General features: G+C 72.1%; 52 protein-coding genes (2 of these 52 running past the window's edge). 14 read left to right on the forward strand and 38 right to left on the reverse strand.

Going from position 1 to position 56103, the window contains the following annotated elements:
- The 3 genes from DDQ41_RS07915 to DDQ41_RS07925 all read right to left on the reverse strand — a co-directional run.
- Positions 1-45, reverse strand: partial view of a hypothetical protein gene (locus DDQ41_RS07915; RefSeq protein WP_109293840.1) — the beginning only. It extends 333 nt beyond the left edge of the window; only the first 45 of its 378 coding nucleotides appear in the window; it begins with the start codon at positions 43-45; the stop codon falls past the left edge of the window.
- A 171-nt stretch (positions 46-216) separates the two neighbouring features.
- Entirely contained in the window at positions 217-954 is a 738-nt protein-coding gene (gene rph, locus DDQ41_RS07920) for a ribonuclease PH (protein ID WP_109293841.1), read from the reverse strand.
- A gap of 225 nt (positions 955-1179) precedes the next feature.
- Positions 1180-1413 (reverse strand): glucose PTS transporter subunit EIIB, encoded by a 234-nt coding sequence (locus DDQ41_RS07925; protein WP_109293842.1) that lies wholly within the window; start codon positions 1411-1413, stop codon positions 1180-1182.
- Between the two features lie 306 nt (positions 1414-1719).
- Between DDQ41_RS07925 and DDQ41_RS07930 the strand changes: the two genes are divergently transcribed.
- Positions 1720-3015: a PTS transporter subunit EIIC gene (locus tag DDQ41_RS07930; protein ID WP_109293843.1), complete on the forward strand. Its 1296-nt coding sequence runs from the start codon at positions 1720-1722 to the stop codon at positions 3013-3015.
- A 383-nt stretch (positions 3016-3398) separates the two neighbouring features.
- On the opposite strand, the gene DDQ41_RS07935 is transcribed toward DDQ41_RS07930, so the two are convergent.
- The 3 genes from DDQ41_RS07935 to DDQ41_RS07945 form a co-directional block, all read right to left on the reverse strand.
- Positions 3399-3818, reverse strand: coding sequence for a universal stress protein (locus DDQ41_RS07935; protein ID WP_109293844.1), 420 nt, complete (start codon positions 3816-3818; stop codon positions 3399-3401).
- 1 nt (position 3819) lies between these two features.
- Positions 3820-5367, reverse strand: coding sequence for an APC family permease (locus DDQ41_RS07940; protein WP_109293845.1), 1548 nt, complete (start codon positions 5365-5367; stop codon positions 3820-3822).
- A gap of 451 nt (positions 5368-5818) precedes the next feature.
- Positions 5819-6571, reverse strand: coding sequence for an MBL fold metallo-hydrolase (locus DDQ41_RS07945; RefSeq protein ID WP_109293846.1), 753 nt, complete (start codon positions 6569-6571; stop codon positions 5819-5821).
- Between the two features lie 584 nt (positions 6572-7155).
- Between DDQ41_RS07945 and DDQ41_RS07950 the strand changes: the two genes are divergently transcribed.
- Complete coding sequence (locus DDQ41_RS07950) at positions 7156-7350, forward strand: type II toxin-antitoxin system PemK/MazF family toxin (RefSeq protein ID WP_245990921.1); 195 nt, start codon at positions 7156-7158, stop codon at positions 7348-7350.
- Positions 7351-7859: 509 nt separating this feature from the next.
- Here the strand turns inward: DDQ41_RS07950 and DDQ41_RS07955 are convergent.
- From DDQ41_RS07955 to DDQ41_RS07975, 5 genes are all read right to left on the reverse strand, one after another.
- Entirely contained in the window at positions 7860-8810 is a 951-nt protein-coding gene (locus DDQ41_RS07955; RefSeq protein WP_109293847.1) for a PLP-dependent cysteine synthase family protein, read from the reverse strand.
- Positions 8811-8825: 15 nt separating this feature from the next.
- Complete coding sequence (locus DDQ41_RS07960; protein ID WP_109293848.1) at positions 8826-9113, reverse strand: MoaD/ThiS family protein; 288 nt, start codon at positions 9111-9113, stop codon at positions 8826-8828.
- Between the two features lie 115 nt (positions 9114-9228).
- The gene (locus DDQ41_RS32320) at positions 9229-9354 is read right to left on the reverse strand and encodes a putative leader peptide (protein ID WP_262508698.1); all 126 of its coding nucleotides are present in this window, start codon (positions 9352-9354) and stop codon (positions 9229-9231) included.
- Between the two features lie 87 nt (positions 9355-9441).
- Complete coding sequence (locus DDQ41_RS07970) at positions 9442-9864, reverse strand: Mov34/MPN/PAD-1 family protein (protein WP_109293849.1); 423 nt, start codon at positions 9862-9864, stop codon at positions 9442-9444.
- A 362-nt stretch (positions 9865-10226) separates the two neighbouring features.
- Positions 10227-10775, reverse strand: a complete 549-nt coding sequence (locus DDQ41_RS07975) for a TetR/AcrR family transcriptional regulator (RefSeq protein ID WP_245990919.1) — start codon at positions 10773-10775, stop codon at positions 10227-10229.
- Between the two features lie 303 nt (positions 10776-11078).
- Between DDQ41_RS07975 and DDQ41_RS07980 the strand changes: the two genes are divergently transcribed.
- Together DDQ41_RS07980 and DDQ41_RS07985 are read left to right on the forward strand one after the other, a co-directional pair.
- Positions 11079-13703, forward strand: a complete 2625-nt coding sequence (locus tag DDQ41_RS07980) for an MMPL family transporter (RefSeq protein ID WP_262508389.1) — start codon at positions 11079-11081, stop codon at positions 13701-13703.
- Positions 13700-14389, forward strand: a complete 690-nt coding sequence (locus DDQ41_RS07985) for an LmeA family phospholipid-binding protein (protein ID WP_262508390.1) — start codon at positions 13700-13702, stop codon at positions 14387-14389. Before DDQ41_RS07980 ends, DDQ41_RS07985 begins: the two co-directional genes overlap by 4 nt.
- Before the next feature lie 316 nt (positions 14390-14705).
- Here the strand turns inward: DDQ41_RS07985 and DDQ41_RS07990 are convergent, their stop codons facing one another.
- The 3 genes from DDQ41_RS07990 to clpS form a co-directional block, all read right to left on the reverse strand.
- Complete coding sequence (locus DDQ41_RS07990) at positions 14706-16145, reverse strand: amino acid permease (RefSeq protein ID WP_109293852.1); 1440 nt, start codon at positions 16143-16145, stop codon at positions 14706-14708.
- Between the two features lie 617 nt (positions 16146-16762).
- A complete protein-coding gene (locus DDQ41_RS08000) occupies positions 16763-17377 on the reverse strand; it encodes a DUF2017 domain-containing protein (RefSeq protein WP_109293854.1) in 615 nt (204 codons plus the stop codon).
- Positions 17377-17688, reverse strand: a complete 312-nt coding sequence (gene clpS, locus DDQ41_RS08005; RefSeq protein ID WP_109293855.1) for an ATP-dependent Clp protease adapter ClpS — start codon at positions 17686-17688, stop codon at positions 17377-17379. The genes DDQ41_RS08000 and clpS overlap by 1 nt, the downstream gene beginning before the upstream one ends.
- 91 nt (positions 17689-17779) lie before the next feature.
- On the opposite strand from clpS, the gene DDQ41_RS08010 reads away from it, so the two are divergent.
- Positions 17780-19111, forward strand: a complete 1332-nt coding sequence (locus DDQ41_RS08010) for a nicotinate phosphoribosyltransferase (RefSeq protein ID WP_109293856.1) — start codon at positions 17780-17782, stop codon at positions 19109-19111.
- Positions 19112-19299: 188 nt separating this feature from the next.
- Positions 19300-19884: a nicotinamidase gene (locus tag DDQ41_RS08015; RefSeq protein WP_109293857.1), complete on the forward strand. Its 585-nt coding sequence runs from the start codon at positions 19300-19302 to the stop codon at positions 19882-19884.
- 308 nt (positions 19885-20192) lie between these two features.
- Here DDQ41_RS08015 and DDQ41_RS08020 read toward each other — a convergent pair whose 3' ends face one another.
- Together DDQ41_RS08020 and DDQ41_RS08030 are read right to left on the reverse strand one after the other, a co-directional pair.
- Positions 20193-20507 (reverse strand): hypothetical protein, encoded by a 315-nt coding sequence (locus DDQ41_RS08020; RefSeq protein WP_109293858.1) that lies wholly within the window; start codon positions 20505-20507, stop codon positions 20193-20195.
- Between the two features lie 588 nt (positions 20508-21095).
- Positions 21096-22313, reverse strand: coding sequence for an MFS transporter (locus DDQ41_RS08030; protein WP_109293860.1), 1218 nt, complete (start codon positions 22311-22313; stop codon positions 21096-21098).
- 60 nt (positions 22314-22373) lie between these two features.
- Between DDQ41_RS08030 and DDQ41_RS08035 the strand changes: the two genes are divergently transcribed.
- The gene (locus tag DDQ41_RS08035; protein WP_109293861.1) at positions 22374-22826 is read left to right on the forward strand and encodes a MerR family transcriptional regulator; all 453 of its coding nucleotides are present in this window, start codon (positions 22374-22376) and stop codon (positions 22824-22826) included.
- Here DDQ41_RS08035 and DDQ41_RS08040 read toward each other — a convergent pair.
- The 10 genes from DDQ41_RS08040 to DDQ41_RS08085 all read right to left on the reverse strand — a co-directional run bounded on the left by DDQ41_RS08040 (position 22802) and on the right by DDQ41_RS08085 (position 32980).
- Positions 22802-23701, reverse strand: coding sequence for a fumarylacetoacetate (FAA) hydrolase (locus tag DDQ41_RS08040; RefSeq protein WP_109297612.1), 900 nt, complete (start codon positions 23699-23701; stop codon positions 22802-22804). The two genes, DDQ41_RS08035 and DDQ41_RS08040, sit on opposite strands and share 25 nt — an antisense overlap.
- 133 nt (positions 23702-23834) lie before the next feature.
- Positions 23835-25103, reverse strand: coding sequence for a pyridoxal phosphate-dependent aminotransferase (locus DDQ41_RS08045; protein WP_217364424.1), 1269 nt, complete (start codon positions 25101-25103; stop codon positions 23835-23837).
- Between the two features lie 211 nt (positions 25104-25314).
- Complete coding sequence (locus DDQ41_RS08050) at positions 25315-26970, reverse strand: AMP-binding protein (protein ID WP_109293862.1); 1656 nt, start codon at positions 26968-26970, stop codon at positions 25315-25317.
- Complete coding sequence (locus DDQ41_RS08055) at positions 26970-28085, reverse strand: Glu/Leu/Phe/Val dehydrogenase dimerization domain-containing protein (protein ID WP_109293863.1); 1116 nt, start codon at positions 28083-28085, stop codon at positions 26970-26972. Before DDQ41_RS08055 ends, DDQ41_RS08050 begins: the two co-directional genes overlap by 1 nt.
- A 153-nt stretch (positions 28086-28238) precedes the next feature.
- Positions 28239-28802: a type 1 glutamine amidotransferase gene (locus tag DDQ41_RS08060; protein ID WP_109293864.1), complete on the reverse strand. Its 564-nt coding sequence runs from the start codon at positions 28800-28802 to the stop codon at positions 28239-28241.
- A 10-nt stretch (positions 28803-28812) separates the two neighbouring features.
- On the reverse strand, positions 28813-29616 hold the full coding sequence (locus tag DDQ41_RS08065) for an amino acid kinase family protein (protein WP_109293865.1): 804 nt from the start codon (positions 29614-29616) through the stop codon (positions 28813-28815).
- Positions 29613-30668, reverse strand: coding sequence for an N-acetyl-gamma-glutamyl-phosphate reductase (gene argC, locus DDQ41_RS08070; protein ID WP_109293866.1), 1056 nt, complete (start codon positions 30666-30668; stop codon positions 29613-29615). The genes DDQ41_RS08065 and argC overlap by 4 nt, the downstream gene beginning before the upstream one ends.
- Positions 30665-31516: an ATP-grasp domain-containing protein gene (locus tag DDQ41_RS08075; protein WP_109293867.1), complete on the reverse strand. Its 852-nt coding sequence runs from the start codon at positions 31514-31516 to the stop codon at positions 30665-30667. Before DDQ41_RS08075 ends, argC begins: the two co-directional genes overlap by 4 nt.
- 28 nt (positions 31517-31544) lie before the next feature.
- The gene (locus DDQ41_RS08080; protein WP_109293868.1) at positions 31545-31730 is read right to left on the reverse strand and encodes a lysine biosynthesis protein LysW; all 186 of its coding nucleotides are present in this window, start codon (positions 31728-31730) and stop codon (positions 31545-31547) included.
- A 95-nt stretch (positions 31731-31825) separates the two neighbouring features.
- Complete coding sequence (locus DDQ41_RS08085; protein WP_109293869.1) at positions 31826-32980, reverse strand: isopropylmalate synthase; 1155 nt, start codon at positions 32978-32980, stop codon at positions 31826-31828.
- A 304-nt stretch (positions 32981-33284) separates the two neighbouring features.
- On the opposite strand from DDQ41_RS08085, the gene DDQ41_RS08090 reads away from it, so the two are divergent.
- Both DDQ41_RS08090 and DDQ41_RS08095 read left to right on the forward strand, forming a co-directional pair.
- A complete protein-coding gene (locus tag DDQ41_RS08090; RefSeq protein WP_109293870.1) occupies positions 33285-34442 on the forward strand; it encodes an acyl-CoA dehydrogenase family protein in 1158 nt (385 codons plus the stop codon).
- Positions 34443-34581: 139 nt separating this feature from the next.
- Positions 34582-35823 (forward strand): acyl-CoA dehydrogenase family protein, encoded by a 1242-nt coding sequence (locus DDQ41_RS08095; RefSeq protein WP_109293871.1) that lies wholly within the window; start codon positions 34582-34584, stop codon positions 35821-35823.
- Positions 35824-35943: 120 nt separating this feature from the next.
- On the opposite strand, the gene DDQ41_RS08100 is transcribed toward DDQ41_RS08095, so the two are convergent.
- Positions 35944-36621 (reverse strand): response regulator transcription factor, encoded by a 678-nt coding sequence (locus tag DDQ41_RS08100; RefSeq protein WP_109293872.1) that lies wholly within the window; start codon positions 36619-36621, stop codon positions 35944-35946.
- 514 nt (positions 36622-37135) lie between these two features.
- Complete coding sequence (locus DDQ41_RS08105; RefSeq protein WP_281278220.1) at positions 37136-37816, reverse strand: ScbR family autoregulator-binding transcription factor; 681 nt, start codon at positions 37814-37816, stop codon at positions 37136-37138.
- A gap of 110 nt (positions 37817-37926) precedes the next feature.
- Here DDQ41_RS08105 and DDQ41_RS08110 point away from each other — a divergent pair, with 110 nt between their 5' ends.
- Positions 37927-38835: a ScbA/BarX family gamma-butyrolactone biosynthesis protein gene (locus tag DDQ41_RS08110; protein WP_109293874.1), complete on the forward strand. Its 909-nt coding sequence runs from the start codon at positions 37927-37929 to the stop codon at positions 38833-38835.
- A 137-nt stretch (positions 38836-38972) separates the two neighbouring features.
- Here the strand turns inward: DDQ41_RS08110 and DDQ41_RS08115 are convergent, their stop codons facing one another.
- Both DDQ41_RS08115 and DDQ41_RS08120 read right to left on the reverse strand, forming a co-directional pair.
- Complete coding sequence (locus DDQ41_RS08115; protein WP_109293875.1) at positions 38973-39734, reverse strand: glucose 1-dehydrogenase; 762 nt, start codon at positions 39732-39734, stop codon at positions 38973-38975.
- Positions 39735-40100: 366 nt separating this feature from the next.
- The gene (locus tag DDQ41_RS08120; RefSeq protein WP_109293876.1) at positions 40101-42533 is read right to left on the reverse strand and encodes an immune inhibitor A domain-containing protein; all 2433 of its coding nucleotides are present in this window, start codon (positions 42531-42533) and stop codon (positions 40101-40103) included.
- 456 nt (positions 42534-42989) lie between these two features.
- On the opposite strand from DDQ41_RS08120, the gene DDQ41_RS08125 reads away from it, so the two are divergent.
- Complete coding sequence (locus DDQ41_RS08125) at positions 42990-43298, forward strand: hypothetical protein (protein ID WP_109293877.1); 309 nt, start codon at positions 42990-42992, stop codon at positions 43296-43298.
- Here DDQ41_RS08125 and DDQ41_RS31850 read toward each other — a convergent pair.
- On the reverse strand, positions 43284-44111 hold the full coding sequence (locus tag DDQ41_RS31850; protein WP_174720269.1) for an RDD family protein: 828 nt from the start codon (positions 44109-44111) through the stop codon (positions 43284-43286). The two genes, DDQ41_RS08125 and DDQ41_RS31850, sit on opposite strands and share 15 nt — an antisense overlap.
- A gap of 170 nt (positions 44112-44281) precedes the next feature.
- Positions 44282-45784, reverse strand: a complete 1503-nt coding sequence (locus DDQ41_RS08140; protein ID WP_109293880.1) for an RDD family protein — start codon at positions 45782-45784, stop codon at positions 44282-44284.
- Between the two features lie 315 nt (positions 45785-46099).
- On the opposite strand from DDQ41_RS08140, the gene DDQ41_RS08145 reads away from it, so the two are divergent.
- Entirely contained in the window at positions 46100-46597 is a 498-nt protein-coding gene (locus DDQ41_RS08145; RefSeq protein ID WP_109293881.1) for an SsgA family sporulation/cell division regulator, read from the forward strand.
- A gap of 228 nt (positions 46598-46825) precedes the next feature.
- On the opposite strand, the gene DDQ41_RS08150 is transcribed toward DDQ41_RS08145, so the two are convergent.
- Positions 46826-47209 (reverse strand): VOC family protein, encoded by a 384-nt coding sequence (locus DDQ41_RS08150; RefSeq protein WP_109293882.1) that lies wholly within the window; start codon positions 47207-47209, stop codon positions 46826-46828.
- A 369-nt stretch (positions 47210-47578) separates the two neighbouring features.
- On the reverse strand, positions 47579-48946 hold the full coding sequence (locus DDQ41_RS08155; protein WP_109293883.1) for an FAD-binding oxidoreductase: 1368 nt from the start codon (positions 48944-48946) through the stop codon (positions 47579-47581).
- 108 nt (positions 48947-49054) lie between these two features.
- Between DDQ41_RS08155 and DDQ41_RS08160 the strand changes: the two genes are divergently transcribed.
- A complete protein-coding gene (locus DDQ41_RS08160) occupies positions 49055-50812 on the forward strand; it encodes a tetratricopeptide repeat protein (protein WP_262508391.1) in 1758 nt (585 codons plus the stop codon).
- A 191-nt stretch (positions 50813-51003) separates the two neighbouring features.
- On the opposite strand, the gene hppD is transcribed toward DDQ41_RS08160, so the two are convergent.
- The gene (gene hppD, locus DDQ41_RS08165) at positions 51004-52149 is read right to left on the reverse strand and encodes a 4-hydroxyphenylpyruvate dioxygenase (RefSeq protein WP_109293885.1); all 1146 of its coding nucleotides are present in this window, start codon (positions 52147-52149) and stop codon (positions 51004-51006) included.
- Positions 52150-52271: 122 nt separating this feature from the next.
- Between hppD and DDQ41_RS08170 the strand changes: the two genes are divergently transcribed.
- A complete protein-coding gene (locus DDQ41_RS08170) occupies positions 52272-52745 on the forward strand; it encodes an Lrp/AsnC family transcriptional regulator (protein ID WP_109293886.1) in 474 nt (157 codons plus the stop codon).
- Positions 52746-52976: 231 nt separating this feature from the next.
- Here the strand turns inward: DDQ41_RS08170 and DDQ41_RS08175 are convergent, their stop codons facing one another.
- The 3 genes from DDQ41_RS08175 to DDQ41_RS08185 all read right to left on the reverse strand — a co-directional run.
- Positions 52977-53774 carry a S16 family serine protease gene (locus DDQ41_RS08175; protein WP_109293887.1) on the reverse strand — a complete coding sequence of 266 codons (798 nt, stop codon included), beginning with the start codon at positions 53772-53774 and terminating at the stop codon, positions 52977-52979.
- Between the two features lie 316 nt (positions 53775-54090).
- The gene (locus tag DDQ41_RS08180; protein ID WP_109293888.1) at positions 54091-54732 is read right to left on the reverse strand and encodes an IclR family transcriptional regulator; all 642 of its coding nucleotides are present in this window, start codon (positions 54730-54732) and stop codon (positions 54091-54093) included.
- A gap of 803 nt (positions 54733-55535) precedes the next feature.
- Positions 55536-56103 carry the final stretch of a DEAD/DEAH box helicase gene (locus DDQ41_RS08185; RefSeq protein WP_109293889.1) on the reverse strand. The gene runs 1217 nt beyond the window's last position, so the window shows 568 of its 1785 coding nt (coding positions 1218-1785); its start codon lies off the right edge, out of view; its stop codon occupies positions 55536-55538.

Consider the following 56103-nt stretch of genomic DNA (forward strand, 5'->3'; position numbering starts at 1 on the left):
CGCGACGGCGGTGACGACGGCGAGTGCGATGCGGCGGCTGCGCATGGGACGGTCCCTCCCGGGTTCTCGGACGGGCGTACGGTTCGGCCCGTACGCCCATGGCTGCTGTGACGCCGGCGGTGGCGTCCTCGGTTGCTTCTCTGCTCCCGGAGGGGGCTGCGCCCCGGGGAGACCGGCCGGGGGCTGCCCCGGGTCACGCCGGTCGGCACCCCTCGGTCATCCGACCGGAGGGGTGGCGAGTGCGGCGGTCTGGAGCGCCGCGAGGTCGGCGCAGCCGCCCGTGGCGAGGTCGAGGAGGGCGTTGAGCTCCTTGCGGTCGAAGGGCTCGGCCTCGGCGGTGCCCTGGACCTCGACGAACCGGCCGTCGCCGGTGCAGACGACGTTCATGTCGGTCTCGGCGCGTACGTCCTCCTCGTAGCAGAGGTCGAGGAGGGGTGTGCCGTCGACGATGCCGACGGAGACGGCGGCGACGGTGCCGGTGAGGGGCTTGCGGCCGGCCTTGACGAGCTTGTTGGCCTGGGCCCAGGCGACGGCGTCGGCGAGGGCGACGTAGGCGCCGGTGATGGCGGTGGTCCGGGTGCCGCCGTCCGCCTGGAGGACGTCGCAGTCGAGGACGACGGTGTTCTCTCCGAGGGCCTTGCAGTCGATGACGGCGCGCAGGGACCGGCCGATGAGGCGGGAGATCTCGTGGGTGCGGCCGCCGATCCTGCCGCGGACGGACTCCCGGTCGCCGCGGGTGTTGGTGGAGCGCGGCAGCATGGAGTACTCGGCGGTGACCCAGCCTTCCCCGCTGCCCTTGCGCCAGCGGGGGACTCCCTCGGTGACGGAGGCGGTGCAGAAGACCTTGGTGTCGCCGAAGGCGATGAGGACGGAGCCCTCTGCGTGCTTGCTCCAACCGCGTTCGATGGTGACGGGTCGGAGCTGTTCGGGGGTGCGGCCGTCGATACGAGACATGTGGTGAGCCTATCCGCACCCGGGTGAGGGCCCGTTCCGCCGGGCGGCTTGCGGGGCCGCCCGGGAACGGGCCCTTCACGGGGGAGGCCCGTGCCGAGGGGCCGGGGCCCGTCGTCAGCGGCGCCGTCTCCCGCGGGTGGGCGCGGAGGCGACGGCGTAGCAGTGGGCATGGCGAACGCCGGTGCCGTCTCCCGCGGGTGGGCGCGGAGGCGGCTCGCGGGCGGGTCACATCATGTCCTCGATGTCCGAGGCGATGGGGTCGGCGTCGGTGCCGATGACGACCTGGACGGCGGTTCCCATCCTGACGACGCCGTGGGCTCCGGCGGCCTTCAGCGCGGCCTCGTCGACCTTGCCCGGGTCCACGACCTCGGTGCGCAGCCGGGTGATGCAGCCCTCGACCTCTTCGATGTTGTCGATGCCGCCGAGCCCGGCGACGATCTTCTCAGCCTTGCTGGCCATGTCCTTCTCCCTGCGTTCGAGAGGCCCGTTCGGGGCGCTCGGCGCTGCCTCGGCCCACCGCCGGTCCGTTGCGGCACGTGGTGCACGTGATGCACGTGATGCACGTGATGCACGCGGTGCACGGTTGGCCCATCTTCATGGGCGGGTGATCGCCGGTTGTCGAATGATGGCGACCACCGGCGGCCCGCTTCCGCGGCGGCCCCCGGCCGGGCCACGGGTGGACCGGGGCCGCGCCGGGCCCTACCACAACTGGTCTACACCAGTCTGCGCCACCTGCCAAACCAGGCGACTTCCGGGAGGACGCCGATGAGCACCGAGAGCGCGGCGGTACCGGGCCGGACCTGGCGGCACAGGTCGTTCCAGGGGCTCCAGAAGATGGGGCGCAGCCTCCAGCTCCCCATCGCCGTGCTGCCGGCGGCCGGCATCCTCAACCGCCTCGGCCAACCGGACGTCTTCGGCGACCAGGGTCTCGGATGGACGGACGTCGCCAGGGTGATGGGCGGGGCCGGTGGCGCGCTGCTGGATTCGGGCCTCGGGCTGCCGCTGCTCTTCTGCGTGGGTGTCGCGATCGGCATGGCGAGGAGGTCGGACGGCTCGACGGCGCTCGCCGCGGTGGCGGGCTTCCTCGTGTACTACGGAGTGGTCCGGGAGTTCCCGGAGGAGTGCGTGGACCCGGCGACCCCGGTGGACACCGGCTGCCGGGCGCTGGACGGTACGGTCACGGCCTTCACCTACCAGAACCCGGGTGTGTTCGGCGGCATCGTGATGGGCCTGACGACGGCCTATGTGTGGCAGCGCTTCCACCGCACCAGGCTGGTGGACTGGCTGGGCTTCTTCAACGGCCGCAGGCTCGTGCCGATCATCATGGCCTTCGCCGGGATCGCGTTCGCGGCGCTGTGTCTGTGGGTCTGGCCGCCGGTCGGCGCGGCGCTGGAGGGTTTCAGCGGCTGGCTTCAGGACCTGGGTGCGTGGGGCGCCGGCATCTTCGGGGTGGCCAACCGGGCGCTGCTGGTGGTGGGTCTGCACCAGTTCCTGAACGTGCCGCTGTGGTTCCAGTTCGGCTCGTACACCAAGCCGGACGGCACGGTGGTGCACGGCGACATCAACATGTTCCTCAGCGGGGACCCGGACGCGGGCCTGTTCCTGACGGGCTTCTTCCCGATCATGATGTTCGCCCTGCCGGCCGCGGCGCTGGCGATCACGCACTGCGCGAAGCCGCACCGGCGCGCCGAGGTGGGCGGGCTGATGATGTCGGCGGCGCTGACGTCGTTCGTCACGGGCATCACGGAGCCGCTGGAGTACTCGTTCATGTTCGTCGCCCCGGTGCTGTACGCGATCCACGCGGTGCTCACCGGCGTCTCGATGGCGGTGACCTGGGCGCTGGGCGTCAAGGACGGCTTCTCCTTCTCGGCGGGCTTCATCGACTACGTGATCAACTGGGGTCTGGCGACGAAACCCTGGCTGATCGTCCCGATCGGCCTCGGTTTCGCGGTGGTGTACTACGCGGTCTTCCGTTTCGCCATCACCAGGTTCGACATCAAGACGCCGGGGCGCGAGCCGGACGAGATCGGCGACGAACTGGAACGCGAGGTCACCAGGTAGCGGGCCGCGTTCCCGGTGACCGTGGCGAGGCCGTGGTCGCCCCCACCGCCACCGTCGGCATCGGCATCGGCATCGGCATCGGCATCGGCATCGGCATCGGCACACCACCACCGTCGGCACCACCACCGCCACCGGCGGCTTCAGCACCGCGGCCACCGCCGCCACCGGCGCGACATACGTCAACCCCGGTGTCCCCGGCGGCACCGTCACGGGTCTGCTCGCCCCCCGGCGCCCGCGCCGCGGCCTCGGAGGACCCGCGCCGCCGGCCTCGGAGGATCGGAGGACCCCGTGGCCGGGCCGGCGGCCGTTCCCGGGACGTTCCCGCCGCTGTTCCCGCCGCCGTTCCCGGCGCGTTCCCTCGGCCTTCTGGCAGCGGCCCCCGCTCAGGCCTCCGCCGCAGGGACGCAGAGCACCGGAATCCGCGAGATGTGCAGCAGTCTGTGCGGGGTCGAGCCCAGGAGCGCGCCGCGCAGTGGGCTCTCGCCGTAGCTGCCGACGACGATCACGCGGGCGTCGTGGCGCTCGGCGGCGTCGAGCAGGGCTTCCGCCGGCTTCTGGTCGAGGATCTCGACCGCCGAGGCCACACCGGCGTCGTCCGCCGCCGCGACCGCGTGCGCCAGGGCGACTCTGCCGGACTGGCGGATCGTCTCCAGATGGGTCTGGTACTCCTCGCCGAGCGTGCCCGGGGGCGCCGCGCCGAAGACCAGGACGAGCGGCTCGCGAAAGGCGGCGGCCATCTCGACGGCCACGCCCAGGGCCCGCACCGAGCCCGGCGACTCGTCGTATCCGAGGACGACGGGCATCTCACGGCCCTCCGGTTCCGCTCCGGCCGGCGCCCTCGTGACGCGCGGCGGCAGGGTCGCAGACTCCCGGCCGCTCGTGCCAGAAGCGGTCGCTCGACAGCCGCCGCGCGACCATGGTCAGCAGTCCTGCGGCGACGATGAGGACGCCGATGACGAGGGGCGGGCCGAGCCCGAACCACGAGACACCGCTGTAGGAGTTGGCCGGGTCCGACATGTCGGTGACGGACTCCACCAGCAGCCACACCAGCAGCACGGCGCCGGTCACCGGCCCCGCGCCGATGAGCAGGAAGTCGCGCACGTTCTCGGTGAGATGGCGGCGGTAGTAGACGGCGCAGGCGATACCGGTGAGCGCGTAGTAGAAGGCGATCAGCAGCGAGAGGGCCGTGAGCGAGTCGAGCAGGGCGTTCTCGCTGATCCGGCTGACGACGAGGTACCAGACGATGGCGACGGCCGCGACGGCCCAGGTGCTGACGTGGGGTGTGCGGAAGCGCGGGTGGATCCTGGCGAGGGCGGCGGGCAGCGCGCCGCGCCGCGCCATGGACAGTCCCGTACGGGAGGCGGGGATGATCGTCGTCTGGGTCGAGGCGAGTGCCGACGTGGAGACGGCCAGCAGGACGAGCCAGTCCCAGCCGCCGAGGACCTGTCCGGCGAGGGAGGCGAAGATGAACTCCTCCTCGGACGCGTTCTCCGCGAGGTAGGCCGGTCCGGCGAAGGCGACGACGGCGATCGTGACCGAGAGGTACGTGCCGAGCAGGATGACCGTCGACCAGATTCCGGCCCGTCCGGGGGCGCTGGCGGAGTTCTCGACCTCCTCGGTGAGGTTGACCGCGGACTCCCAGCCCCAGTACATGAAGACGCCGAGCAGCAGTCCGCCGGTCAGTGCGGCTCCGCCCGCGCCGAAGGGGTTCAGCCAGGAGACCTGCGGGTCGACGCCGCCGAGCGAGCCGGTACCCGCGTACACACGCTGGACGGCCACGACGGCGAACGTGAGGAGCGACGCGATCTGGGCCAGGATGAGCACGTTCTGGACGTGTGCCGAGGCCTCGGTTCCGATGACGCAGATGGCGGTCATGACGAGGATGACCAGCACGGCGAGGAACTGGCGCACCAGGTCGTCGGCGGCCCAGTCGTCGAGGCCCACGGTGAGCAGCCCGAAGCCGACGGCCACGTCGGCGAGCGATCCGACGACGAGCACGCCGGTCATCATGATCGCCCAGCCGCCGAACCAGCCCGCCCAGGGGCCCATGGCCCGGGTGACCCAGGAGAAGGTCGTGCCGCAGTCCTGGTCGACCCGGTTGAGGTGGAAGAAGGCCGATGCGATCAGCAGCATCGGCACGAAGGAGGCGAGCACCGCTCCGGGCGCGTAGACGCCGACGAGTGCCACGACCGCACCGATGACGGCGGCCAGTGAGTACGCGGGGGAGGTGGAGTTGATGCCGATGACGAGCGCGTCGAGGAAGCCGATCGCGTTGTGCTTCAGCTCTCCGGGCCCTTCCCGGCTGTGCGAGCCGGGCGGCGGGGGAAGGGTGTCCCTGACGTCATCGGCCATGTTTCCTCGCAGATCAGGACGATGTGTCGGTTTGGGTGCGAGTGTAGCGGGGGGAGTCGTTCCCGGCCCGTGGAGTGGATTCCCCGCGTGGCGGAGGGGCGCGGGGAGGGCTCGGGTCAGGGCGCGGGCGCGGGGCGCCTGCCGCGTCGGGGGCCGGGGGCGCCACGGGCCGGCGCCGGTGGAGCGGCCGGGGCCGGCCGGTGCCGGTCACGAGGTCGGCACCGGCTTGCCGACGGCCGGACGGTCCCCGTGCCGGGGCGGCACTCCCCACCGGGAGGGGCTGGAGCAAAGAGGCTGGAGCAGAGGGAGCAGAGGGAGCAGAGGGAGCAGAGGGAGCAGAGGGAGCAGAGGGAGCAGGGGGGAGCAGGGGGTGGCAGGGGAGAGGGAAGCGGAGGAGAGCGCACCGGTCCGGTGAGTCGGGCCGCGGGCGCCCTGCCGGGCCCGCGGTGCCCTACAGCTCGTAGACCGCGCCGGGGGCCGCCAGCTCGACCGGGCCTTCGAAGACGTCCCTGGCGTCGGCGAGATTCCGCTCGGCATCCGTCCACGGCGGGATGTGGGTCAGCACCAGACGGCCCGCCCCCGCGCGGGCAGCGTGGGCGCCGGCCTCGCGGCCGTTGAGGTGGAGGTCCGGGATGTCCTCTTTGCCGTGGGTGAAGGCCGCTTCGCAGAGGAAGAGGTCGGTACCCTCGGCCAGGTCGACCAGGGCTTCGCAGACACCCGTGTCACCGGAGTACGTCAGGGACCGGCCGCCGTGCTCGAGCCGGACGCCGAAGGTCTCGACGGGGTGTGCCACCTTCTCGGTGCGCACGGAGAACGGCCCGATCTCGAACACGCCCGGCTTCAGGGTGTGGAAGTCGAACACCTCGCTCATCGACTTGTCCGAGGGGGTGTCGGCATACGCCGTGGTGAGCCGCTGCTCCGCGCCCTCCGGCGCGTACACCGGGATGGCTTCGCAACGGCCTCCGTCGTGGCGGTAGTAGCGGGCCACGAAGTACCCGCACATGTCGATGCAGTGGTCCGCATGCAGATGACTCAGAAAGACGGCGTCGAGGTCGTAGAGACCGATGTGTCGCTGCAACTCGCCGAGGGCGCCGTTGCCCATGTCGAGCAGCAGCCGGAAGCCGTCGGCCTCTACGAGATAGCTCGAGCAGGCCGATTCCGCAGACGGGAACGACCCCGAGCAGCCGACGACGGTGAGCTTCATGGAGCTTGAACCTCCGTGGACGGGCGTCCCGTGGGCGGGGAACGTGGGCGGGTGGCGGAAGTGCCGAGAGTGCGCAGGGGAGGTCGTGCGGTGCGTCGAGCGTAAGGCGCGAAACTGCCGAGCGCTCCTTCGCACGTACCCGTTGTGGGGGAACTCACCTGCCCTGTCACCGGATAGGACGACGTGTGACGATCGAGCGTGCGACGACCGCGGCCGGGGATGCGCACCGGTACACCGTCCGGGGGTGTGGACACGTCGTGGTGGTTCGCGCTCGGCGCGGTGGTGGCGGTCGCGCCGGCAGCGACCGTGACACGGATGAGGCCGGGCGGCCGCTCGCACGGGCCCGGCGCGAGACCGGGCCGCGGGGTGCCGCCCGGGCCTCGGGGCCGCACCCGGGGCGGACGGCGCGGCGGGCCGAAGGAGGGCGGTGCGGGCCGAAGGAGGGCGGTGCGGCGCGTCCCGGGCCTGGGCGGCGTCCGCAGCCGGGCGAGATCTGGGGGCGGACGTTCCGTACGAGGACGGGCGGACCAGGCGCCAAGGACCGGCCCTGCCTGGTGCCGGCCGTGCATCGGGGTGCGGCGCGGGTGGCCGAGATCAGCAGTCGCTCTACCACGACGAACGCCCGCGAGGTCCCGCTCCCGCCGGGCACGGTCGGCGACGCGCACGGACGCCCGGGCTTCCCGGAGACGGATGAGCTGCGCGAGGTCCGGGTGCGGGATTTCCGCAGGCGGGTGGGTGCGGTGGACCCGCTGCTGTGGGACAGGCCGCGTCACCTGTGACGTCCGGCGCCAGGCGCCGCGGGTCGGGCATCGTGCGTCGCGTCGCGCGGGTCAGGCGCCTGACATGTCACACGCAGTGCCGCGTCATGGGTGAGGGAGTAGGCGGAGGAGACGGAGCGCGGGGGATTGCGTGAGGCGGGTGGCGTACGGCGGGTGATCCGCGTCCGGGCCGGACGGCCGGGTCATCGCCCGGGTTATCGCCCGGGTCATCGCCCGGGACCGCCCGCACGGCGGGCCCGGAGCGGCACGCGGCCGTGTCCCGGTGCGAGCCGGGTCCGCCCGGAGTGCGGCCCCGGTTCCCGAGCGGCCCCGGGCGGGCACGAATGCGGCCCCGGCCGAACAGCGGCCCCGGCCGGACAGCGGGGCCGACGGGGCGTGCTCCGGCGGACCCGGCGGACCCGGCGGCACGAGGCCTCGGGGCGGCCGCAGCGTGCTTCGAGCCACCGGCGCCCGCGCCCCGGCCCAGAGCCTCGCCCGGGGCCCCGCAGCGGACGGCGGTGTCCGTGCCCTCAGGCCCAGAGCTGGCCCTGGAGGGTCTCGATCGCCGCCTCGGTCGTGGGGGCGGTGTAGACGCCGGTGGAGAGGTACTTCCAGCCGCCGTCGGCGACGATGAAGACGATGTCCGCGGACTCGCCCGCCTTCAGCGCCTTCCTGCCCGCTCCGATCGCCGCGTGCAGCGCCGCTCCGGTGGAGACGCCCGCGAAGATGCCCTCCTGGCGGAGGAGCTCACGGGTGCGGGTGACCGCGTCGGCCGAACCGACCGAGAAGCGGGTCGTGAGGACCGATGCGTCGTACAGCTCGGGGACGAAGCCCTCGTCGAGATTGCGCAGCCCGTAGACGAGGTCGTCGTAGCGCGGTTCCGCGGCGACGATCTTCACATCGGGCTTGTGCTCGCGCAGGTAGCGGCCGACGCCCATGAGGGTGCCGGTCGTGCCGAGACCCGCGACGAAGTGGGTGATCGACGGCAGGTCGGCGAGGATCTCGGGCCCGGTGGTGGCGTAGTGGGCGCCCGCGTTGTCCGGGTTGCCGTACTGGTAGAGCATCACCCACGACGGGTTCTGCGAGGCGAGTTCCTTGGCCACGCGCACAGCCGTGTTGGAGCCGCCGGCCGCGGGCGACGAGATGATCTCGGCGCCCCACATCGCGAGGAGCCGGCGGCGCTCCTCACCGGTGTTCTCCGGCATGACGCACACGATCCGATAGCCCTTGAGCCTGGCCGCCATGGCGAGGGAGATACCGGTGTTCCCGCTGGTCGGCTCCAGGATCGTGCAGCCGGGCGTGAGGCGGCCGTCCTTCTCGGCCTGCTCGATCATATGGAGCGCGGGGCGGTCCTTGACCGAACCGGTGGGGTTGCGGTCCTCCAGCTTGGCCCAGATGCGGACGTCCTCGGACGGCGACAGCCGCGGCAGCCGGACGAGCGGGGTGTTGCCGACCGCGGCGAGCGGGGAGTCGTAGCGCATGGGGTGTCCGGCCGATCAGGCCATGCCGCCGGCCACGGCCGGCAGGATCGTCACGCTGTCGCCGTCGGACAGCTTGGTCGAGATGCCGTCGAGGAAGCGGACGTCCTCGTCGTTCAGGTAGACGTTCACGAAACGGCGGAGCTGGTCGCCGTTCGCCTCGTCCACGATCCGGGCCTGGATTCCGGGGTGCCGGGTCTCGAGGTCGGCGAACAGCTCGGTGAGCGTGTCCCCACTGCCCTCGACGGCCTTGGCGCCGTCGGTGTAGGTGCGGAGGATGGTCGGGATGCGGACCTCGATGGCCATGGGGTGGGCTCCTGTCGGAAGGGGCGTTGGGACGTTGGTGCGTTTGCGTACGGGCGCGCGGCCGGGCCCCCGCGCAGGGGCTGGTGCGGGATCGCTGCGTCCGCGGGCCGTGTGCTCAGGCCGTACGGGCATCCGCGCAGCGCGTACAGATGGCGCTGGCAAGGCGGCACAGGTCGACGTGCAGCCGCGCCACGAGCAGCGGCGTGCCCGGCGTCTTCTCGCTCACGTCATGGGAAACCATGCGGTCATCGTATCGATTCCCGATCCCGCCCCCGGCATGTGATCTCACTTGCTGAAACCGATCCGTTCGCCTGTCGGACACATGGCGTCAGTACGCCTCGACGACCTCGACCTCCTCCTCGGTGACCTCGCCGTCGAGGATCCGGAAGGAACGGAACTGGAACGGGCCGGCGTCGTCGGCGTCAGCCGTGGACACGAGCACATAGTGGGCGCCGGGCTCGTTGGCGTACGAGATGTCGGTGCGGGACGGGTACGCCTCGGTCGCCGTGTGGGAGTGGTAGATGATCACCGGCTCCTCGTCCCGGTCGTCCATCTCCCGGTAGAGCTTCAGCAGGTCCGACGAGTCGAACTCGTAGAACGTGGGCGAACGGGCCGCGTTGAGCATGGGGACGAAGCGCTCTGGCCGCCCCTCGCCGGCGGGCCCCGCGACCACACCGCACGCCTCGTCGGGGTGGTCCTCGCGGGCATGGGCGACGATCCGGTCGTACAGAGCCTGGGTGAGGGTCAGCATGAGGACGAGAATAGGCGGACCACGCCCGGGGCCGAGATCCGGGGACCGCGGGGTGAGACCGGAGGGCCGTGGCGCGGAGGGCTCGCCGGGCGGGTCCCGCGACGGCCCCCGCGAGGGACCCCGCGCCGAACCCCGGTCCGGCCGTCGGGCGGGTTGCGGGCCGCCGCATTCCCCGGGCTCGCCGGGCTCCCCGCACTCCCCGCACTCCCCGCACTCCCCGCACTCCCCGGGCTCCGCAGGCTCCGCCGGGCCCCGGACGGACGGGGGCCGGGACCGGCCGGGCCTGCCGGCGGTCCCTCGCGGACCACCGCACCGGGACTCCCCATCCGTCACCGACCGCCGGACCAGCCCCCTCCTGCCGATCACGGACCACCGCGCCGGGACGCCCCGTCGGTCACGGCGAGCAGCGCGTGGACCGTGGTCTCCATCGTGCGGCGGGCGGCGGCCGGGTCGAGCCCGCTGCTGCGCCAGTGGTACCAGGCGCCCCAGGTGGTCACCGCGTCCAGCCCGTTGAGCAGGTCGGCCCGGCGGTCTCCGGGGAGCCGGTCCAGTTCCTCGGCGAAGACCTCGGCCAGCCGCCGCCGGGCGAAGTCGAACACCTGCCGGGTCGCGAACTCGACCCGCTCGGACGGGTCCTCCAGTCTCAGCACCGTCAACCGAGCCGGAGTGATCCACTCCAGGATCCGCGCGCGCTGCTCGACGAGCGCGGCCACCCTCTCCCCCCTCGGCCCCTCGGCCGGCAGCGGCACTATCCGCGCGGCCAGTTGGTCGAGTCGCCGGGCGATGGCGATGTCCCGGAGCTGCCCCATGTCGGCGAAGTGGTGGAACACCAGGCGCCGTGACACCCCGGCCCGCTCCGCCACCCGGTCCGCGGGGAACTGCGTCTCGCCGTCGTCGAGCAGCGAGAGCAACGCGTCGGCGATCCTCTCCCTCGTCGCACGCCCGCGCTCGGTGCGGCCGTCCCGAGCAGGTCCGCCTCCGCCTCCGCCTCCGCTTCCACCTCCGCCTCCGCCTTCGGCACCGGGGCCGGGGCCGGGGCGAGCACCGCCGCTCCCCCGGGCATGATCCGGCGCCTGCCGGTCCGCCTGGTCCATCTGGATCCTCCCATCCGTGCGTTGACATTGTTGCACTCGCAATGCAACCGTGCTGCTTGCACATCGAGTGCAACAACTCCGTGCCCATTCGGGCCACCGCACAAGAAGGACGGCTCTCGCATGCTCCTGGCCGTAGGGCGCTGGTGCGCCCGCAGACCGAAACGGACAGCGGCCGCCTGGCTGCTGCTGCTCGCCGCACTGGCCTCCGCCGTCGGGACCTTCGGGATGGTCACGAGCGAGGCCGTGACCATCCCCGGCAGCGACAGCCAGGCCGCGCGCGACTCGGCAGGGGCCTTCGCGGACGCGGCCTCCGGCCGGCAGCCACTGGTCCTCTATGCGCCGTCCGGCACCGCGCCACTCACCTCGCCCGGGCAGCGCGAAGCCGTCGAGGAGGCGGCCCGGGCCGTCGAGGGCGTCGACCATGTCGTGGCCGTGACCACCCCTTACGACGCGGCGGGCGGCCTCAGCACCGACGGCCGCACGGGCAGGCTGACGGTCGAACTCGACGTCGGCGGCCGGGACATCACCGCCGAGACCACCCGCGCGGTCACCGACGCGGCCGCCCCGGCCACCCGGGCGGGAATCGAGGTGACGGCCGGCGGCGACCTCGCCGCGGCGGCCGACAAGGGCTCCACCGGACACAGCGAGCTCATCGGCATCGCGGCCGCCTTCGTCGTCCTCGCCGTGGGCTTCGGCAGCCTGGTCGCGGCCGGGGTGCCGCTGCTCACCGGAGCCGTGGGTCTGGGCGTGTCCCTCTGTGCGATAGGCCTGGCGGGCCATCTGATGGACATGCCGTCAGCAGGGGCGACCATCGCGGCGATGATCGGCCTCGGTGTCGGCATCGACTACACGCTCTTCTGCCTGACCCGCTTCCGTGAGCTGCTGGCGGCCGGGGTGGGGGTCGAGGACGCGGCGGCGCGCACCACCGCGGGCCCCGGGAAGGCGGTCGTGTTCGCGGGCAGCGCCGTCGTCGCCGCGCTCGCCGGGCTCGCGCTGGGCGGACTCCCACTGCTTCAGGCACTGGCCCTCGCCCCGGGAATCGCGGTGGTGCTGGCGATGGCGGCGACGCTCACCCTGCTGCCCGCCATGCTGTCGCTGCTCGGACCGCGGCTCGCCCCGGGGGCCCGTGGCGCGCGGCGGGGACGGGGACGGGGACGAGGACACGCACACGCACACGCACACGGGCAGGAACAGGAACAGGGACAGGGACAGGGACAGGAACAGGAACAGGAACGAGGACGGGGACTCGGACAGGAAAGGGGACGAGGACAGGGCGCGCGGAACGACCGGGCTGAGCGGAAGCGGCAAGGCATCCGGAACGACCGGGACGATCCCGCGGAGGCGGTCGCCCCGAACGAGAAGGCGGTCGCCCCGAACGAACGGAGCGGGCCGGAAGAGCCGGGCGCCCGCAACGACCGGGGCGGGCAGCAGGAGCCGGGCCGACGGGAGGAGGAACCGGGCCGGCGGGAGGAGGAACCGGGCCGGCGGGAGGAGGTGGCCACTCCGGCCGGCTGGGGCCGGATCGCCGCGTTCGTCGCCTCCAGACCGTGGCGCTGCCTGCTGGCTGGACTCGCTCTGACCGGTGTACTCGCCGTCCCGGCGGCACAGTTGACGTTCGGTCAGCTCGATGCGGGCGACAAGGCCCCCGGCACGGCGAGCCGCACCGCGTACGACCGTCTGGCCGATGCGTTCGGTCCCGGCGCCAACGGCCCGCTCCAGGTCGTGTCCACGCTGCCCGCGGCCGCCTCCGGCCCGGACGACACCCGGATCACGTCCGTGACCGCCGCACTGCGCACGACCGCCGGGGTCGCCTCGGTCGGACCCGCGCAGCTGGACGCGAGCGGTACCCATGTGCGCTGGCAGGTCACTCCCACCACCGCCCCCTCCGACCCGGCCACGGCGTCGCTGGTCGACCGGCTGCGGAAGGAGACCCTCCCCGGATCCACCGAGGGCACGGGTGCGGTGACCCATGTGGGCGGGGTCACGGCGGCGCAGGCCGACCTGAACGAACGGCTCACCGAGCGGATGCCGCTGGTCGTCGGCTTCGTGCTGACCGTCGCCGCGCTGCTCCTGCTGGTGGCCTTCCGCTCCCCGGTCGTCGCGGTGAAGGCGGCGCTGATGAACCTGGTCTCGGTCGCCGCGTCCTACGGGGTGCTCACCGCGGTCTTCCAGTGGGGGTGGGGCGCGACGCTGATCGGGCTCGAAGGGCCGGTGCCGATCCCCGGGTACGTCCCGCTGCTGATGTTCGCCGTGCTGTTCGGGCTGGCGATGGACTACGAGGTGTTCCTGCTGAGCGCCGTGCGCGCGGCGTATCTGCGCGACGGGGACAACCGTGGCTCGGTGATCGCCGGACTCTCCGCGACGGGCCGGATCATCACCAGCGCGGCACTGATCATGGTCAGCGTCTTCCTCGGCTATCTGCTGTCCGACGACCCCGTGGTGAAGATGGCCGGTATCGGCCTGGCCACGGCGGTCGCACTGGACGCCACCGTGGTGCGCGGGGTGCTCGTACCGTCGACCATGGTCCTGCTCGGCCGGGCGAACTGGTGGCTGCCGGGCCCGCTGGACAGGCTGCTGCCGAGACTGGCGATCGAGGACGACGGCCATGGGGACTTCGCACCGTCCCCGTCCGCACCGCCCCCGTCCCCGTCCCCGTCGCCGTCCCCGTCGCCGTCCCCGTCCCCGTCCCCGTCCCCGTCCCCGGGTGAAGCGTCGCCCAGGGCGGGCGCCGGGAACGCGTCATGACGCGGCGCCCCGGTGGCGGCCGCCACCGGAGATGGCTGTGGGTGTCCCTGGTGGCGGCCCTGCTGCTCGTCGCGCTGCCGGCCGCCGACCGTGTCTGCGCGGCTCTCGCCGAGAAGCGGATCGCGGAGCGGATCGCCGCACGTCAGCATGAGCTGTCCGGCACCCCGCAGGTGACCGTCGGCGGCTTCCCCTTCCTGCTGGGCGCGGCCCGCGGAGCGTTTCCGACTGTGGAGGTGCGGGCGGACGCCACGACCAAGGAGGGCCGGCGGGTGCGGGCGACGGTGGAACTGCGCGATGTCGCCCAGCGGGACGGCGGGTACGAGGCGGCGTCCGCCGACGCCGGCTTCACGGCACCGTTCGACTCCCTGGGTGAGGGACTCGGGGCAGGCGCCACGCTCTCGGCGGACGGAGCCGGTCGGCTGCGTGTGGAGACCGGGATCCTGGGCCTCCCCCTGACCGTCGTGGCCGAGCCGCGGCTGACCGGGCGCACGATCTCCCTGGTGCCGGTCGCGGCCTCGTTCGCTGGCCGGCCGGTCGATCCCGCCGGCCCCCGGATCTCGGCGGCCTTCGCCGACAGGAAGGTCGTCGTACCGGAACTGCCCGCCGGCCTCACCCCGACCCGCGTCTCTGTCGACGACGCGGGGGTGACGCTCCACGCCCGGGGCGACGACGTCCGGCTGACATGAGCCTGCACCGGAGCGCCGGCCGGCAGCCGACCGGCCGGTCTGCGCTCCTCGGTGTGCACGGGGGCCGTTGGCCGGCCCCCGTGCACACCGTCCATGCCATCCGCACCCGCACCACCCGCACCAGACACCACGTGCCGGACACACGGCCCGGACACCCCGCGGTCACCGGGACATCTGCGGTCACCGTTACATCTGCGGGGCGCGGCGGCCGGGGATGCGCCCGCGACGACCCGATGACGGGTGCGGAAGGAGGAAGGGGCATCCCGCGTCCCGTCCTCCGCACGTCGCTGGTCTGAGTGACGTGCGGAGGACGGAGCTAGCCCGCGGCGTCCACGCGGTCGGGGGTGCTCCGGCCGAGGCGCGGGTCACGCCTCCTGAGTACGGCCCAGCCGGCGGCCAGGCCGATGCCCCAGACCGCGCCCACCACCAGGGAGATCCGGGAGTCCCTGTCGTAGGCGATCATGCCCGTGACGACGACCAGGAAGACCAGGGCGACCCAACTGAGCCTCGCGCCACCGGGCGCGGGGAAGGAGGAGGCGGGCAGCCGGCCCGCCTCGACCGCGCGGCGGTAGCGGATATGGCTGACGAGGATCACCATCCACGTCCAGATGCCCGCCGCGGTGGCCACGGAGACTACGTAGCCGAACGCCTTCTCCGGGACGACGTAGTTCAGGACCACGCCGATGCCCATGAGCGCGACCGAGACGGCGATGCCGACGGCCGGGGTTCTGCGGGCGTTCAGGCGTCCGAAGGACCGGGGCGCCTCACCGTTGGACGCCAGGTCGCGCAGCATGCGGCCGGTGGAGTACATGCCCGAGTTGCAGGAGGACAACGCGGCCGTCAGGACCACGAAGTTGACGATGCCGGCGGCGAGCGGGATGCCCATCGTCTCGAAGGCGTGGACGAACGGGCTCTCGCCCGCGGAGAACTCGGTCCACTTCACGACGGAGAGGATCACCGCGAGCGCGCCGACATAGAAGATGATGATGCGCCAGGGCAGCGTGTTGACGGCCTTGGGGAGTGTCTTCTCGGGGTTCTCGGACTCGCCGGCGGTGACGCCGACGAGTTCGACGGCCAGATAGGCGAACATGACGCCCTGGAGGGTCATCAGGCTGGAGCCGATGCCGTTGGGGAAGATCCCGCCGTGTGCCCAGAGGTTGGAGACCGAAGCGGTGTCACCGGCGTCGGAGAAGCCGAGGGTGAGCACTCCGAGCCCGATCACGATCATGCCGATGATCGCGGTGACCTTGACCATCGAGAACCAGAACTCGACCTCGCCGAAGATCTTCACCGAGATCAGGTTGACGCCGAAGAGCACCAGGAGGAACACCAGGGCGCTGACCCACTGCGGCATCCGGGGGAACCAGAAGTGCACGTAGATGGAGGCGGCGGTGAGTTCCGCCATTCCGGTGACGACCCACATGAGCCAGTACGTCCAGCCGGTGGCGAACCCGAAGAACGGGCCGAGGAACTCGCGGGCGTACTCCGCGAAGGAGCCCGAGACCGGCCGGTAGAGCAGCAGTTCGCCCAGCGCCCGCATGATGAAGAAGATGACGACGCCCGCCAGGGCGTACATCAGGATGATGCCGGGCCCGGCCTTGGCGATGTTCGCCCCCGCCCCCATGAAGAGGCCCACGCCGATGGCACCGCCGATGGCGATCATCTGGACCTGGCGGCTGCCGAGCCCGCGCTCGTAGCCTTCCCGCGAGGTGCCCCCGGCCTCGCCGTCGTGCTTGCCGACCTGCAACGAGGTCATGGTTGATGCGCCTTTCTCCATACCGTTCCGCGCCGTTGTGATGCGGCCGCGGCCCGGTCCTGATCCCCCGGGATGCCGATGGAGTGCCACCGGCGGTCCGCCGGTCCGAACGCCTCCGGGGACATGGGTGGCGCCCCGGCAGGTCGTGAACATGTATCACGGCGGGAAGCACGTTCGATCATCCAGAATGTGGCGCAACACACAGAAAAAAGCAGACAATCCACCCTTGAAGGCCGAAATCGAGGTATGCGAGCAAGAAGATTTTGATTCCGATTTGACCGTTTACTGAACGAAGTCCTCGCCCAACGCAGTCCTCACCCAACGCAGTCCTCGCCGAACGAAGCCCCGACCGAACGAAGCCCGGACGGCGCGCACCGACGCGCCGCCGCGGACGGTGACATCCGCCGTGCGCACCGCGGCACCACCCCGTCCCCGCAGCACCGCCTTGCGCCGCCCCGCGCCGTCATGAGCCGCGACCGAAACGCGCCCCGCCCGCACGACCAGGACGCCCACGACCAGGACGCCCACGACCACGACGCGGCGTCCTCCCGGGATGCCGTGAGAAGCCCCGCCCGGGGCCGTACGGGTGCGGGCCGGACCGGTGCGGGCCGGGCCGGCTACGGGGTCAGCGTCTCGACCAGGGTCTCCTGGAGCACCCCGAGCCAGAGGTAGGCCATGACCATCGGCTTGCGCGGATCGGAGTCCGGCAGCCGGTAGAGGTCTCCGGTCTCGTCGTCGTCGGTGACCTGGAGCCGGGTGCCGATGGTCAGCCGCAGGTCGTTGAGCGCGCCGAGCCAGCGCAGCGAGTCCTCGGCGGTGAGCTTCAGCACGGCCCCGCCCTCGCCCGTCACGGTGAGCGCGTCGAGCCCGCGGACGACCGCGAGGACGTCGTCGCGCTTGCGGGCACGCAGCTCGTTCTCCGTGAACCGGCGGAACTCGGCGGAGAGCGCCCGGAGTTCCTCGTCCTCGCCCTCGGCCCCGTCCGCACCGCGCCCGGCCCCGGGCCTGGCGTACGCGTCGGGGAAGAGCCGTGCGAGCGCGGGGTCGGACGGCGGCTCGCTCGGCCCCTCCGCGAAGAGCGCGGCGAGCGGGTCCTCGCCCTCGGCGGGCTCGTCACCGGGGCCGATCAGCTCCAGCAACTGGACGGCGAGCGAGCGGAGGATGGAGATCTCGACCTCGTCGAGCGCGACGGCCGCGCCGCCGCCCGGCAGCGCCTCGAACTGTCCTGCCATCACTGACGTTCCTGGGAGAGGGTCGCCCACAGCCCGTAGCCGTGCATGGCCTGCACGTCGCGTTCCATTTCCTCGCGGGTCCCGCTGGAGACGACCGCGCGTCCCTTGTGGTGGACGTCGAGCATCAGCTTGTGGGCCTTGTCCTTGGAGTAGCCGAAGTACGCCTGGAAAACATAGGTGACATAGCTCATCAGATTGACCGGATCGTTGTGGACGATCGTCACCCAGGGGACGTCGGGTTCGGGAACGGCGAACGTCTCCTCGGCCGACCGGGTCTGCTCGATCTCTAGGGGCACAGTCACTCCACCCATGCTGCCACCCGAGGGACCCGGTCGCACAAACGCCCCGGCCGATACGACGACATCTCGTCACTCTGACGAAATCTGGGCTAGCATCGCACATATGAACACTGCGGATCTGGGTCTGCCGGTCTCCGTGCCGTCGACCGCGCTCTTCACCGACCAGTACGAGTTCACGATGCTGCAGGCGGCGCTGAAGGCGGGCACCGCGGACCGCCGCTCGGTCTTCGAGGTCTTCACCCGGCGGCTGCCCGAGGGCCGCCGCTACGGCGTGGTCGCCGGCACCGGGCGCGTCCTGGACGCCGTGGACAACTTCCGCTTCGACGAGGACGTGCTCGGCTTCCTGCGGGACGGCGGCATCGTGGACGAGCCGACGATCCAGTGGCTGTCCGACTACCGCTTCGGCGGTGACATCCACGGCTACCCGGAGGGCGAGGTCTACTTCCCCGGCTCGCCGATCATGCGCGTGGAGGGCTCCTTCGCGGAGTGCGTGCTGCTGGAGACCGTGATCCTCTCGGTGCTGAACCACGACTCGGCGATCGCGGCCGCCGCCTCCCGGATGTCGGCCGCCGCAGGTGACCGTCGGCTCATCGAGATGGGCGCCCGGCGCACCCACGAGCTCGCCGCCGTCGCCTCCGCACGCGCGGCGTACATCGGGGGCTTCCACTCCACCTCCGACCTCGCCGCGGGCTTCCGCTACGGCATCCCCACGGTGGGCACCAGCGCGCACGCGTTCACCCTTCTGCACGACACCGAGCGGGACGCCTTCCGCGCCCAGGTCGACTCGCTCGGGCGCGGGACGACCCTGCTCGTGGACACCTACGACGTCGGCGAGGCCGTGGTGGCGGCCGTGGAGATCGCCGGCACCGGCCTCGGGGCCGTCCGGATCGACTCGGGGGACCTGCTGATGGTGGCCCACCGGGTGCGCCGGCAGCTCGACGACCTCGGCGCCCGGGACACGAAGATCGTCGTGACGTCCGATCTGGACGAGTACGCGATCGCCTCCCTGGCCGCCGCGCCCGTGGACGCCTACGGTGTGGGTACGCAGCTGGTCACCGGCAGCGGCCATCCCACCTGCTCCATGGTCTACAAGCTGGTCGCCCGGGCCGGGTCCGCCGATCCGGGCGCCCCGCTGGTGCCGGTGGCGAAGAAGTCGGCGGGCGGGAAGCTGTCCGTCGGCGGGCGCAAGTGGGCGGCCCGCAGGCGGGACGAGCACGGCGTCGCCGAGGCCGAGGTGCTCGGCACCGGACCGGTCCCGGAGCCGCTGGTCGACCGGCAGCTGCTGACGGAGCTGGTCAAGGGAGGTGAGGTCGTCGCCCGTGAGTCACTGGACACGGCACGCGAGCGGCACACCGCGGCCCGCGCCGCGCTGCCGATCTCCGCGACCCAGCTGTCCCGCGGTGAACCGGTGATCCCCACGGAGTACCTCGTGTGAGCCCGCCGAACACCGGGTGACCCGGGGCACGAGGGCACCGCCGCTAGCAGGCGAAGGCACTCTCCCGCAAGGCGGTCGAAGTCTCTACCCTCGGAACGTCGCCGCCCCACCGCCCTGCACCGCCCTGCACCGCCCCGGACCGCAACCCGCCGCCACCCGCCCGCCGCACCCACCGAAGGACACCCGCCATGCACCGCGCATTGATCGTCGTCGACGTTCAGAACGACTTCTGCGAGGGGGGCAGCCTCGCGGTGTCCGGGGGCGCGGACGTCGCCGCCGCCATCACCGACTACATCGGCGAGGCCCAGCCCGGATACAGCCATGTGGTGGCCACCCGGGACCACCACATCGACCCCGGGGACCACTTCTCGGAGCAGCCGGACTACGTGGACTCATGGCCGGCCCACTGCGTCGCCGGGACCGAGGGCGTGGGCTTCCACCCGAACTTCGCGCCCGCGGTCGCCTGCGGCTCGATCGACGCGGTCTTCGACAAGGGCGCCCACGAGGCCGCGTACAGCGGCTTCGAGGGCACCGACGAGAACGGCACGTCCCTGGCGGAGTGGCTGCGCTCCCACGATGTGACCGAGGTCGACATCGTGGGCATCGCCACCGACCACTGTGTGCGCGCCACCTCGCTGGACGCCGTCCGCGAGGGTTTCCGCACCCATGTGCTCCTCGACCTGACCGCCGGAGTCTCGAAGGAGACGACCGACCGGGCCCTGGAGGAGATGCGGCAGGCGGGCGTGGACCTCTCCGGCAAGCCGGTCCTCTGACGCGGCCGCCGGAAGCCACCACAGGCGGCTTCCCGGGTTCCGGTGCCCGGGCGCACCGCAGCACCGCAGCACCGCAGCACCCGGGCGCCGCGGGCGCGCGGCGCCCGGCCTGCGGCGCACCGCCCCAGGCTCCCCCGGGAGCGGGTCCGCCACCCGTGCCCCGTCGCCCGCGGAGGGCGGGCGGGCCGGCCCTCCTCCGCGGGCGACGGCGGGAACACCGTCCGCTCGGAAGGCGGGCACCTGGGCCGGCCCCCGAGAACCACGTGGCGTGTGGCGTGTGGGTCCTGGGCACCCGGGGCCCGCGGGCGCTACCCCCCGCCCGCCGGCCGCAGCAGGGCGCGGATGGGATGCCACAGCTCCTGGGAGCGCGGCTCCTGGGTGCGCCAGAGCAGACCCTCCGGATGGTGCAGCACCGCCGTGATCTCGTCCGGCGTCGGTGGCTCCGCGTTGCCGCGCAGATACACCGCCCGCAGCCCCAGGTTCCGCAGTCGGGTGAGAGCGCGAGCACGGTTCGCCGCATGCACCAGCACCCGCACCGTGCGGCCGCCGCCTGCCGGGTCGGGCAGTCCTATCGCGACCACGACGCTGCCTCCTGGCAGCTTGCAGAAACCTCCGCCGGGCACGCCGCACCACTCCCCCGTGAGCTAGCTGTCAATAAGAGTGTCATCAGACGCACCTAAACACGATCGGCCGCCACCCGCTAGAGGGCAACCCTCTCCCCCGCTCTGACCTGCTGTTTTACCCGCAGAGCAGTGAGACTCCCCCTCTTCCGACATCACCGCACGGCGTCTCGTCCGCCCGCTTCTTCATTTCGCCGTCAACAAAAGGACGCCGTGCCCCAACGGCATCCCGCCGCTGCCGGGCCGCCGTGCGGGACCTGCCGGGCGCGGACGGGACACGGCGGCCGCGGAAGCCGGTCGCCGCCGCCCCGGCTCGGGACTCGGCAGGGGGATCCCGCTAGTTCGCCCGCGCAGCCGGAAGCCCGGCGACCCGCGACCCGCGACCGACGACCGGCGACCGACGACCGACGACCGACGGTAGGCAGTAGGCACGGACGCCGGCAGTCGGCAGTCGGCAGTCGGCAGTCGGCAGTCGGCAGTCGGCAGTCGGCAGTCGGCGGGAGAGTCGGACCTGCGCGTCTCACGCAAGCCCGGTCCGGCACACGGGGGACGTGGGTGCCGGACCGGAGTTCCTGGTGTTCCGCGTTGCCGTCAGGGCGTGGTCGTCTCCATACCGGGGCGCTTGGCGGGGAAGCCGTGAGCACGGGCGCCGGTCACCACCAGCAGGACGGGCCCGAGCAGGATCAGCACACTCCACGGGAAGGAGTCGGGGCCGAGGGCGCCGAGCAGGATGCCGCCGACCGCACCGCCGCCCGCCATGAATGAGTTCCACGTGGTGACCAGCAGGGCCTGCCCCCGGTCGCCGCCCGCGTCGGTGACGGCGGTCTGCAGCAGGGTGGCCATACCGCCCCAGCCCAGGCCCCACAGCACCATCGCGACATAGACCGCGGCACCGATGTCCGCCAGGATCGCGAGCAGGCCGGCGGCCACCAGGAACAGCACGGCGCTGCCGAGGGTCAGACTCCGCAACCGGCGGTCGACGAGCGCGCCGGTGATGAAGATGCTCACCATCGAGGCGAGGCCGAAGACCAGCAGCACGATGTCGCGGGAACCGCCCATGTCGTGCTCGTCGAGGAAGGTGGCGATGTAGGTGTACAGGATGTTGTGGGCCAGCACGTACGCGGCCACCACGAACAGCACCGAGACCACGCCGGGCAGCTTCAGCGCCCCCAGGATCGACGCCCGCTTCCCGGGCTGCTGCCCGGGGTGGTCCGGTACCGAGGCGGAGATCCAGGCGAGCAGCAGCACGGAGACCAGGGCCACCAGACCGAAGGTCAGCCGCCAGCCGAAGACCTTGCCCAGGAAGGTGCCCACGGGGATGCCCAGGGAGAGTGCCAGCGGGATACCGGCCATGGTGATCGCGATGGCCCGGCCCGCCAGGTGCGGGGGTGCCAGCCGGCGCGCGTATCCGACGAGTTCGGCCCACACCACGGCCGCGGCCACACCGGCGGCCAGTCGGAAGACCATCGTCAGGGCGTAGTTGGAGGACATGGCGGTGACGACGTTGGCGACGGCGAACGTCGTGACCGCGATCAGCAGCAGCCTCTTGCGCCGCCAGGTCGCCGTCGCCATGGACATGGGGATCGCCGAGAGTCCCGTGGCGATCGCGTAGATCGTCAGTGTCTGGCCGGCGGCGGACTCGCTGACGGAGAGGTCGCGGGCCATCTCCGGCAGGACGCCGGCGGGCAGGGCCTCGGTGAGGATGCCTATGAAGGCCGCCGTGCACAGGGCCAGCAGCGGCGACATGGGCAGCTTGCCGCCCTGGGCTGACGGTGTGTCAGTCTGCGATTCTGTATGGGACGTTGTCATGCCTGTTATCCTTCAACCCTCACATGTATGTGAATGTCAAGTCGCTATGGGGTGAGTCATATGCGCATCGGGGAACTGGCCGAACGCACCGGAACACCGCGCCGGATGCTGCGCTACTACGAGGAGCAGGGGCTGCTCGTACCGGACCGCTCTCCCAACGGCTACCGGGAGTACTGCGAGCGGAGCGTGGACCGGGTCCTCCAGATCAGGGGGCTGCTCGACTCCGGGCTGCCGACCCGCATCATCAAGCAGGTCCTGCCCTGCCTGAAGCTGCCCCGGGCGATCCACGTCACGGACGCCGCACCCGAGACGATCGCGACGCTGGAGCGCGAGCGGGACCGGATGACCCGGCGTATCGAGTGCCTGGTCCGCAGCCGGGACGCCATCTCCGAGTACGTGGAGGCCGTGCGCCGGAACCGGCCGCGGCCCGCGGCCGAGCCGCCCGTCGCGCCCGTCACGTCAGCCGCATCAGCCGCATCAGCCACGGACTACGCGCTGCCGCTGTCGGCCTGACCGCACTGGACCGTGTTGGCCAGCACGACACCGTGGCTGGTCACGTCGATGACCATCCGGTCGCCGTCCTCGATGCGGAACCCGTCGTGGTACGTGGCCTTGTCCGCGCCGAGCAGCAGGTAGTTGACCAGTCCCGGCCGACGCAGCGCGGGGTACGAGAACAGGTAGTCGGTCATCTCGTCGACCCGGTGGTAGAGGGAGTCGGCGCCGCAGGAGAAGGGGCCCTCCCAGGCCCGGGCGCCTTCCCGCTCGATGACGACCCTGCCGGTCACCTGCCGCGGCGGCGGGTCCGGGAACAGCCACGGCGTGAGGGAGGTCTCGCAGAGTTTGGCGTAAGGCGTCCAGGCCCACGGGTTCTTCAGGTGCAGACCGATGTCGTTGAGGTCGTTGCCGAAGGTGTAGCCGGCGTAGTGCGGGACGCCCTGGTCGTCGTTGACGTACACGAGCGCCACCTCCGGCTCCTCCAGCAGCCAGATCGGGTCGGCCGGGGTGATCAGCGGCTCGTCCGGCATCCGCAGCCACGAGCCGAAGCCCTTGATGTAGTAGTTCGGCGGGGTGAACTCCTCGTCGGGCTCCGGGTCTCGGTCGAACTTCGAGCGGTGGGTGCCCATGAAGCCGTTGATCAGGGCGTTGTTGGAGCCCGTGGGCAGCAGGGGCGGCAGGAAGCGCAGCTCCGGGTCGCCGAGGTCGGCCTCGACGGTCTCGGTCGCCTCGGTCACGGCTGCGCGCAACGCCTCGGGGCCCCCGCCGCCGACGAGGGCCGCGCGCAGCTGCCCGTCGGTCACGCGGTGCAGCGTGTGCGGCTCGCCGGCGGCGGGTATGCCGAGGCCCGCGTACCGGACGCCCCGGTACTCGCATTCGAAGACGGTGGACATGGCGGTGAGCATCTCCTCGGATCGGGGATCGGAGTCGGGATCGGCTGTCGGGGATCGGGGATCAGGGGTCGGGGATCGGGGATCAGGGATCAGGGATCGGGGATCAGGGATCAGGGATCAGGGGTCGGGGGATTCAGCGCGTCAGGTCGTCCAGGACCTCGGCGACACGGTCCAGGGACCGCCGGATCCAGGGCAGTCGGAGGGGGTCCTCGGCCGACAGGGCTTCGGTGCGTTCGGCGTCGGTCTCGCCGTAGAGCCGGCTGGTGGCGGCCCGGACCCGCAGGGGCCGCCGGGACTCGCCGAAGGCGCTGCCGGGCAGCAGGCCCACGCCGTGGCGCCGTGCGAGCAGAGCGGCGAGCGCGTCGCCGTCGTGCACTCCGTGCGCGGCGCCGAGATGGTCCCGCAACGGCTCGAAGTCGGGGTAGAGGTAGCAGGTCGCCCGTACCGGAGCCAGGACGGCACCGGCGGCGGTGAACCGGTCGGCCACCGCGCGGACCACGGTCCCGTGCAGCCTCCGGGCGGTGGCGACCCACTCGACCACCTCGGGGGGTTCGGTGAGGGCGTACGCCGCCGCGGCCTGCACGGGGGCGGCGGTACTCGACCAGATCTGGCTGGCGATCGCGAGCAGCCTGCCGCGGACCTCGCGCCCGGCCGGCCCGTCCGGGAGCCGGGCCACTCCCGTCCGCCAGCCGCCCAGTGCCAGGTTCTTGGTCAGGCCGGTGGTGACCACGGTCCGTTCGGGTGCGAAGACGGCCGGGGAGACCGCCCGGTCCGCCGGGTCGAAGACCAGATCGCAGTAGATCTCGTCGGAGATGATGATCAGATCCAGTTCCCGGGCCGCCTCGCCGAGGCGCTGGACGGTGGCGGGGTCCGCGATGGTGCCGGTCGGGTTGTCGGGCAGGGTGACCACCACACACCGCGGGTCGAGACCTTCGGCGCGTGCCTGGGCCACCCTCGCGCGCAGCGCCTCCGGATCGGGTACGCCGCCCTGGCCCGGCAGGGTGGGGACCGCGATCGGCCGCCTCCCGGCCAGCCTGGCCTGCGCCGCGTAGCTGACCCAGCTCGGTACGGGCATCACGACATCCCCGCCGACCGCCGGCAGCAGCGCGAAGAGCAGCGGTTTGCTGCCCGGCCCGGAGACGACCAGGTCCGGGTCGGTGTCCAGGCCCCGGCGCGCCCAGTACCCGGCGGCGGCAGCGCGCAGTTCCCGGCTTCCCGCGACCGGACCGTAGGCGTTGCGGCCCGATGCCTCGGCGAGTCGTTCCCGCAGTACGGTCAGGACCGGCAGGCCGATCTCACCACTGGCCAGGGACAGGACCTCTTCCCCGGCACGCCGGCGACGGGCCAGGGCCTCGTCGGCGGCCAGGGTGGCCGACATGGCCACCGGCACGGGTTCGGACATGGTTCTCCTCCGCTGAGTCCGGCCGGGACGTGGCCGGGGGTGTGGGAAGACGGGGCGGGCGGAACTGCCGGAACGGGAACGGGAACGGGAACGCGAACGCGAACGCGAACGAGTAGGGGAACGGGAACGGGCACGGGAACAAGAAGGGGAAGGGGAAGGGAAACGGGAAGGGGACCGCGAGCGGCAACGGCAACGCGAGCGGCGCATCGGATCAGCCGCCGGAGAAGCGTTCCCGGAGTTCGACCTTGCGGACCTTGCCCGTCAGGGTCTTGGGCAGCACGTCGACCACTTCCAGGCGCTCCGGGAAGAAGCGCGGGTCCTGACCGTGGTCGCGCAGATGGTCCCGGATCTCCGGCAGGGTGGGCCGGGCGCCGCCCCGGGGAACGGCGACCGCCAGGATCGGGTCGTCCACCTGCCCGGTGGGGCCGAGGAGGGCCGCTTCGGCCACTCCCGGGTGCCGGGAGAGGATCGCCTCCAGTTCGGCCATCGGAACGACGATTCCGTCTCGCAGGATCGTGTCCCTGGACCGCCCCAGGATGCGGATACCGCCCCGGCCGTCCTCGCGCGCCACGTCCCCGGTGTCGAACCAGCCGTCCGAGGTCAGCTCGGAGTCGAAGGCGTCCTGTTGCTTGTAGTAGCCGAGTGCCTGCGACGCGCCCCGCACCCGCAGCCGGCCCACGGGGGCGCGCCTGCCGGCGTCGTGGCACTGGTCGATCCGGATCTCCATGGAGTCGATCGGCCGACCGTGGCTGTGCGCGGCCCAGTCCTGGTTGTAGTCGAGCCGGGTGATGGTGACCGGGCCGAACTCCGACATGCCCCACACCGAGTACGTGCGGGCGCCGAAGGTGTCGCGCAACTCGTCGACCAGTTCCTGAAGCACCGGCGCAGCGCCGGTGATGGTGTGCCGCAGGCTGGAGACGTCGCGGGGCTCGGTCTGCTGGGCGGCCGCGACGCCGGACAGCGTGGGCGGTGGCCCGTAGAGGAGCGTGGCACCGTACCGCTCCACCAGGTCCAGCAGCCCGACGTGGTCCGGGCCGTCCTGGAAGGCGATGGTCCCGCCGAGCATCACTCCGGCGAGGACGCCCTGGCCGAAGCCCGAGTAGTGCACGAGCGGGGTGGTGACCACCACCACCATGTCGTCGCGGAGCAGGAAGGTGTCGGCATAGCCACGCACCCCGGAGTGCACGGTGTTCTGACTGTGCACCACGCCCTTGGAGAAGCCCGTGGTGCCGGAGGTGAACAGCACCACGAAAGGCTCGTCCGGCCGCAGGGCCCGGCCCTCCAGATCGCCCGTGCGCTGCTTCTCCCAGTGCGCCGAGACGAAGTGGTCGTGGAAGTCCACCGCGCCCTCGGGGGCGTGGCCGTCCACCACCACCACGTGTTCCAGGGGAAGTTCGTGGCGCAGGGCGTTGATGGTTTCGGCGAGCGGATAGCCGTCCCACTCCGCGACGGTGACGCACACCCGGGCCTCGGTGAGCGCGAGGCGGTGGTGCAGTTCCTCCTCCCGGCAGACCGGGGCGATGGGGCAGATGACCGCGCCGACCGCCGTGCAGGCGAACATCAGCGGCACCATCTCCCACCGGTTGGGCAGTTGGACCGCCACGACGTCGCCCCGCTCGACACCGAGTTCGAGCAGCGCGCCGGCGAACCGGTCCGTCAGCCGCGCCAGTTCGGCGTAGTCGAGCGTGTCGGTACGGGCCTCGCCCAGCCGGCGGCCGGCGATGGCGAGCTTGCGGGGCCGTTCGCGGGCCTGCCGGCGCAGGTCGTCGAGGAAGGTCTCGTCGCGCCACCAGCCGCGCCGCCGGTACTCCGCCATCCGGTCGGCGGTCGGCGCGGAGACCGGGGTCCTGACGGTCGTGGCCGTCATCACAGCTCCTTCCGGCGGACCGCGATCAGCTCGGGGAGCGGGTCGCCCGCCGCGGACGCGGCGATCTCCAGCAGGTCCCGGGTGTTGCGGCGCACCCGGTCGGCCACCCAGTCGAAGACCCACTGCCTGCGCGCGTCGGCCGCGAGCCCGAAGGGGACGACCCGGGTGACGGCCAGAGCGGCCGCCCCGGCCCCGCCGATGTTGGCGATCACGCCGGGTACCAGGGCGGCGCCCGAGGCAGCGGCCTTCTCCCTGGCCTCCGCGCTGGAGGCGAGGTTGGCGCCCTCCACGACCAGGCGGGCCCGCAGCCGGTGCGTGTTGTCGGCGTTGAGCGCGTGCTTCTGCGCCGCGAGGATCAGCACGTCGGCGTCGACGTCCAGCCAGGCGTCCGGCTCGTTCGCCACCGTGACGTGCTGCGGAAGCCGGGAACGGTCGATCCGGCCGTACGCGTCGGTGATGGCCAGCAGGTCGCCCACGGGGAGCCGGTCGGCGCTGACGGTGCCCTCGATGTCCGCGACACCCGCGATCACATGGCCGCGGTCCTCCAGGAACCGCGCGACCGCGCGGCCCACCGCCCCGAAGCCCTGCACCACGACCCGTGCCGGTTCCGTGCGGCGGCTCGCCTCCAGGGCGGTGACCGCGGCCACGCCGACGCCGTGCCCGGTGGCGTCGATCAGCGGCTCGTAGTAGGTGCGCCAGTCGATCGGCATGTCGGGGGCGCCGAGCCGGTGGCGCGGGTCGTAGCCGGCCTCGTCGAAGAACACGGCGCGGTCGGCGGCGGTGACGCCCATGTCGATGCCGAGGTGGATGCCGCCGTGCAGCAGCGGCTTGACGGTGCGGCCGAAGGTCCGGAAGGTCTCCTCGCGGTCGCCTCCGTCGGAGACGATGCCGCCCTTGGCGCCGCCGATGCGCAGTCCCGCCAGCGTGAACTTGTCGGTCATGTCGCGGGCCAGACCGCGCACTTCTCCCTCGGTCACCCCGGGGGTCATCCGCACGCCGCCCATCGCCAGGCCGTCCACCAGCGTGTCGACGACGACCCAGCCCTTCAGGCTGCCGCCGCTGCCGTTGAGGTGCACGGTGAACGCGGGCTGCTGCGGATCGTCCACGTTGCTCATTGCCAAGTCCTCCAGTTCGTCGCTGAGTCAGAGAGGTACCGGGGCCCACGTCCGGGATCGCGGGCGTCCGCGTCGGGGATCGCGGGCGTCCGCGCCCGGGACGGGGCGAGGTGGGGCGGAACGGGGCCGGGCGGGCCGGGCGGGCCGGGTGGCTCACTCGTAGAGCCGCGCGAAGCCGCGCAGGATCTCCAGGCCGTCGCCTCGGAACTCCAGGTGCGCCTGGGCGCCGTGGATCCGCCCGTCGTCGGAGCGCAGGAACTCCACGGGCGCGTGTGCGGAGCGCCCGATGGAGCGGAAGCCCTCCGGGGCCTCCCGGAGGTAGAGGGTGTGGCGGTGGAAGACGGTCACCGTGGGCTTGACGTAGGTGAACAGCGGCTCGTCCGGCTCCACCTGGGCCTCGTGGCCGCCGACCCGCTGCGGCCCCTCGGCCAGCCGGCCGCCGGCCGCCACCGCGATGAGCTGCATGCCGCCGCAGATGCCCAGGACGGGGACGTCGGCGCCCATGACCAGGTCGACGAGGGGCCGGTAGAAGCCCGTGTCGTAGGCCCGTACCTTGGTGCCGCTCAGCACGATCGCCTGATAGCGGCCGCCGAGGCCGGTGGGCACGGAGTTCACGTTCACCGCGTCGGTCTCCGACCCCAGGTGCTCGAAGCGGGCCCGGAGCTGCTTGAGGGACAGGGTGCCGTTGTCGACGACGAGCACTCGGGATTTCGCCATGCGGGGCTCCTCAGCTACGGGTGATGACGGTGCCGGTGCGGCCGGCGAGCAGCTCGGTGACGGGCGCACTGCCGATGACGACCCGGTCCACTCCGCCGTCCAGGGCCTCCCCCGCGGCGCGCAGCTTCTTGCGCATGCCGCCGGTGGCGCCCCTGTCGCGGAACCCGGCTGCGGCCCGCGCGCTGATCGCGGCGACCGGCTCGCCGTCGACCAGCAGATGGGCGACGTCGGTGACGAGGACCAGATCGCCGGCGCCGGTCGCGGCGGCCAGGGCGGCGGCCGCCCGGTCGGCGTCGGTGTTCACCTCCTGGCCGCCGTCGTTGCGGGCCAGCGGGGTGACCAGGTGGGCATGGCCGGGCTGGAGGTTCTTCAGCCCGGTGGGGTCCACGCCGGTGATCGGGCCGACCAGGTTCTCCAGCTCGACCAGTTGCTTGTCGCGCCACCACCAGCGCTCGCCCTCACCCGCGGCGACCAGGCCGTCGCTGCCGAGGACCCGTTCCGCGGCGATGCCCCGCCGCTCCAGCCGGCCGAGGATGTCCTCGCTCATGCGCGCGCTGACGGTCTTGATGTCCGCGATGACCTCCGGCGTGGTCCACCGGCTCTGGTTGCCGTACCGGTCGCGCAGGACCGCCGAGGGATCGCGGTAGCGCGGGTCCAGCTCCCTCAGCGGCCTGGACCAGCCGTGCACCAGGACAAGCGGCCGCTCCCGCCCGTGCCGGGCCAGGTCGTCCCACCAGGTGTCGGCCAGATCGTCCAGGCAGCTGCCGCCCAGCTTCACCACGGTGGGGACCCGGCCGGGGTGCGTGCCGCTCATGCCGGCATCACCGGCTGCATCGTCAGCCCCGTCTCCTCGGGCAGTCCGAACCGGATGTTCAGGGCCTGCACGGCCTGGCCGGCCGCTCCCTTGACGAGGTTGTCCAGGGCGGCGAGCACGACGATGCGCTCGCCGTCCTCGTCGTGCATGACCGTCACGTCGCAGTAGTTGGAGCCCAGAACGGCCTGGGGGTCGGGCACCGGGATGAGCGTCTCGGTGTTCCGCCGGACCCGCACGAACCGGTGGTCCTTGTAGAAGCGCAGATAGGCGCGCTGCAACTCGCGCTGGTCGACGCTCTCGTCGGTGAAGACGTACGAGCTGGTGAGCAGACCGCGGACGTGGGAGACGCCGTAGGCGGACATCGACAGCCTGCCCACGCCGCCCCGCTTCCCTCGCTCCAGGAAGTCGCCGACCTCGGCCGCGTGCCGGTGGCCCACCGGCGCGTACGGTGCGATGGCGCCGTTGCGCAGCGGGTGCAGGTCGGCGGTGCGCAGGTGCAGGCCGCCGCCGCTGGAGCCGCTCTTGCCGTCGACCACCACGGTCTTCAGGTTCAGGCCCAGCCCCAGGGTGAGCGGGGCGAGCGCCAGGGTCATGGACGTGGCGTAGCAGCCGGGCAGCGAGATCAGCGCGGCGTCCGCCATCTGGTCGCCGACCAGTTCCGGTACGCCGTACACGAACCGGTCCGCGAGGTCGGTGCGCCGCTTCACGTCGGGGTACCAGCGGTCGTGGAGTTCGGGGGTGCGGATGCGGAAGGCGCCGCTGAGGTCGAGAACGGCGGGGACCCGGTCCGCGAGCAGCGCGGCCAGCTCGGCCGACACGGGTGCCGGGGTCGCCAGCAGGACGGCGTCGACCTGACCGGCGATCTCCTCGGTGACCGGCTGGACCGTGAGGCCGAGGTCGAGCCGTAGGCCCGGGTGGAGTTCGGCCGGGCGCCTGCCGATGTTCGAGGAGCCGCCGAGGAAGGTCAGCTCCAGGTCGGGATGCTGGGTGATCAGCCTGATGAGTTCGCCGCCGGCCAGCCCGGAAGCTCCGACGACTCCTACCCGGGTCACGTGAGTGTCTCCTGTAGATGGCGGGCGACGGCCCGCGGGATGTCCGCCCCGGTCGCCGCGGCGATCGCCTTGAAGGCGGGGGCGTGGTTGACTTCGTTGACGACGTGGCCGCCGGGCACCTGGAACAGGTCGATGCCGTAGATGCCCGGGCCGAGCGCGTCCACCACCCCGTCGACGATCTTGGTGATGGCGGGGTCGTGGTCCAGGGCCCGGCTCCGGTTGCCCAGCGCCGCGTTGCTGCGCCAGTCGCCGCCGGCGCTCGCGAACTCGGCGGTGGCCACCGGCTCGCGGCCCACGACCAGGCACCGGACGGAGGTGCCGCCGTCGAGGTAAGGCTCCACCAGCGAGGCCTGTTCGAAGCCGTGTCCGAGGTCCTCGACATAGTCGTAGACGGACTGGGCCGTGTCGGTGTCACGGATCAGCGTGACCCTCTTGCCCATACCGCCGAAGACGGGCTTGAGCACGACGGGCGGCGGAACGTCCTTCAGGGCCTGCTCGAAATCCCTGCGGGACAGCACCAGCCGGAAGTCCCCGGCCGGAACGCCGGCCCGGTGCAGTACGGCCCGCAGCTCCAGCTTGTTCTCACAGGCCCGGATGGCCGAGGCGGTGTTGATGGTGCGGATGCCGGACGCCTCGGCCAGTGTGGCGATCAGGCCGCCGCGGGTGTAGCTGCGGCTGCGGACGAGGACGGCGTCGTACCCGGTCAGGGACGGCGCGTCCTGGTGCCCGAGGCACAGGGACTCGTCGTTGACCCAGTCGACGACGAGTCCGGCCTCGGGTGCGGCCTCGATCAGCCGGCGTTCCTCCCAGCCGATCCGGTCCGCGACGATGGCGACGGTGGCGCTCATGGGTGCCCTCTCCTCCGCGGGTCGTCCCTCACTGGCCCCAGTCACGCAGCTGCACCTCGACCATCTGCAGGGTGACCTTGCCGTTCGTCACGTCCTCCACGCGGAGGGTGAGCATGCACTCGGGGCAGGACAGGGTCTCGCCCGGGACCATCGGGGGAACGGTCAGATCGGTCTCGCACTCGGGGCAGGATCCGGCCAGGGTGGCGGTGGTCATGAACGACTCCGGTGGTGTGAGGAGATGGAGGGCACGGGCACGGGCATGGGGTGGGCAGGGGCAGGGGGTGGGCACGGACAGGGGCAGGGGGCGGGTCATGCGGCCTGGAAGTCGATGGCCGCCTTGCGGATGGCGTCCCGGTCGAGCAGCGGGCCGCCGTCGCGCTCCTGGCGCTCGGTCAGCCACGCGGTGAAGGCCTCGACGTCGACGAGCACACCGGATTCTCGGAGGGCCCATGTGACGAGGGCGGGAGTGAGTCGGGTACGTACCCGCAACTCGCGCTGGTTGCCCACCAGTTCGGCCGGCAGCGTCTCGTACGCCTCCGGGTGGGTGAGCTGGCCCGGCAGCTCGTACGCGAAGGCGTGCGGTGTGGTCGGTCCGGACTGGAAGGCCTCGCCGAGCCCGGCGCCTCCGAGGGCGATCCGGGACAGCTCGGTCAGCCCGCTCAGGTCGAAGCGGGTGTCGCCGTGGACGACACGCAGTGCGGTGAGCAGCTCGGCCAGGGGGGCGTTGCCGCCGCGCTCCCCGATGCCGCCGACCGTCGCGGAGATCCACTGCGCCCCGGCCCGGACGGCGGCGAGCGAGTTGGCGACGGCCATGCCCAGCATGTTGTGGGAGTGGATCTCGATCTCGGAGCCTTCGATCGCGGTGAGGCCCGCGATCACCCGCTCCATCTGCCAGGGCGAGAGGCAGGCGACGGTCTCCGCCAGCCGGAACCGGTCGGCGCCGGCCTCGAAACCCGCGGTGACGTAGGGGACGAGCCGCTCCCGGGGGGTGCGGGCGCCGTCCTCGCCGCTGAAGGTGACGTGAAAGCCGCGCTCCTTGGCCTGGGTGATCGCGGAACCCGCCAGTGCGTGCAGGAACCTGGCGCTCGGCGAGCCCAGTTTGAGCTTCGCGTGCTGCTCCGAGGTGGGGATGGAGTACATGATGTGCCGCACGCCGAGGCGCTCGGCCTCGGCGAGGGCCGTGGCGACCTGCCGTCGGTCGCGCACGACCACCAGGGTCATGCTGCGCTCCGGACCGACGGCCTCGTGGGTGGCGAGGATCAGATCGGCGTCCTTGGAGTTCGGGCCGGAGACCATCCCGACCTCGACCAGCTCGACACCGGTCCGGACCAGCAGGCGGGCCATGGCCGCGGCGTCCCCGGGACGGAACTCGACGCCCGCCATGTGGGCGGAGTCCCGCAGTGTCGCGTCCGACAGACGGGGGCGCCCCTGCGGGAGAGCGCCCTCTGGCTCTGTACCGTCCATTGCGTTTCCTCCCTTTCCGCTCCTCGAATGGAGGAGATGCGGTGCGGATCGGTGAACATGTTGCGCGGATTGCGTGTGAGGGAGCAAGGAATCCTGTGTCAGGACTGTGTCAAGCACTGTGAGGCACTGTTAAGCCGAGAAAGCAGTGTGAACTCCCCGCGCCCCGCGGGAAGATTGCAAGAAATCTCTGGCCAGAATGTTCGGGACCACAGCGCAATTGGCCATGATGGCCCTACCTCATTGATCCGCACCGCCCTATTCATGCGGCTCTGGACGATCCAGTGACAGGAGAGGAAGGAATCCGATGCTGTTTCCGTATTCCCCCGGCGAACGCGGCACCGAGGGGGCCCTGGCCGAACAGACCCGGGAACTGGCCGACCGCGTCGTACGGCCCACCGCGGCCGACCGCGACCGGGACCGCAGCTGGGACCCGGCCCTGTTCGCGGAACTGGCCGACGCGAGGCCCGGGCTCACCGGACCCCTGGTACCGGGCCGGCTGGGCGGTGGTGGCCTGACCGCCGCCCAGACCTGTGCCGTGCTGCAGGGCCTCGGCGAGGGTGCCCGCGATCCGGGCCTGGCCCTCGCGGCGGCGGTGCACGCGGCCCTCGTCACCGTGCCGCTGCGCGCCTTCGGCACCGCAGCGCAGCAGCGGCGCCGGCTGCCGCGGATGGCCTCCGGCGAGTGGGTGGGTGCCCTGTCGCTGCGTCAGACGCAGGGCGCCGCCCTCGCCCCCGCGGTCACCGCCCGGCCCGCGCCCGACGGCTGGGTGCTGGACGGCGCCCTCGACCTGGTCGTCGGTGCGCCCCTCGCCCGGCACTTCCTGATCGTCGCCGCGCATCCGGACGGCAGTGGCCGTACCGCGTTCCTGGTGGACCGCGGTACGGCCGGGCTGCGCGTCGAGGACGTTCGGCCGGAGGCCCTGCGGACCTGCCCGTGGGGCGGTCTGGCGCTGGACGGCTGTCACGTCCCGCACGACGCCGTGCTCGGCAGCCCCCACGGTGCCGCGACCGAGGTCGAGCCCCTGCTGGCGGTGCTGAGCTGGGTGTTCTCCAGCGCTCCCTGGCTCGGCGTGATGCGGGCGCTGACCCGGGACGCGGTGGAGCGGGTCCGCGGGGACCGCCTCTTCGACCGGCCCCTGTCCCACTTCCAGTCCGCCCGCCTCACCCTCGCCGACATGGCCATCCAGTGCGAACTGGCCGCCGGGCTGCTCTACCGGGCCGCCGGCCAGTTCGACGGCGGCGGGCGGCCGTCGCAGCGGGACGCGGCCGCGGCCCGGCTCTTCGTGGCCGGTGCGGCCCGGACCGTGGTCGAGGCGGCGGCGGGCCTGACCGGGCCGGCCGACGGCACCGGGGACGGACTGATCGAACGGGCCCACCGCGACGCGCTGTTCTTCGGCACGGTCGGCGGCGGCGCGGAGGTGCTGCGCCCGGTCATCGCGGCCTGCGAGCTGGGACTGGGCTGACGACCGACCGCCCGGACGGCGCCGGGACCCGGCACCGGACCCGGCACCGGACACGCAACCGAGCACGGCTCGGAACAGGACACCGAACAGGACACCGCGAACACGAGAACACCCGAACACGAAGGGAGCAGTCACCGACGTGAACGTCCACCGACACGGCACCGACGCCGCACCGACCTTCCCCGGCACGGCCGCACGGGCCGCCGAGACCGACCTGACAGCCCGCATACCGGCGCAGAACTGGAAGGAGGTCGTCGACAGCGGCTATCTGCGGCTCTTCCATCCACCGACGGTCGGCGGCACCGGCGCCGACGGCGCCGCCCAGGTGGCGGCCATGGAGTCGCTGGCCCGGGCCTGCCCCAGCACCTACTGGTCCGCCACCGTCTCCGCGCTGCTGTGCGCCAACCTGATCTCCACCTACGGCGACCTCCGGGTCCACGGGCAGCTGCTGGAAGGACTGCTCTCCGGCCGTCTGCTGGCCGCCTTCGCGGTGGTGGAGACGACCGCGGGCAGCGACGCGGGCACCTATACGACGACCGTGCGTCCGGCCGGGGAGCCGGACGGCGGCTTCGTGATCGACGGGGAGAAGTCCCGGATCACGAACGCCCCGGACGCGGACGTCGCGGTCGCTCTGGCCCGGCGCGAGAAGGCCGCCGGCGACGACGGCCCCGACTGGTGCCTCGCGTTCGTGGACCTGCGGCAGCCCGGAGTGCGCCGCTACGACATCCCGCGCATGGGGCTGCGCGGCATGCCGTGGGGCGGCCTGGTCTTCTCCGATGCCCGGGTCTCGGCGCAGGACGTGGTGCCGGTCCCGCTGGACGAGCTGTCCGAGGGCATGACCTGGGGTTGGCTGCTGGTCTCGGTGGCAGCCGTCGCCGTCGCCGAGTCGGCGCTGACCGCCTCGGTACGGCATGCCGGCGAGCGCGTCTCCTTCGGTCGGCCGCTGGCCCACATGGAAGGCGTCCAGGCGCAGATCGCCCAGTCACGGGCGCAGATCGACGCCGCCCGTCTGCTCGCCCGGCGCGCGGCCGGGGAACGGGCCGCCGGACGGTCGGCCAGGAGCCTGATCGCCATGCTCAAGATCTACGCCACCGAGATGGCCGTCGACGTCACCGCGCGTGCCGTGCAGATCCACGGGGCGAGCGGCGTCACGCAGGGGCACGAGGTGGAGCGCCTCTACCGGGACGCCCAGATGAACGTGATCGGCGCCTTCGCCTCGAACCGGCTGCGCGAGCAGGTCGCCGAAGGCATGGGCCTGGGCCCGGCGGTCTACGAGCCCTTCGACTGGCTCAGGCCGAGCGGCCTCGGCGACGCCGCGGTGGGCCTGGACGCCTCCGACCGGTCCGCAGACGCCTCCGGCCGGTCCGCAGAGGCCGCCTGACTGAGACCCCGAGACCCCTGGACCGCCGGCGGCCGGAATGCGGGCCGCCGGCGGTCCGAGGTGTTTCCCGTACCGGAATTCACCGCGTTCGCACCGTGGGGAGTTGTCGCCGGTCGACGGCTACCCCCGCCCCATCCGGTAGCCGACACCGCGGACCGTGATAATCCAGCCGTGAGAACCCAGCTTGGCTCGTAAACTCCGCACATGGGTGTCGATCGTGCGGCTGGAATCCCCCCACCGGGAACCCCAGACACGGGCCATCAGCTCCTTGCGGGATACGACGGATTCCGAGTTGGCGGCCAGCATGTGCAGCAACTCGAATTCCTTGGCCGTGACGTCCACCGGTTCGCCGTGAAGCCGGATCTCCCGCGTTGCGCCGTCGATCCGCAGCGGACCGACGGACAGGACCGGTTCCCGTTCCGGTCGCGGGTAGACCCGACGCAGTACCGCCTCGATCCGGGCCATGATCTCGCGCAGACCGCACGAGACGACGACGCAGTCGTCCGCTCCCGCCTGAAGGGCGAGGACGCGGTCCAGCTCGTTGTCGCGCGCGGTGAGAGACACGATCGGCTTGTCGTCGACCTCACGGATCAGCCGGCAGACCTCCAGGCCGTCGATATCGGGGAGATCGAGGTCCAGAAGGACGAGATCGGCCTGCGTATGGGCGCTCAGGGCCTTCGCCCCCGACTCGACCCTGCTGGCGACGTAGCCCTGGCGGCGTAGCTCCCGCACCCGTTCCTCGGCCAGTTCGGCACTGTCCTCGACGACCAGCACGCGGAAGCGGCCGGTTTCGGCCACCGTTCGGCCCGGCAGGGTGCCGCCGCTCCTCGACCTCCGCACGTACCCCGAACGAGCCGGTTGCGCCGCGTGCACTCCCACCGCTCCCCCTCTCGTGTACTTCCGCACTTCCAAAAGAACACACGTCCTGTTATTTGTACAGCCAGGACCTACCAACAAATGCCAGCATAACTAGACGAATTGGACAGATAAAGTTGCTCGGCATACTCGGCATCAGGGCCAGATCGGACCTAAAGCCCAAAACAAGTGGCTAGAAAACCGAACGCAAGTGGGAGTAATGTCCCTCGCAGGGCGACCGCACAGGGCTCAAACGGCCGGCTTTCGCCAGCCGCATCACCATGGTCGACCCGCGAGCGACATGCGACATCGCTCGGACGGCATCATATGCTGGGGGTTGCATATGCGAATCAAGTGTGGCTTGCACGGAGAAGGAACCCGTTCCGCCCCGGCAAAGCGCCGGGGCTGCGCGCGGACGAACCGCACACAGCCCCGGCAGCGGCGGGGGAAGGGCCCGTCACTCCACCGCGGAGGTCCGGCTCTGCTCCTTGAGCAACCGCTCCGCACGGTAGGGCGAGGAGTCGATCCGGGCGAGCACGGTCGGCGTGACGACGTTCGGCAGCACCAGCTGGTACAGCACCGAGATCTCCTCGGCCAGGTCCAGATCCTCGCTCATCGCCTCGCTGACCAGCTGGACGCCGGTCCATGATCCGACGACCGTGCGGGAGACCACGGCGGGGTCGGCGTGCGGGAGCAGTTCGCCACGCTGCTTCGCCTCGGTGAGGAAGCCCTCCCCGACCGCCACCCAGTCCGGCCACCGCGTGCCGAACAACCTGCGGGCCTTGGGGTCGACGGACAGGCGGATGGCGGCGTGCAGTATCGGCTCCCGCGGCACCCGGTAGGCCAGCAGCAGGCCCAGATCCACCCACTCCTGCACCTTGAACGCCTGCTCCCGCAGGCCCTCGCGGGTCACGGCCTCGTCGAGCACGGCACGGGCGATGTCCTCCTTCGAGGCGAAGTGGAAGTACAGGGCCCCACGCGTGAGGCCCGTCCGTTCAACCAGCGCGGCGATGGTCGCGGCGTCATACCCGACCTCGTTGAAAAGGCTCGCCATCGACTCCAAGATTTGATTGCGAGTGCGAATTGCACGATCTTGCTTCGCCACGCCGCACCTCCGTCCTTCATCCAGGCGTGCCATCGGTTCCGGCACGCAAGCCCCGTCGAAATAACCGGACCTTCGGTACGTTATCAAGGCGCACCGCGGGTTCCGGCAGCAGTGTCCGCAACCTTGCGCTCTAGGAGGGGTCCATGACCGGGTCCACGGATGCGTCAGTCAGCCCGCTTCCCCGTCTCCACACGGGCTGGAGAGAGAAGATTGGTGAGTACACGCATCTTACCCACGGTGCCACGCTGCTGGTCGGAGACTGGCGGAAACAAGGCCCTGACACCCACCTCATATCCGTTCGCTGGCCCTCCAACAACACGACCGGCGGCGCCGATCCCCGGCTGCTGGCACAGACCGTCCGGCAGTGCGGACTCCTCGTCGCCCACGCCGCGTACGGGGTCCCCACCGGCCACCACACCCTGCTGCACTCCCTCAACATCACCACGGAACCGGGCTTCCGCGCCGGCGAGGGGGCCTCGTTCGAAGTCCGTCTGACGGTCACCCGGGCGGAGAGACGTTCCTCCACGTTGAGCATGGTGCTCCACATCCGCAGCCGGGACCGCACCGTGGCCATCGCCGACACCGTCTTCGCCTGGGTGTCTCCCGCGGCGTACCGGCGGATGCGCGGTCGGCGCCTGCATGTCGACTGGGCCGGCTGGCCCGTACCGGACCCCGCCGCCCCGCACCTGGTCGGCAGACTGCACCACGGCGACGTCCTCCTGGCGGACGGCGGGAGCCGCGACCGGTGGCGGCTGCGCAACGACGTCTCCAACATCCTGCTCTTCGACCATCCGGTCGACCATGTGCCCGGCCTGGTCCTGCTGGAGGCGGCACAGCAGGCGGCGCACGCCCTCACCTACCCGGACCCCGTGGAGTTCACCGACGTGTCCATCGAGTTCGCCCGGTACGTCGAGTTCGACGAGCCCTGCTGGCTCACGGTCGAACCGCTGACCACGCTCCTGCCCGAGTGGTCCTCGCTCCGGATCGCCGGCCGGCAGGGCGAGCGAGACGTCTTCCGGGCCCGGCTGAAGGGGCTGCGGCCCGCGTCGTGAGGATCGGCCCTTCGGCCCCGGCGGCGGGACGGCGCCCCGCGGGACGAGTAGTGCCGCCCGCCACCGCGTTCCCCGTGAGGCACCCGGGGAAGCGGCGGCGGGCGGCGGCGGCCCGCCGACCTGCCGGTCGCGGGGGATCAGTGGTTGACGAAGCCGCCGTCCACCGGCAGCACGGCGCCGGTCAGAAACGGACAGCGGTCGCTGAGCAGCCACGCCACGGCGGCCGCGATCTCCTCGGGTTCCGCGGTCCGGCCCTGCGGCGTCACGGAGTGCGCCACCTCCTCCAGCCCGGGGTTGCGGGTGAACCAGTCGACGGTGATCTCACTGCGGGTGGTGCCCGGTGCCACCGCGTTCACCCTGATGCCCTGCTTCGCGTACTCGTCCGCCGCCGCCCGGGTGAGGCCCACGACGGCGTGCTTGGACGCGATGTACGGTGCGGCGGCCGGAATGGCCACGAGGCCGCCCACACTGCTGTTGTTCACGATCGCACCACCGCCGCGCGGCAGCATGGCGGCTATCTCGTGGCGCAGGCAGTTCCAGACGCCCCGCACGTTGACGTCCATGATGGCGTTGTAGACCTCGTCCGGCATCAGATGCAGCGGAGTGCGGTCGCCGCCGACCCCCGCGTTGTTGAAGGCGGCGTCCAGCCTTCCGTACGTGGTCACCGCGAAGTCGACCACCCGGGCGGCGTCCGCGGACACGGTCACGTCTCCCACCGCGTAGGCCGCCTCACGGCCCCCGGCCCGCAGTTCGCCCACCACCGCGGCCAACCGCTCCTCCCGCCGGGCGGCCAGAACCACGGCCGCACCCTCCCGGCTGAACACCCTCGCGGCCGCAGCACCGATACCGCTGCTCGCTCCGGTGATCAAAACCACTTTGTCCGTAAGAAGTTCGCTCATGAGCGCATTGTTCCGATACCGGCACGGCAAGCCCTGGAAGCCTCCTCGAGTCCCCGGGTTGCGGCTCTGCCGGGTACCCGGCAGAGCCGCAACCCGGGGACTCGGCCGGTGGCGAAGGGCGCGCCCCGGCGCGGCCGTCCGGTCGGACGAGCAGGGGACGTTCCGGGAGCCGGATCCCCTCCGGGAGCGTGTCGGAGTCTCCCGCCGGGCACCGCGGTGGACCGCTCACGGCGGCGGTGTTCGCGGACGGATGCCCGCCCACGACCGGGCGGCCGGGCAGCCGGGCAGCCGGGCAGCCGCGACGACGGAGCGGGGTGTCCGCGCGGCGAACGCGCGGACACCCCGCTCCCGGTGCGGTGCTCCGTACTACCTGACCGAAGGACCGACCCTGACCGTGATCGTCTGGCCCTTCTTCGGCTCCTTGACGATCGAGATCCTGGTGTTGGTGTCCGGGACCTGGACACCGGCGGTCGGGTTCTCCTCGAACCAGTAGACGCCCTTGCGGTCGTCGAAGACCGAGTTGCCCCTGTGCGCCGCGATACGCGTGGGCACATCCGCCTTGTGCAGGGTGAGGGCGTCCGAGCGGAACCTGCTGAAGGTCGAGTCGAACGACTGGATGCGGTTGCGCATCAGCGTGCCGTCGGCCCACTTGAGGGCCCCGGGGTTGGCGTCGACCGGAAGGATCAGGCCCTTGCCCGGGTGCTGGCTGGTGTTGTTGTCCTTCTGCGAGGTGTCCCACAGCCAGATGAGCAGGCCGTTCTGGTACGGGAAGTGCTCGACCCAGCCGTCCTTCGGCGCCTTGAAGCCGAAGTTGTACGGGCCGACCTCGAGGGTCTGGTCGTACGAGACGTACTGCCGGTTCTCGGCGATGTAGTACTGCTCGTACTCGTCCGTGAAGGACTCGCCGATGCGGGAGAAGCCCTTGGCGGTCCAGCCGGGCGCCTCGGTCTCGGCGTCGTCGCTGAAGAGCGGGGCGCCGTCCGCGGTGACGACGATGCCGTCCGCGGCGAAGCCCTTGCCCGCCACACCGCCGTCCGTCTGGTAGCGGAAGCGGATGTCGACCTTCTCGCCTGCGTACGCGTCGAGCGGGTACACGAGCTTCCTGTGCGTGTCCGACGGGCCGGTCAGCGCCGGCTTGTCGGAGGCGTCGCGGGTGATCGCCGCACCGTCGGCGGTGCCGTCCACGGCGGTCCAGTTGGCGCCGCCGTCCGTCGACACCTCGGTGTAGAGGTAGTCGTAGTCGGCCTCGATGTCCCACCACCCGGTGAGCTCCAGCGACGCGGTGGACTTGCCGGTGAGGTCGAGCGAACGGGTCAGGGTGTTCCTGAGGTCGTCACCCATGTCGCTCCACCACTGCATCGAGCCCTCGGCGGGCTCGACGACGCCGGTGGTGACCTTCTTCTTCGGCAGCTCGACCACGAGGGCCTGCGGGTTCCTGGTGTTGTACTCCGCCACGCCGAGCTTGTGCTTGGACGCCGTCGCCGCCTTGGCCTTGGTGTAGTTGAGCCAGCCGAGCTGCAGCTTGTCCCAGGCGGTCATGTCACCGGGCATGTCGCCGATGGAGTCCTCGCCGGTGCCGAGCCAGGAACCGGACGACATCAGGGACCAGAAGCCGGTCGAGTTCTCCCCGCCGCCGGAGGTGTCGTACAGGTCGGGCAGACCGAGGTCGTGGCCGTACTCGTGGGCGAAGACGCCCAGGCCGCCGTTCTCCGGCTGCATGGTGTAGTCGCCGACCCAGATGCCGGTGTCGCCGATCTGGGTGCCGCCGGCCCTGTTGTCCGCCGGGCCGGTCCGGCCGGCGTCGGTGCCGTAGGCGTACCAGCGGTGGGCCCAGAGGGCGTTCGGGCCCTCGGCGCCGCCGCCGGCCGACTCGTCCTCGCCCGCGTGGACGATCTGGAAGTGGTCGATGTAGCCGTCGGGCTCGTTGAAGTCGCCGTCGGCGTCGAAGTCGTAGCGGTCCCACTGGTCGTACTGCGCCAGGTCGGCCTTGATCTGGGCGTCGGTGCGGCCCTTGGCCTTCTGGTCCGCGGTCCAGGCGGTGACCCCGTCGCGGACCGCGTCCCACACGTTGTTGCAGTTGGACTGGCCGCAGTAGTTGGAGCCGTAACGGGCCTCGTTCCAGTCGACCTTGACCCAGTCGGAGACGGTCCCCTCGACCGAGTACCGGCCGGAGGAGGTGCGCTCGTAGTAGGTCTTCAGCGAGTGCTTGGGGTTCCCCTTCTCGTCCTCGCCCTCGCCGAAGTACAGGTCCTGGAAGTGCTGCCGGTCGTAGTCCTTCTGCCAGGCGGTCGAGTTGTCCACCGCGCGGTCCGGCTGGGCGATCCTGTTGTGCAGCGGACCGGGGGTGCCGCCGTACTTCTTGACGGGCGGCTTGGGGCCGTCGCCGTCCGGGTCGTACATCGTGGTGTCGTCGACCTTGTCGCCGAACTCCACCAGGATCGTGAAGATCTTGTCGGTCTTCTCCCGGCCCAGCTCGACGTACTTCTTGTCGTCGAGCTTCACCACCTTGGACGCGCCGCGCTGCTGCACGGTCGCGTCCCCTGATATGACCTGCTCGAGTGCCGCCTGGCGCTGCCGCGCCTGCTGCTCGCTGAACGGGCCCTCGAGGTCGTGGTCCACGTGGCCCTTGTGGGCCTCGTGGTGGTCGGAGCCGGGCGCCGGGTCGTGGCGCTCGACCCCGGGAGCCCCGGAGGGCCTGCTGTCCGCCTGGGCCGTCGTGAGCGCCGCGGCCGTTGCCCCTGTCGTGGCCAGGGCCACGAGCACCGCGGACGCTCTGAACGCCCTTGTCCTGCCTGTCACTTGAAGGTGTCCTCCCCCGCGCGCCGGCGTACCGCGGTCCAAGGGAATGTGGGGTGGATCCGCTCGCGGCAGCGCGTCACAAGTGACAGCATTCGACCGGAGTTGACGGAGAAAAACCAGACCTTGACTTGCACAGGCCAATTGCACTATGCAGTAGCGCGTTTCCGGATAGCGGACGGCCGGCCACCGCCACGAGCCCGCAGCACGCCCGCAGCGCAGCCCGCCACGAGCCCGCAGCGGCGACCCTCCCGCGCACGGCCGCCCGGTCAACAGGTGCATGCGCCCGGCCGGTTCCCGAGACATGTGACTCGATGCGCCCCCGGTGCACCGGCACCGTGGGTCAGGTCACGCTTACCACCGGTTCCTCTCGGGCATCCACCCACGTAGGGCCGCCGGACAGTGCGGCCCGTCGCGACACACCACCGACATCGATGCTTTCGAGGGACGGAAACCGTCATGCCGCGTCCGACTGCCGCACAGCTCGCCTACGGTTCGGCCACCGTCGTCGTCTCGACCGTCGCCATGCTTCTGCTCTTCCGTACGACGACGGCGCTCGGTGTGGCCGTCGTCGCGGTCGCCGCGCTCGCCCTCGGACTGCTGGTCGCCGTGACCGTACCGGCGCCGGGCAGGGCGAAGGCGGCACGCACGGCCGATCGAAGCCGTGCGGCCGCCTTCGAGGACCGCTCCCTACCGGAATCCGCCCGGGTGCCCGCCGCCCGCGGCGCGGCCCGGCACGGGGTCGGGCAGCACTCAGCCCGCCGTTGACACCACCACCGTCTTGGCGGCCTTGTCGTGCAGGCCCTGCTTGTACGGCTTGTCCACCAGGATGAAGACCAGCAGCAGCAGCGGCCACAGGCAGGGGCAGCAGATCAGCTGCGGCAGCCAGAGCACCACGGCGCGGGTCAGGGACGATCCGGTGTCGGGCGTGCTCCCGTCGTTGAGCATCGCCACACGCATCTTCATGAGCTTCTTGCCCAGCGTCCGTCCCGACTTGCGCACCATCAGGGTGTCGTAGCCGACGAACGCGACGATCGCGATGACCTGGAACACCCACCCGCCGGTGTTGCCGTCCGCCACCCAGTCACCGAAACCGTCGCCCGACGTGACCCTGTTGTAGATCCCGAACGGGATGCCGATGAACAGCAGCGGGATGGCGACGATCAGCCAGTCGATGACGCGCGCGAGGATGCGCTTGGCGGAGTCGGCCATCGGGGGCATCCCGTGCAGCGGATCGCCGCCTCCGTAGGGGTCGCCGCCGTACGCGTGCGGATCGTACGGCGGAGGCGGGGCGCCGTAGGGCGAACCGGCCCCGGGCGGCGGGGCGCCGTGCGGACCGCCGCCGGGGGGAGGGGTGCCGTAGGGGCCGCCGCCACCGGGAGGGGGCGCGCCGTGGGGACCCTCACCGGGCGGAGGGCCGCCGGGCGGCGGCTGCCCACCCGGCGGCTGCCCACCCGGCGGCGGCTCGCCGGGTGGCGGCCCGGCGGGGGGCGTGGGCTCCTGCGGCTCCTGCGGCTCCTGAGGCCTCTTGCGGAACGGATCGTCCTCGGGCGGCGGGCCGGGCGGCCGGTCGTTGCTCATGGGGGCAGTGCACCCCGCGGCACCGGGCCCCGCAACGGCTCGGGAGCCGTTCGGGGGACGGCGGAGCCCGCGCGAGCCGCGAGCCGAGAACCGCCAGCCGTCAGCCGTCAGCCGTCAGCCGTCAGCCGCGAACGGCGAACGGCGAACGGCGAACCGTCGGCCGCGAACCTTCAGCCGGCCACGAACGTATGCGCCGCCTTGTCGTGCCAGCACTGCCGCCACGGACGGTCGACCAGGCACCACAGCACGTTGAGGACACCGATGACGAGGACACCGAGGAGGCCGTGCACCAGCCAGCGCAGCAGGGCCGCCACGAACGACGGCGGCTCGTGCGACTCGATGTCCCGCACCTGGAGCCCCAGCAGCTTCTTGCCGGCAGTGCGCCCCCATCTGGCCGTCGGCAGCGCCTCGTAGAGCGTGCCGAGCACCAGCATCGTGATGAGCGAGAGACCGAGGTGGAAGCCGGTGGTGCCGTCGATCAGCCAGACGGTCACCGTCTCCCCGGACAGCTTCGCCGCCTCGATCTTCTCGTCGATGTGCGTCAGCGCGGCGGACACGAACGGGTACGTCGCCGCACCGACGAGCGCGCCCAGCACGGCGGTGTCGAACAGCCGGGCGGCGAAGCGCCTGCCGATCGCGGCGGGCCGGGCCGCGGCCTGGGCCTGGGCCGCCAGCAGGAACGGATCGCTGACCGGGGGCTTCCAGGGAGCGACCGGCGGCTCCTCCTCCGGTTTCTGCGCCAGCCGGTGGACCTGCTGCGCCCAGGAGGCCGACCCGCCGCCCGGCCCCGGGGACACCGGCGGCTGCTGGGCCGCCGGCCGCCGGGGCTGCGGCGAACGCTGTGCGGGAGGGGGCGGCTGCTGGGCGGGCACCTGCGGCGGCGCCTGCGCGGGAGGCTCGGCCGGTGCCGCCGCCGACTGCGCGGGAGGCGTCATCGTACGGGTCGTCATGGCGCCCTCGGCGGGCGGCGTGCCGGGCTGCGGGCGCGGGGGGCGGCTCGCGCCGGTGCCGTCGGGCGCCGGAAGCCCGGGCTCGCCCGCGGGCCCGCCGACACTGCGCACACCGGGCAGGGCGCCGCCGGTCGGGTCCGCACCGGTGCCCGCGGCCTCCGGGTCCTCGTCGTCGACGGCCGGGCTGCCGGTCGCCCGGCCGAACCGGATCCCGGGGTGTCCCCCGCCCTCGCCGGCACCGGCCTCCGGCGGGCCGCCGGCGCCCGGGTCCTGCACCGCGGAGCCCGGCGGGTCCCAGGCCTGGCCCGCGACCGGTGCCGAGGCATCCGCACCGGAGCCCGGAAGGCCCCCGGGGCGCGGGCCCTGCGGTGCGCCCCAGGAGACCCGGCGGTCGCGGTCGCCGCCGAAGCCGCTCTGCCGCGAGGCGTCGGCCTGCCAGCCGGAGGACGGCTCCGGGTCCTCGTCCAGGAAGACGGGGCCGGTCTCCTCGACCGCCGGAGCATGGGGGACGGGTGCTCCCGGGGCGCTCGGGGGCGGTGCGGGGGCCGCGTGCGCGGAGGGTGGGGACGCCGGCATCGTCTCGCCGTCCATGGGCGCCGGACGGCTGGTGCCCGGCACCCACGCCGTGCCGTTCCAGTACCGGACGTAGCCCGGGATGGACGGATCGGGGTAGTAGCCGGGCGTGGGGCTGCCGTCGCCGGTTGCCGGGGTGGGGGCGCTCATCACCGTGGTCCCGTATCTCCTGGAAGACATCGAGGGTATCGAGGGGGGTCTAGGGGTCTAGGGGTCTAGGGGTTAAGGGGTCTAGGGGTTGAGGGGGGCGATTCAAGGGTCCACATCTATCAGACCGCCGCACCGTGCCGGGCCCGTCCCGGGGTAAGGCCCACTTTCCGGTAACGCTCCGCCGTACCGGTGCGTCCGTGCACCCCGCCACTGAGACTTTGGTGGCGGAAGTCGCGTAATAGTCGGCGGGGATGGCGCTCTCCCCCTGTGTGGCCCGCTCCGGGGCCTCGTACCAGGAAAGGAAGTCGCAGCCTCATGGACACCGTGGTGGAACGCGAGCTGGAGCTCAAGCTGGTCCTGTCGCCGGAGCGCAGTGTCCCCGTGCCGGCCAGGCTCACCTACCGGGGGGACGACGCGTATGCCGTGCACATCACCTTCCACATCGGGTCCGAGCGCCCCGTGCACTGGACGTTCGCACGCGAGCTGCTGGTGGAAGGGGTCTTCCGGGCGTGCGGGGAGGGTGACGTACGGGTCTGGCCGACGAGGGACAACGGGCGCAAGGCCATCCGGATAGCGCTGACTTCACCGGACGGCGACGCCCTCCTGGAAGCCCCGTCCGCGCAGGTGTCCGCATGGCTCGAACGGACCCTGCGGGCCGTTCCGCCGGGCACTGAGGCCGAACACCCCGGTTTCGAGGAGGAGTTGGTGGAGCTGCTGGCGCCCGCCCCGGCCGACGGGCGCGGCGGCCCCTCCCCCGGCCCCGGCGGTGAGGGCCCCCGGGCCGCGAAGGAGCCGACGGAAGGCGAGGCGTAGCCGGGGCGGTCGCGGGAGGGGCGGGCGGGGCGGGCGGGGTCCCGGGGCGGAAGACCCCGGGGTGAGGTCGCCGGACCCCGGGGCGCCCGGTCCCCCCTGGCCGGGCGCCCGGGCGGCCGGGCGTCCGCCTGCCGCCCGGGTGTCGGCCCCACCTTCCGGATGACACCGACGGGCGTTCTCGGGAGTCCGCCTGCCGCCCGCGTGTCAGGGCGTCAGGGCGTCAGGCCCTCAGACGTAGGTGTGCGTGATGAACTCCAGGGAATGGCCGTCGGGGTCGTCGATGTAGACCCCGCGGCCGCCGAAGAGGTGGTTGATCCGCTGCGGCTCGGCGTGCGCCGGGTCGGCCCAGTACGGCAGCCGGCGCTCCCTGATCCGCCCGAAGATGTCGTCGAACTCCTGTTCGCCGACGAGGAAGGCGAGGTGCTGCGAGACGATCGGCGCCTCCGGCGGCTGCCCGTCGAGGTAGTCGAGGGTGACGCCGTTGGCGAGCGGGACGCTGGCGAACGGCCCGAAGGGCTTGGGCTCCGGTGCGTCGATCAGTTCGGTGAGGAATCGGGCCGCCGCGAAGCGGTCACGGCTGTGGACGATGGTGTGATCAAGTCGTGCGGGCACGTCTCCTCCATTCCTCGGCCTTCCTCGGCCTTCCTGGGCCTTCCCCCGGCCTTCCCCTCCACGCTATGCGCGGAGCCGTGCCCCTTCCATCCGACCAGGGTCCCGGTCCCCGTGGTCCTTCGGACCTAGTGCCGCGTCAGGCAGGGTTCGCCCGTCAGCAGCGGTGCGGAGCGGCGTCCGCTGCGGTGGATCGCAAGGCGCCGGATCGACCTCGCAGTGGTTCGACTCGGTTGACTCGGCAACGCGTGCGAGGCGCCGTGCCGGGCGTCGCGGGCGGGGCAGGCGTCGACTGGTGCGGCACCGGGGCGTGTCGGGAAAGCGGCTCCGTCCGCCCACAGACGCAGGAGGGACTCTCGCCACCCGCCCTAGCTAGAACAGCTTGCCGGGGTTGAGGATGCCGAGCGGGTCGAAGGCCTTCTTGACCGCTTGCTGCAACTCCATTCCCACGGGCCCGAGTTCGCGGGCGAGCCACTCCTTCTTCAGGACGCCCACCCCGTGTTCACCGGTGATGGTGCCACCGAGCTCCAGTCCGAGGGCCATGATCTCGTCGAACGACTCCCGGGCACGTGCCGATTCGCCGGGGTCTCGGTGGTCGAAGCAGACGACCGGGTGGGTGTTGCCGTCCCCGGCGTGCGCGCAGACGCCGATGGTGAGGTCGTACTTCTCCGCGATGGCCGCGGTGCCGTCGATCATCTCGGCGAGCCGGGAACGCGGTACGCAGACGTCGTCGATCATCGTCGCGGTCCTGACGGCCTCCAGGGCCGTCAGCGACAGCCTGCGGGCCTGGAGCAGCAGCTCGGACTCGGCCTCGTCCTCGGCGGGGACGACCTGGGTGGCGCCCGCCGCTGCGCACAGTTCCCCGGCGGCGGCGAGGTCCGGCCCGGGGTCGGCGGTGTCGAACGCGGCGAGGAGCAGGGCCTCGGTCGTGTCCGGGAGGCCCATCTGCGCCATCGCGTTGACGGCCCGGATGGTCGTACGGTCCATGATCTCCAGCAGCGATGGGGTGTGACCGCGCTCCATGATCGCGCAGACGGCCTCGCACGCGGCGGCGGCCGACGGGAACTCGGCGGCGAGGACGAGCTGCCGGGGCGGCTTCGGCCGCAGCGCGAGGACGGCTTTGACGACGATGCCCAGGCTTCCCTCCGAGCCGACGAAGAGCCGGGTGAGGTCGTAGCCGGCGACGCCCTTGGCGGTGCGGCGGCCGGTGCTGAGAAGCCGGCCGTCGGCCAGGACGGCCTCGAGGCCGAGGACGTACTCGGCGGTCACGCCGTACTTGACACAGCACAGCCCGCCGGAAGCGGTGCCGATGTTGCCGCCGATGGTGCACGTCTCCCAGCTGGACGGGTCCGGCGGGTAGTACAGCCCGTGCTCGCCGACGGCGCGTGACAGCACCGCGTTGACGACACCGGGCTCCACGACGGCGATCCGGTCGACCGGGCTGATCTCCAGGATGCGGTCCATCCTGACGAGGGACAGGACGATGCAGCCGTCGGAGGCGTTGGCGCCGCCGGACAGACCCGTGCGAGCCCCCTGCGGTACGACGGGGACGCGCAGTTCGGTCGCGGTGCGCATCACGTGCTGGACCTGCTCGACGGTGCGCGGCAGGACCACGACGGCCGGGGTGCCCGCGTCGCAGAAGCTCGCCATGTCGTTGCTGTACGAGGCCGTGACGTCGGGGTCGGTGATCAGGGCTTCGGGCGGAAGGTTCTCTCGGAGCCGGGAGAGGAGAGCGTCCATGATCCCAGACTGGCACCGGGGGCCATCGGTGTGAACCCACCGGCGACCCGCGTCGCTCCGCCGGGTGGGCACTTCGTGCGCGACCGGAGGTGTCGCACAGTGATCGCCATGAGGAAGCGATGCGCGCCACTGACCAGGAACGCCGTGATCGCCTCGCTGGTCGCCGGAGCGGTCGCCACCGGGATCGTGGTCGCCGGCACGGGCCGGGACGACCGGCCGCCGCCGCCCGCGCCGGGGCCGGCGGCCCGGACCGTGCTCGCGGAGGGCCCCGGGGCGGCCCTGTCGGCGGGGGAACTGTCCGCGCTGATCGCAGCCCAGGAGCACCGGCTCGCGGGAACGGCCGGCGACCATCTGTCGTGGGCGGTGCTGGGCTCGGCCTATCTGGCGCAGGGGGCGCTGCTCGGCGACCGTACGGACCTCCGCCGGGCGGAGAAGGCGCTGCGGCGCTCGCTGGAGGCACTGCCCGGCGAGAAGGGCAACGCGGACGCACAGGTGGGAATGGCCGCGCTGGCGAACGCCCGGCGGGACTTCGCCTCGGCGAAGCGCTGGGCCGAGAGCGTCCGGGCGCGGTCGCCGGAACAGTGGACGGCGTATCCGGCGCTGATCGACGCGTACAGCGGACTCGGCTCGTACGCGGCGGCCGCGAAGGCCCTGCACACGCTGGAGGAGCTTCGGCCCCGCACCGTGCAGACCCTCTTGCGGGGCTCCCAGGTCCACCGCGACAACGGCCGGTACGAGGACGCCGAGGCGCTGGCGGACGAGGCGGTGTCGCGCTCGGGTGGCAGGGCGGAACGTGCCTCCGCGCTGCACCGGCTCGGCGAGCTGGCCTGGGAGCGGGGCGAGCCGCAGCAGGCGGCGGCGTACTTCGACACGGCGCTGCGACTGGAGCCGGGCCACCATCCCTCTCTGGCGGGGCGGGGCCGGGCCTCGGCGGCGCTCGGGCGCACGGACGACGCGCTGCGGGACTACCGGGCGGCCGTCGAACGGGCCCCGATGCCCGAGTACGCGCTGCGGGCCGGCGAGCTGTACGAGTCGCTGGGGATGCCGGACGAGGCCCGGGCACACCACGAGAAGGTGCGCAGGCTTGCCGCGAAGGCCCGGAAGTACGGGGTGAGCGAGGAGCTGACGCTCGCGCGGTACGAGGCGGACCACGGGCAGGCGGACTCCGCGGTGCGGCGCCTGGCCCAGGAGTGGAAGCGGGGGCATCGCAGCGCGCATGTCTCGGACGCTCTGGGGTGGGCGCTGCACCGGGCGGGGAGGACGCAGGAGGGGCTGAAGTACCTGAAGCGGGCGACGACTCCCGGACTCCGCAGCGCGCTGTCCCTCTACCACCGGGGTGAGATCGAGCGCTCACTCGGCCGGGACGGCCCTGCCCGCCGGCATCTGCGGGAGGCGCTGCGCCTCAACCCGCACTTCTCGCCGCTCCTGGTGCCTCAGGCGAAACGGGCGGTCTCGGCGCTGGGCAACCCCCCGCCGGGTGGTCCCGCCGACGTCGAGGGCGAGCCGTGGACGACGGGCGGGGAACTGCCGCCGGAGGACGGCGACACTGCGGAGGGCGGCGAACGGGCCGGGGACGGCGGACGGGCCGGGGACGGCGGACGGGCCGGGGACGGCGAGGAGCGGTCGCCCCACGGCAGGGACGAGGACGCCTCGCGCGGGCCGCGCGACTCCGGCTCGTCCCGGCCCCGCGAACGCGACGCCCGGGAAACCGGGGGAAGCGAGGAGACCGGGGAGACCGGGGAGACTCGGAAGACCGGGGAAAGCGGGGAAAGCGGGGAAAGCGGGGAAAGCGGGGAGACCCGGGGAGCGGGGGACGTCCAGCCGTCGGCCACCACCGCGCGCGGGCCGTCTCCGGCTGGGGGATGACCGGCGGACGGCTGGTGAGTGGCCGGCGGACGGCTGGTGAGTGGCCGGCGGACGGCTGTGAGTGACCGGTGAGTGAGACCGAAGACCGAAGACGGCGGATCGCGGATCGCGGTGCCACGACGCCACGCGGCCCCACGGGTCAGGCTCCGTGGGGCCGCGGGGCCGGAGGCGGGCTCCGTACGGGCTGGTGGCTAGAGGTTTCCGCGCTTCTCCTGCTCGCGCTCGATCGCCTGGAAGAGCGCCTTGAAGTTGCCCTTGCCGAAGCCCATCGAGCCGTGCCTTTCGATGAGTTCGAAGAAGACCGTCGGCCGGTCCTGCACGGGCTTGGTGAAGATCTGCAGCAGATAGCCGTCCTCGTCGCGGTCCGCGAGGATCTTCAGCTCGCGCAGGGTGTCGATCGGGACCCGGGTGTCGCCGACCCACTCTCCGAGCGTGTCGTAGTAGGAGTCGGGCGTGTCCAGGAACCTCACCCCGGCCGCCCGCATCATGCGCACGGTGGCGACGATGTCGTTGGTGGCCAAAGCGATGTGCTGGACGCCCGCCCCGCCGTAGAACTCGAGGTACTCGTCGATCTGCGACTTCTTCTTCGCGACCGCAGGTTCGTTGATCGGGAACTTCACCTTCAGGGTGCCGTCCGCGACGACCTTGGACATCAGCGCCGAGTACTCGGTCGCGATGTCGTCGCCGACGAACTCCTTCATGTTGGTGAAACCCATGACCTTGTTGTAGAAGGCCACCCACTCGTTCATTCTGCCGAGTTCGACGTTGCCCACGCAGTGGTCGATGGCCTGGAAGGTCCGCCTGGCGGGGGGCTCGACAATGGGGTCGGCGGCCGAGAAGCCCGGCAGGTAGGGGCCGTTGTAGGCGGATCGGTCGACGAGGGTGTGGCGGGTCGTGCCGTATGTGCCGACGGCGGCGAGGACGACCGTGCCGTGCTCGTCCCTGAGTTCGTACGGCTCCTGGACGCCGCGCGCGCCGTGCTCGGTGGCGTACGCGTAGGCGGCGCGGGCGTCCGGCACCTCGATGGCCAGGTCGACGACACCGTCACCGTGCTCGGCGACGTGCTCGGCGAGGAACCGGCCCCAGTCGGTGGACGCCTTGATGACGGAGGTGAACACGAACCGCGCGGAGCCGTTGGTCAGCACGTAGGAAGCGGTCTCCCGGCTACCGGTCTCCGGCCCCGCGTAGGCGACGAGCTTCATCCCGAAGGCCGTGGAGTAGTAGTACGCGGCCTGCTTTGCGTTGCCGACGGCGAAGACGACCGCGTCCATTCCCTTCACCGGGAAGGGGTCGGCCTGCCTGCCGGTGTCAGGGGTGTGATCCAGGGTCTCAGTCATGACGGCAGACTCCCGCCGATCCACAAGATGCGCAATAGTTGCTGTATTCACTGGGCAATATGCCGAGCCGGTGTCCGATTTACTCGGGCTACCTGTACAGGATGACTACATAAGGGGCTGATGTGGCGATCGATCATCTGGACGGCAGGCTGATCGTGCTGCTCGCACGGGAGCCGAGGATCGGTGTCCTGGAGGCGTCCCGCCGGCTGGGGGTGGCACGCGGCACCGTGCAGGCGCGGCTGGACAGGCTCCAGTCGAACGGGGTCATCCGCGGTTTCGGGCCCGAGGTCGACCCGTCCGCGCTGGGCTACCCGGTGACCGCGTTCGCGACGCTGGAGATCAAGCAGGGGCAGGGGGCCGACGTACGTGCCCACCTCGCCACCGTTCCCGAGGTGCTGGAACTGCACACGACGACGGGTCACGGCGACATGCTGTGCCGGCTGGTCGCGCGGTCCAACGCGGACCTCCAGCGGGTGATCGACCGGGTCGTGGGGTTCGACGGCATCGTGCGGGCGTCCACCGCGATCGTGATGGAGAACCCGGTCCCGCTGCGGATCATCCCGCTGGTGGAGCAGGCCGCGGAGGACGCCCGCTGAACCAGCCGACCCTACGGCCCCGACCGCCCCGACGGCCCCGGCTTCCCTCGCCGGCATCGGACGTACGGCGCCCCCGTGACGGTCCCCGTCCGCAGATCCCGGCACGGCCACCCAGGTCGCCAAGGCCCGGGGCCACCACGGACCGAGACGCACCACAACACCACGCCCCCCGGAACACACCACGCCCCCGGGAACACAGCAAGGCCCCGGGAACACACCACGCCCCGCCGGTCAGCACTTCGGGACGCTGCCGCCCCTCTCCAGCGCCCTGAGCGACGACACCGCGTCCGTCAGCTCGGTGACCGGGATCAGCGTCATGCCCTCGGGCAGCTGCTCCTCGGCCACGGCGCACTCGGCCTTGGGCACGAGGAACACGGTCGCGCCGTCGCGCGCCGCCGCCTGGGTCTTCAGCGCGACCCCGCCGACCGCGCCGACCTTGCCGTCGGCGTCGATGGTTCCCGTACCCGCGATGTTCCGGCCGCCGGTGAGATCGCCGCCCGCGCCGTCGCCCGCCAGCTTGTCCACGATGCCGAGGGAGAAGAGGAGCCCGGCGCTCGGACCGCCGACATCGGCGAGATGCAGGGTGACCTTCACCTTCGCGGGATCCTCCTTGAGATACCCCAGGGCAGCGTCTACCGCGCTGTTCTGGGACTTCAGCATCTCGGCGGTGTTGTGCTCCTCGATCTCCTCGTCCGACCGCCCGGAGGGGTAGACGGCGTCGCGCGGCAGCACGGCGCGGTCCCTGCGCACCCACGCGTCCGCCACGTCGCCGAGATCGACCTCGGTCGAGGGACCGGTCGCCACGATGGTCGTCATCCGCAACTGCCCCTGGGTCTGCCGTACGGGTGCTCCGGAGACGGTGATCACCGGCTTGCCCCGGTCGGTCCCCAGCACGTTCGTGGTCTGCCCGGGCTGGGCCACGGTGAACGGCAGGGGCGCGAGCGCGGCGACCGCGAGCAGCGATGCGACCGGGAGGGCGCAGACGGCGAGAACCCGGGGGCGGGAGAGACTCGAGAGGCGAGAGAACACCCTGTCAATGTATCGGTCCGCCCGATGCGGCCGGATCGGGCCCGGACCCGGCCCGACCCTGCGGGGACCGGCCCGGGACCGGCCGGGGACCCTGAGGGGACCGGGTGGGGACCGGCCCGGGACCGGGTGGGCAGCGGCCCGAAACGGGCCCGCGGCCGCGGCCGGGTGGGGACCGGGCGGCGACCGGGTGGCGGCCTTCCGCGGCAGGGGACGAAGGCGACCAGGCGGTGGGCGAACGGGCGGCGGCCTACCGGGCGGCGCATCGGCGTGCGGAGGCCGACTGACCCGGCAGCTCCCTCCCCGGCCGGCCGCCCGCTCAGCGCAGTGCGTCCGCGACCTCGCGTGCCGCGTCCACCACCCTGGGGCCCACCCGCTCCGGGACGGAGTCCGCCAGCATGACGACGCCGACACTGCCCTCTATGCCGCTCACCCCGACGAGTGCTGCGGCGGCCCCGCTGGCACCCGCCTCCAGTTCACCATGAGTGAGGATGTACGAGGGCTCGGCAAGACCCCCCTGCCGTGCGGCGAGGATCGCCTTCCCCGCGGCTCCGCGGTCCAGCGGGTGGCGGAAGCCGGCCCGGTACGCCACGTGGTAGTCCGTCCAGGTCGGTTCGACGACCGCCACCGCGAGCGCCTCCGTCCCGTCGACCAGTGTGAGATGGGCGGTCGCGCCGATGTCCTCGGCGAGGGAGCGCAGCGCCGGCAGCGCCGCCTCCCGCACCAGCGGGTGCACCTGACGGCCGAGGCGGAGCACGCCGAGCCCCACCCGGGCTCGGCCTCCCAAGTCGCGTCGCACCAGGGCGTGTTGCTCGAGTGTGGCGAGCAGTCGGTAGACGACCGTCCTGTTGACACCGAGCCGGTTGGACAGCTCGGTCACGGTCAGCCCGTGGTCGGTGTCGGCGAGCAGTTTGAGGACGCGCAGTCCTCTGTCGAGCGTCTGGGAGGTCTCCGCGGTCACGACGCCCTCTCCTTCGAGGTGAGTGCGGCGACGCTCTCGCGGCCAGCGGCACCGGTCCCATCGGCGACGCACGGAGAGGCCGCCGGCAGGCCATGCACACCGGCTGCGCTCCGCGGCGGCGCTGCCACGGGGCGTTTCATTTCCGGGGACAGTAGCGAAGCCGGTTCGCTCAGCGGAAGACCTCGTCCAGAATCCGGGCACCGAACGACCCTGCCGTCCGCTATCGGCACGCAAGTCGGGACGACCAGCGACTTCACGCGACACATCACTCTTCAGCCTCCGCCGAAGTGGGACACCGAACCACGCCTCGACACCACGCCGCGACGCGGCCCGGACGCACGGCCCGAAGGGTGGGCGGGTGCCGGGTAGCGGTACAGGCCCGGGGGAACAACCGAAACGGGGCGCACGGGACCCAGGGCGCGGGACGGGACCCAGAGTGCGGGACCCGAGGCGGGAAGCCGCACCGCGTGGAGAAGGCAGCGCCCGCGGAACGCACCGCCCGGGGAGCACCGAACCCGGGGCCGAACCGGCCCGGCCCGGTCCGAACCGGCAGGCGCGGGGGCCGAACCGCCCGGGTCATACAGGCCCGGGCACACGCAGCGCCCGCACCGGCCGGGCGGCCGAACCGGCCCGGCCCGAACCGGCAGGCGCGGGGCGGGGTTACGGGATCAGCGGAACAGGGTCAGGTGTTGCGCGGAACCGGCGCGCGGTGGCCGGTGCGCGCCGGTCCGGCGGTGGGCCGGCGCACACGAGCGCGTGGCCCGGGAGCCGCCGTACGCACCCGGCCCCGTCACCGGGTGCGCTCACCGCATCCGGGTGGCCCACTCCTGCACCTTCTTGATCCGTTCCCGGATCTGGCCCGCCGTCGCCTCCGCGCTCGGCGGCCCTCCGCACACCCTCCGCAGCTCGGTGTGGATCACCCCGTGCGGTTTGCCGCTCTGGTGGACGTACGCGCCCACCAGCGTGTTCAGCTGCTTCCTCAGCTCCAGCAGCTCCTTGTGGGAGACCACCGGACGGCGCTCCGCGGGCAGTTCCAGCAGGTCCGCATCCGCGTCCGGCTTCCGGCGGCTGTGCGCGATCTGCCGCGCCTGCCGCTTCTGCAGCAGCAGTTGCACCTGGTCCGGCTCCAGCAGGCCCGGGATCCCGAGGTAGTCCTGCTCCTCCTCGCTGCCCGGGTGGGCCTGCATGCCGAACTCGGCGCCGTTGTACATCACCCGGTCGAAGACGGCGTCGGACTCCAGCGCCTCGAAGGGGAGCATGTCCTGCTCGCCGGTGTCCTCGTCCTGCTGCTTGTTGGCCTCGTCCATCTCCTTCTCGGACTCGGCGTAGGGGTCCTCCTCCCCTTCCTTCCTCGGGCGGTCGAGCGCGTGG

The sequence above is a fragment of the Streptomyces spongiicola genome (assembly GCF_003122365.1).
Taxonomy (GTDB): Bacteria; Actinomycetota; Actinomycetes; order Streptomycetales; family Streptomycetaceae; genus Streptomyces; species Streptomyces spongiicola.

What these genes read in the sequence shown, in the direction of transcription:
- DDQ41_RS08000 (WP_109293854.1), bottom strand. Translation starts at nt 17,377, where the DNA reads ATGGCAGGACAGTTCGAGGCGCTGCCGGGCGGCGGCGCGGCCGTCGCG.
- DDQ41_RS07985 (WP_262508390.1), top strand. Translation starts at nt 13,700, where the DNA reads ATGACGCGGCGCCCCGGTGGCGGCCGCCACCGGAGATGGCTGTGGGTG.
- DDQ41_RS08110 (WP_109293874.1), top strand. Translation starts at nt 37,927, where the DNA reads ATGACCGGGTCCACGGATGCGTCAGTCAGCCCGCTTCCCCGTCTCCAC.
- DDQ41_RS08140 (WP_109293880.1), bottom strand. Translation starts at nt 45,784, where the DNA reads ATGAGCGCCCCCACCCCGGCAACCGGCGACGGCAGCCCCACGCCCGGC.
- DDQ41_RS08010 (WP_109293856.1), top strand. Translation starts at nt 17,780, where the DNA reads ATGAACACTGCGGATCTGGGTCTGCCGGTCTCCGTGCCGTCGACCGCG.
- DDQ41_RS32320 (WP_262508698.1), bottom strand. Translation starts at nt 9,354, where the DNA reads ATGGTTTCCCATGACGTGAGCGAGAAGACGCCGGGCACGCCGCTGCTC.
- DDQ41_RS07935 (WP_109293844.1), bottom strand. Translation starts at nt 3,818, where the DNA reads ATGCCCGTCGTCCTCGGATACGACGAGTCGCCGGGCTCGGTGCGGGCC.
- DDQ41_RS07955 (WP_109293847.1), bottom strand. Translation starts at nt 8,810, where the DNA reads ATGCGCTACGACTCCCCGCTCGCCGCGGTCGGCAACACCCCGCTCGTC.
- DDQ41_RS07960 (WP_109293848.1), bottom strand. Translation starts at nt 9,113, where the DNA reads ATGGCCATCGAGGTCCGCATCCCGACCATCCTCCGCACCTACACCGAC.
- DDQ41_RS08080 (WP_109293868.1), bottom strand. Translation starts at nt 31,730, where the DNA reads ATGACCACCGCCACCCTGGCCGGATCCTGCCCCGAGTGCGAGACCGAT.
- DDQ41_RS08145 (WP_109293881.1), top strand. Translation starts at nt 46,100, where the DNA reads ATGGACACCGTGGTGGAACGCGAGCTGGAGCTCAAGCTGGTCCTGTCG.
- DDQ41_RS08160 (WP_262508391.1), top strand. Translation starts at nt 49,055, where the DNA reads ATGAGGAAGCGATGCGCGCCACTGACCAGGAACGCCGTGATCGCCTCG.
- DDQ41_RS08105 (WP_281278220.1), bottom strand. Translation starts at nt 37,816, where the DNA reads ATGGCACGCCTGGATGAAGGACGGAGGTGCGGCGTGGCGAAGCAAGAT.
- DDQ41_RS08075 (WP_109293867.1), bottom strand. Translation starts at nt 31,516, where the DNA reads ATGAGCGCCACCGTCGCCATCGTCGCGGACCGGATCGGCTGGGAGGAA.
- DDQ41_RS07970 (WP_109293849.1), bottom strand. Translation starts at nt 9,864, where the DNA reads ATGCTGACCCTCACCCAGGCTCTGTACGACCGGATCGTCGCCCATGCC.
- DDQ41_RS08125 (WP_109293877.1), top strand. Translation starts at nt 42,990, where the DNA reads ATGCCGCGTCCGACTGCCGCACAGCTCGCCTACGGTTCGGCCACCGTC.
- DDQ41_RS07990 (WP_109293852.1), bottom strand. Translation starts at nt 16,145, where the DNA reads ATGACCTCGTTGCAGGTCGGCAAGCACGACGGCGAGGCCGGGGGCACC.
- DDQ41_RS08115 (WP_109293875.1), bottom strand. Translation starts at nt 39,734, where the DNA reads ATGAGCGAACTTCTTACGGACAAAGTGGTTTTGATCACCGGAGCGAGC.
- DDQ41_RS08040 (WP_109297612.1), bottom strand. Translation starts at nt 23,701, where the DNA reads ATGTCCACCGTCTTCGAATGCGAGTACCGGGGCGTCCGGTACGCGGGC.
- clpS (WP_109293855.1), bottom strand. Translation starts at nt 17,688, where the DNA reads ATGGGTGGAGTGACTGTGCCCCTAGAGATCGAGCAGACCCGGTCGGCC.
- DDQ41_RS08035 (WP_109293861.1), top strand. Translation starts at nt 22,374, where the DNA reads ATGCGCATCGGGGAACTGGCCGAACGCACCGGAACACCGCGCCGGATG.
- DDQ41_RS07945 (WP_109293846.1), bottom strand. Translation starts at nt 6,571, where the DNA reads ATGAAGCTCACCGTCGTCGGCTGCTCGGGGTCGTTCCCGTCTGCGGAA.
- DDQ41_RS08060 (WP_109293864.1), bottom strand. Translation starts at nt 28,802, where the DNA reads ATGGCGAAATCCCGAGTGCTCGTCGTCGACAACGGCACCCTGTCCCTC.
- hppD (WP_109293885.1), bottom strand. Translation starts at nt 52,149, where the DNA reads ATGACTGAGACCCTGGATCACACCCCTGACACCGGCAGGCAGGCCGAC.
- DDQ41_RS07930 (WP_109293843.1), top strand. Translation starts at nt 1,720, where the DNA reads ATGAGCACCGAGAGCGCGGCGGTACCGGGCCGGACCTGGCGGCACAGG.
- DDQ41_RS07940 (WP_109293845.1), bottom strand. Translation starts at nt 5,367, where the DNA reads ATGGCCGATGACGTCAGGGACACCCTTCCCCCGCCGCCCGGCTCGCAC.
- DDQ41_RS08030 (WP_109293860.1), bottom strand. Translation starts at nt 22,313, where the DNA reads ATGACAACGTCCCATACAGAATCGCAGACTGACACACCGTCAGCCCAG.
- DDQ41_RS08065 (WP_109293865.1), bottom strand. Translation starts at nt 29,616, where the DNA reads ATGAGCGGCACGCACCCCGGCCGGGTCCCCACCGTGGTGAAGCTGGGC.
- DDQ41_RS08090 (WP_109293870.1), top strand. Translation starts at nt 33,285, where the DNA reads ATGCTGTTTCCGTATTCCCCCGGCGAACGCGGCACCGAGGGGGCCCTG.
- rph (WP_109293841.1), bottom strand. Translation starts at nt 954, where the DNA reads ATGTCTCGTATCGACGGCCGCACCCCCGAACAGCTCCGACCCGTCACC.
- DDQ41_RS07925 (WP_109293842.1), bottom strand. Translation starts at nt 1,413, where the DNA reads ATGGCCAGCAAGGCTGAGAAGATCGTCGCCGGGCTCGGCGGCATCGAC.
- DDQ41_RS08050 (WP_109293862.1), bottom strand. Translation starts at nt 26,970, where the DNA reads ATGACGGCCACGACCGTCAGGACCCCGGTCTCCGCGCCGACCGCCGAC.
- DDQ41_RS08045 (WP_217364424.1), bottom strand. Translation starts at nt 25,103, where the DNA reads ATGTCCGAACCCGTGCCGGTGGCCATGTCGGCCACCCTGGCCGCCGAC.
- DDQ41_RS08085 (WP_109293869.1), bottom strand. Translation starts at nt 32,980, where the DNA reads ATGGACGGTACAGAGCCAGAGGGCGCTCTCCCGCAGGGGCGCCCCCGT.
- DDQ41_RS08015 (WP_109293857.1), top strand. Translation starts at nt 19,300, where the DNA reads ATGCACCGCGCATTGATCGTCGTCGACGTTCAGAACGACTTCTGCGAG.
- DDQ41_RS31850 (WP_174720269.1), bottom strand. Translation starts at nt 44,111, where the DNA reads ATGAGCAACGACCGGCCGCCCGGCCCGCCGCCCGAGGACGATCCGTTC.
- DDQ41_RS08155 (WP_109293883.1), bottom strand. Translation starts at nt 48,946, where the DNA reads ATGGACGCTCTCCTCTCCCGGCTCCGAGAGAACCTTCCGCCCGAAGCC.
- DDQ41_RS07980 (WP_262508389.1), top strand. Translation starts at nt 11,079, where the DNA reads ATGCTCCTGGCCGTAGGGCGCTGGTGCGCCCGCAGACCGAAACGGACA.
- DDQ41_RS08055 (WP_109293863.1), bottom strand. Translation starts at nt 28,085, where the DNA reads ATGAGCAACGTGGACGATCCGCAGCAGCCCGCGTTCACCGTGCACCTC.